At 60.1% G+C, this 41,726-nt stretch carries 29 protein-coding genes; 10 read left to right on the forward strand and 19 right to left on the reverse strand.

Features of this window, described 5'->3' with window-relative positions; translation table 11 throughout:
* Positions 1 to 240 precede the first annotated feature (240 nt).
* The 6 genes from F2S13_RS00195 to F2S13_RS00220 all read left to right on the forward strand — a co-directional run bounded on the left by F2S13_RS00195 (position 241) and on the right by F2S13_RS00220 (position 4,669).
* Entirely contained in the window at positions 241 to 870 is a 630-nt protein-coding gene (locus F2S13_RS00195) for a TetR family transcriptional regulator (RefSeq protein ID WP_166357806.1), read from the forward strand.
* A 166-nt stretch (positions 871 to 1,036) separates the two neighbouring features.
* Positions 1,037 to 1,537, forward strand: coding sequence for an urease accessory protein UreE (gene ureE, locus F2S13_RS00200; protein WP_166357808.1), 501 nt, complete (start codon positions 1,037 to 1,039; stop codon positions 1,535 to 1,537).
* On the forward strand, positions 1,534 to 2,208 hold the full coding sequence (locus F2S13_RS00205) for an urease accessory protein UreF (RefSeq protein WP_166357810.1): 675 nt from the start codon (positions 1,534 to 1,536) through the stop codon (positions 2,206 to 2,208). The genes ureE and F2S13_RS00205 overlap by 4 nt, the downstream gene beginning before the upstream one ends.
* A 10-nt stretch (positions 2,209 to 2,218) precedes the next feature.
* Positions 2,219 to 2,833, forward strand: a complete 615-nt coding sequence (gene ureG, locus F2S13_RS00210) for an urease accessory protein UreG (RefSeq protein WP_166357812.1) — start codon at positions 2,219 to 2,221, stop codon at positions 2,831 to 2,833.
* A 26-nt stretch (positions 2,834 to 2,859) separates the two neighbouring features.
* On the forward strand, positions 2,860 to 3,423 hold the full coding sequence (locus F2S13_RS00215) for a HupE/UreJ family protein (RefSeq protein ID WP_166357814.1): 564 nt from the start codon (positions 2,860 to 2,862) through the stop codon (positions 3,421 to 3,423).
* Positions 3,424 to 3,520: 97 nt separating this feature from the next.
* Complete coding sequence (locus tag F2S13_RS00220) at positions 3,521 to 4,669, forward strand: AGE family epimerase/isomerase (protein WP_166357816.1); 1,149 nt, start codon at positions 3,521 to 3,523, stop codon at positions 4,667 to 4,669.
* On the opposite strand, the gene F2S13_RS00225 is transcribed toward F2S13_RS00220, so the two are convergent.
* From F2S13_RS00225 to F2S13_RS00250, 6 genes are all read right to left on the reverse strand, one after another.
* Complete coding sequence (locus F2S13_RS00225; protein WP_166357818.1) at positions 4,629 to 5,387, reverse strand: SDR family oxidoreductase; 759 nt, start codon at positions 5,385 to 5,387, stop codon at positions 4,629 to 4,631. The genes F2S13_RS00220 and F2S13_RS00225 overlap by 41 nt on opposite strands.
* 715 nt (positions 5,388 to 6,102) lie before the next feature.
* Positions 6,103 to 6,819, reverse strand: a complete 717-nt coding sequence (locus tag F2S13_RS00230) for an ABC transporter ATP-binding protein (protein WP_166357820.1) — start codon at positions 6,817 to 6,819, stop codon at positions 6,103 to 6,105.
* Positions 6,816 to 7,694: an ABC transporter ATP-binding protein gene (locus F2S13_RS00235; RefSeq protein ID WP_166357822.1), complete on the reverse strand. Its 879-nt coding sequence runs from the start codon at positions 7,692 to 7,694 to the stop codon at positions 6,816 to 6,818. The genes F2S13_RS00230 and F2S13_RS00235 overlap by 4 nt, the downstream gene beginning before the upstream one ends.
* Complete coding sequence (livM, locus tag F2S13_RS00240) at positions 7,691 to 8,974, reverse strand: high-affinity branched-chain amino acid ABC transporter permease LivM (RefSeq protein ID WP_166357824.1); 1,284 nt, start codon at positions 8,972 to 8,974, stop codon at positions 7,691 to 7,693. Before livM ends, F2S13_RS00235 begins: the two co-directional genes overlap by 4 nt.
* Positions 8,975 to 8,976: 2 nt before the next feature.
* Positions 8,977 to 9,891 (reverse strand): ABC transporter permease subunit, encoded by a 915-nt coding sequence (locus F2S13_RS00245; protein WP_166357826.1) that lies wholly within the window; start codon positions 9,889 to 9,891, stop codon positions 8,977 to 8,979.
* A gap of 164 nt (positions 9,892 to 10,055) precedes the next feature.
* Positions 10,056 to 11,192: a branched-chain amino acid ABC transporter substrate-binding protein gene (locus F2S13_RS00250; protein ID WP_166357828.1), complete on the reverse strand. Its 1,137-nt coding sequence runs from the start codon at positions 11,190 to 11,192 to the stop codon at positions 10,056 to 10,058.
* A 471-nt stretch (positions 11,193 to 11,663) separates the two neighbouring features.
* Between F2S13_RS00250 and pncB the strand changes: the two genes are divergently transcribed.
* Together pncB and nadE are read left to right on the forward strand one after the other, a co-directional pair.
* On the forward strand, positions 11,664 to 12,872 hold the full coding sequence (pncB, locus tag F2S13_RS00255) for a nicotinate phosphoribosyltransferase (RefSeq protein ID WP_166357830.1): 1,209 nt from the start codon (positions 11,664 to 11,666) through the stop codon (positions 12,870 to 12,872).
* 3 nt (positions 12,873 to 12,875) lie between these two features.
* The gene (gene nadE, locus F2S13_RS00260) at positions 12,876 to 13,703 is read left to right on the forward strand and encodes an ammonia-dependent NAD(+) synthetase (RefSeq protein ID WP_166357832.1); all 828 of its coding nucleotides are present in this window, start codon (positions 12,876 to 12,878) and stop codon (positions 13,701 to 13,703) included.
* A gap of 120 nt (positions 13,704 to 13,823) precedes the next feature.
* Here nadE and azu read toward each other — a convergent pair whose 3' ends face one another.
* A complete protein-coding gene (gene azu / locus F2S13_RS00265; protein WP_166357834.1) occupies positions 13,824 to 14,270 on the reverse strand; it encodes an azurin in 447 nt (148 codons plus the stop codon).
* A gap of 337 nt (positions 14,271 to 14,607) precedes the next feature.
* Here azu and F2S13_RS00270 point away from each other — a divergent pair, with 337 nt between their 5' ends.
* The gene (locus F2S13_RS00270) at positions 14,608 to 15,195 is read left to right on the forward strand and encodes a cytokinin riboside 5'-monophosphate phosphoribohydrolase (RefSeq protein WP_166357836.1); all 588 of its coding nucleotides are present in this window, start codon (positions 14,608 to 14,610) and stop codon (positions 15,193 to 15,195) included.
* Here the strand turns inward: F2S13_RS00270 and F2S13_RS00275 are convergent.
* The 5 genes from F2S13_RS00275 to F2S13_RS00295 all read right to left on the reverse strand — a co-directional run bounded on the left by F2S13_RS00275 (position 15,192) and on the right by F2S13_RS00295 (position 29,321).
* A complete protein-coding gene (locus F2S13_RS00275; RefSeq protein WP_166357838.1) occupies positions 15,192 to 16,094 on the reverse strand; it encodes a transglutaminase family protein in 903 nt (300 codons plus the stop codon). The genes F2S13_RS00270 and F2S13_RS00275 overlap by 4 nt on opposite strands.
* Before the next feature lie 2 nt (positions 16,095 to 16,096).
* Positions 16,097 to 18,583 (reverse strand): circularly permuted type 2 ATP-grasp protein, encoded by a 2,487-nt coding sequence (locus F2S13_RS00280; RefSeq protein WP_166357840.1) that lies wholly within the window; start codon positions 18,581 to 18,583, stop codon positions 16,097 to 16,099.
* Between the two features lie 33 nt (positions 18,584 to 18,616).
* Positions 18,617 to 21,901, reverse strand: coding sequence for a transglutaminase family protein (locus tag F2S13_RS00285; protein WP_166357842.1), 3,285 nt, complete (start codon positions 21,899 to 21,901; stop codon positions 18,617 to 18,619).
* Positions 21,902 to 22,198: 297 nt separating this feature from the next.
* A complete protein-coding gene (locus F2S13_RS00290) occupies positions 22,199 to 24,499 on the reverse strand; it encodes a YgiQ family radical SAM protein (protein ID WP_166357844.1) in 2,301 nt (766 codons plus the stop codon).
* 136 nt (positions 24,500 to 24,635) lie between these two features.
* Entirely contained in the window at positions 24,636 to 29,321 is a 4,686-nt protein-coding gene (locus F2S13_RS00295) for a dermonecrotic toxin domain-containing protein (RefSeq protein WP_166357846.1), read from the reverse strand.
* A 243-nt stretch (positions 29,322 to 29,564) separates the two neighbouring features.
* Between F2S13_RS00295 and F2S13_RS00300 the strand changes: the two genes are divergently transcribed.
* Positions 29,565 to 34,109: a dermonecrotic toxin domain-containing protein gene (locus F2S13_RS00300; RefSeq protein ID WP_218583753.1), complete on the forward strand. Its 4,545-nt coding sequence runs from the start codon at positions 29,565 to 29,567 to the stop codon at positions 34,107 to 34,109.
* Positions 34,110 to 34,147: 38 nt separating this feature from the next.
* Here the strand turns inward: F2S13_RS00300 and dnaB are convergent, their stop codons facing one another.
* The 7 genes from dnaB to rnr form a co-directional block, all read right to left on the reverse strand.
* A complete protein-coding gene (gene dnaB, locus F2S13_RS00305; RefSeq protein ID WP_166357850.1) occupies positions 34,148 to 35,545 on the reverse strand; it encodes a replicative DNA helicase in 1,398 nt (465 codons plus the stop codon).
* Positions 35,546 to 35,669: 124 nt separating this feature from the next.
* Positions 35,670 to 36,116, reverse strand: coding sequence for a 50S ribosomal protein L9 (gene rplI, locus F2S13_RS00310; RefSeq protein ID WP_166357852.1), 447 nt, complete (start codon positions 36,114 to 36,116; stop codon positions 35,670 to 35,672).
* A 19-nt stretch (positions 36,117 to 36,135) separates the two neighbouring features.
* Positions 36,136 to 37,035 (reverse strand): YybS family protein, encoded by a 900-nt coding sequence (locus tag F2S13_RS00315; RefSeq protein ID WP_166357854.1) that lies wholly within the window; start codon positions 37,033 to 37,035, stop codon positions 36,136 to 36,138.
* A gap of 36 nt (positions 37,036 to 37,071) precedes the next feature.
* Positions 37,072 to 37,302: a 30S ribosomal protein S18 gene (rpsR, locus tag F2S13_RS00320; protein WP_002551829.1), complete on the reverse strand. Its 231-nt coding sequence runs from the start codon at positions 37,300 to 37,302 to the stop codon at positions 37,072 to 37,074.
* 28 nt (positions 37,303 to 37,330) lie between these two features.
* Complete coding sequence (gene rpsF, locus F2S13_RS00325; RefSeq protein ID WP_166357856.1) at positions 37,331 to 37,753, reverse strand: 30S ribosomal protein S6; 423 nt, start codon at positions 37,751 to 37,753, stop codon at positions 37,331 to 37,333.
* Between the two features lie 336 nt (positions 37,754 to 38,089).
* Positions 38,090 to 38,848 carry a 23S rRNA (guanosine(2251)-2'-O)-methyltransferase RlmB gene (gene rlmB, locus F2S13_RS00330; RefSeq protein WP_166357858.1) on the reverse strand — a complete coding sequence of 253 codons (759 nt, stop codon included), beginning with the start codon at positions 38,846 to 38,848 and terminating at the stop codon, positions 38,090 to 38,092.
* Entirely contained in the window at positions 38,845 to 41,442 is a 2,598-nt protein-coding gene (gene rnr, locus F2S13_RS00335; protein ID WP_166357860.1) for a ribonuclease R, read from the reverse strand. Before rnr ends, rlmB begins: the two co-directional genes overlap by 4 nt.
* Positions 41,443 to 41,726: the final 284 nt, after the last annotated feature.

The raw sequence follows: 41,726 nt of genomic DNA on the forward strand, positions 1-41,726 counted from the left end.
TCGCATCGCCCAGGATGGTTCCGATCGTACGCTGAGTCGTGATCGCGTTGCCGAAGGCGGTTCCGATCGTGTGCTTGAACGCAACCAACGTCTGGGTTAAGCCTATGCGCGCCCTTATAAAAGCCCGGTGCCCTGAACCGGGCTTCGTTTTTTCAAGCGTCAAATCCTCGTGTACGGTTCGACGTCAGTAAAGTCGATTTGCTAGAGTGCTTCGCTGTCCCAAATCGAATCAGCTCCCTCATGCTTCCCCGCGCCGAACAAAAACAACAAACCCGCCTCGCCTTGCTCGAAGCTGCCCGTCACCTGATGGAGAGCGGCCGAAGCTTCGGCAGTATCAGTCTGCGCGAAGTCGCCAAGACCGCCGGGATCGTTCCCACCGGTTTCTATCGCCATTTCGCCGATATGGACCAACTGGGCCTGGCCCTGGTCAGTGAAGTCGGCGAGACCTTCCGCGAAACCATTCGTCTGGTGCGCCACAATGAGCTCGTACTGGGCGGCATTACCGATGCCTCGGTGCGCATCTTTCTCGACGTGGTGGCAGCCAATCGCACGCAATTCCTGTTTCTGGCTCGCGAACAGTATGGGGGTTCCCTGCCAGTACGAAAGGCACTGAGCGCCTTGCGCGAAGGCATCAGCTCGGACCTCGCGGCAGACCTTGCCCTGATGCCAAAATGGCAACACCTGGATGAGGCAGCGCTGGCCGTCATGGCCGATCTGGTGGTCAAAACCGTGTTCGCCACCCTGCCCGAACTGATCGACCCGCCTATCGAACCGCTTCCTGCGCATCTCACCCCACAAGCCAAGATTACCCAGCAACTGCGCTTCATATTTGTCGGCGCCAAGCACTGGCAAGGGCTGGGCAGCCTCTAGGACGCACCTCGCTGGCGCAGCGAATTTTGCTGACGCACCAAATGGCATCAATTCTTCGCCCTTCCCGCTGACACACCGGGCACTTTGTAGGGCATTTCCGAAAGAACACTCGATTGGCAAGGCACTTGCTCTAGTAAAGGCATCGCAACTCGCCGGAAGCCTAGCCATGCTGGTCATTCACAACAGAATCGCGCCAAGTCCTGAGTGGTCGGCCGAACTCCACCTCAACTTCGAAGCCCGAAGCAAAAGTCGTCTGCGCTGTTTTAGTGCCGAGGGTGAAGACGTCGGCTTGTTCCTGGAGCGCGGCCAGCCGCCGCTGCACGATGGCGAGTTTCTGCAGGCCCAGGATGGCCGTATCGTTCGTGTTTGCGCCCGTCCCGAACAATTGCTGCATGTCACCTGCGCCAGCGCCTTCGAACTGACCCGCGCCGCCTATCACCTGGGCAACCGCCACGTAGCCCTGCAGGTTGGCAACGGCTGGCTGCGCCTGCTCGATGACTATGTCCTCAAGGCCATGCTCGAGCAGCTTGGCGCTCACACCGAAACCATGGAAGCCCCTTTCCAGCCCGAGCACGGTGCTTATGGCGGCGGGCACCACCATTCCCGACACGGTGACGAAGACTTCAATTATCCACCACGCCTGCATCAGTTCGGCGTGCACCCATGAATCCGGCGTGGGCCCTCTTGCGCCTGGCCAGCCCACAGCTGCCGATTGGTGGTTACAGCTATTCACAGGGGCTGGAATTGGCAGTCGAACAGGCCTGTATCACGGATTCGGCCAATGCCGCGCGCTGGATTGGTGATCAGTTGTTGCTCAACCTGGCCCGCTTCGAGGCACCGTTGCTGCTGGCTCACTGCAAGGCTGCCGCCGAACAGGACTGGGGACAGCTGCTGCAGTTGTGCGAGGAGCATCGCGCCAGCCGCGAAACCCGCGAGCTGTACCAGGAAAGCCGACAAATGGGCTATTCGCTCAGGCAGCTGCTCGAAGGCCTGCCAGAACTCGACGAGCCTGCACGGCACTTCCTCGCTCAGATCGCCGAACCGCATCTGGCCCTGGGCTGGGCGTTGGGCGCGCGCGCCTGGCACATAAGCCCCCAGGACGCCCTGGCGGCCTGGCTGTGGAGCTGGCTGGAAAACCAGCTGGCGGTGCTGATGAAAACCCTGCCGCTGGGCCAGCAAGCCGCCCAGCGCATGACCAGCGAACTGCTCCCGTTGCTGCAACAAGCCCAGCAGATCGCCACTGAACTCGACCCTCAACACATGGGCAGCGCCGCCTTCGGCCTGTCCCTGGCGAGCATGGCCCACGAACGCCAATACAGCCGCCTGTTCCGTTCCTAGGAGAATCTCGATGAATACTCAACCACTGCGTGTCGGTATCGGCGGCCCGGTCGGTTCCGGCAAGACCGCCCTGACCCTTGCCCTGTGCCTGGCACTGCGCGAACGCTACAACCTGGCCGTGGTGACCAACGATATCTACACCCGCGAAGATGCCGACTTTCTGGTGCGCAACCAAGCACTGGCACCCGAGCGAATCATTGGCGTCGAAACCGGTGGTTGCCCGCACACGGCCATCCGCGAAGATGCCTCGATCAACCTGGAGGCGGTCGACCAGCTCAATCGCCGCTTCCCGGGCCTGGACCTGATCCTGGTGGAATCGGGGGGCGACAATCTTTCGGCGACGTTCAGCCCGGAGTTGTCGGACCTGACCATTTACGTGATCGACGTTTCTGCCGGCGACAAGCTGCCGCGCAAGGGCGGACCGGGCATCTGCAAATCGGATCTGCTGGTGATCAACAAGATCGATCTCGCACCGCTGGTCGGTGCCTCGCTGGAGATGATGGACGGCGACACCCGCAGGATGCGCGGCGACAAGCCCTTTGTCTTCAGCAACCAGAAAACCGGCTTGGGGCTGGACACAATCATCGCCTTTATCGAACGCCAGGGCCTGCTGACTGCGGCCTGATCTTTTCACTTTCAAGGATGCTCACCATGACACTCAAGCAAGTTTCAGCTGCCTGCGCCCTACTACTCAGCCCGGCTTTGGCTTTTGCCCACCCCGGCCACGGCGACAATGGCCTGCTGGCCGGCATCGGCCACCCGATTGGCGGCCTCGATCATCTGCTGGCCATGCTTGCGGTAGGCCTATGGGCGGCACAGCAGCAAGGCGCGGCTCGTTGGGCGCTGCCTTGTACTTTTGTGGGGACAATGCTGATCGGTGGGCTGCTGGGATTTGCCGGATTGGAGTTGCCGGCACTGGAAGGCGGTATCGCGGCTTCGGTCCTTGCGCTGGGGTTGGCGGTGGCTCTGGCGGTACGGCCGCCACTGGTGCTGGCGGTTGCGGCGACAGCGTTGTTTGCCTTGTTCCACGGTGTGGCCCATGGGCTTGAGCTGCCGGAGATGTCGAGCCCTTGGGCTTATGCGCTGGGGTTCGTAGTGGCGACTGCTTTGCTGCATGCGGGTGGGTATGCGGTGGTGCGGCTGGTGCCGCAAGTGGCGGTGCGGTTGGCGGGAATGGCTTCGGCGACTACCGGGGTTTGGCTGTTGGCTGGCTGAGACCTTTAGGGCCTCATCGCTGGCTGTTTCTCAAGCCGATCCAGAATCGTCCTGCTACCATGTCGCACAAACGCCCCAGCCGTGACGACACTTGCCAATGCCCGACGTTTCCAGCTCCGCCCAGCAGCCTGAATTGACCGCCGTTTTCACGGCCGTGCAGCAGCACTTCTCGCAGACGATCGTGCCGCTCTGGCAAGGTCCGGGCTGGAATGCGGAGCTGGCGCTGCCCTTCGAAGCCCTGGACCCGGAGCACCACCCCCTGCCCGTCCAGCGCTACAGGGCCATGGCCTGCGCTCGCCAGTTGTACCTGTTTTCCAGCCGAATCGAGCAACCCGGCGCCCGGGAGCACGCCGCAGCCTTGTTCCGCTCCTTGCAGCGGCATTTTCACGATGCCGAGCATGGAGGCTGGTTCTACAGCATCGACGCCCAGGGCAAACCGCTGGATCGGCGCAAGGACCTCTACACCCACGCCTTCATCATTTTCGCCTGCGCGCATTACTGGGCAAAGGTTCGCGAGCCTCTCGCAGAGTCGGTGCTCAATGCCGCGCTGGAAGTAGTCGCCAATCGCTTCGCGACCGAAGACGGGCTCTATGAGGCCAGTCTCGATGAAGACTGGTCAGCACTGGGCAGCGGACCGCTGCAAAATCCGTTGATGCATCTGGCCGAAGCCTTTCTGGCGACATTGGCGGTGCGCGAAGACGCCGCTGTCAAAGCCGCGCTGCAACAGCTGACCACCGCCATGCAGGCCCATTTCATCGACCCCGAGCATGGGGTGATGCTGGAAAAGCCTCGCGGCGCTGTGGATAACTGGTTCGAACCTGGCCATCAGTTCGAATGGTTTTACCTGCTCGAATCATCCGACCTGCTCAGGAACAGCCCGCTGCATCAATCACTGAGCCGCGCCTTCGCCTATACCGAGCAGTGTGGCGTCAGCAACCAGCGGGTATTGGCCATGCTCAATACCGACGGCAGCGTGCGCGATGCCACCCAGCGAATCTGGGCCCAGGCCGAGTACCTGCGCGCCCTGACCCTGCGCGACGATAGCCAGGGCCAGGTGCTGCAGCAACTGCGGACCCTGCAGCAACATTTCCTGCACAGCGGTGGCTGGTATGAGTGCCGGGATGCCCAGGGCGCGGTCAGCCGCAGCGATATGCCATCGACCACGCCCTATCATCTGGCGACCTGCTACATCGGCCTGCAAGCCGCTATTTCCGGTGAATGGAAAACCCACTCCAGTCCTGACTGACCGGCATCAACTCCAGGCTGTTGATGTTCACATGGGGCGGCTGGGTCAGCACCCAGAAGATCGTTTCGGCAATGTCCTGCGGCTGCAGCGGGTCGGCGCCAGCGTAGGTCGCATCGTAGCGGGCCTGGTCGCCACCAAAGCGCACCAGTGAGAACTCGCTTTCGCACAGGCCGGGCTCGATGTTCGTCACACGCACACCGGTCCCTCGCAGGTCACAGCGCAGGCTCAGCGAAAATTGGTGAACGAATGCTTTGGTGCCGCCATACACGTGGCTGCCCGGGTATGGGTAGCTACCCGCCACTGAACCCAGGTTAAGGATACTAGCACCAGGCCCGTGCGCGATAAGCCGCGGCAGCAGCAGGCGGGTGCTGTACATCAGGCCCTTGATGTTGGTGTCGACCATGGTGTCCCAGTCATCCAGGTCGCACTGGGGGGCCGGGTCGGCGCCCAGGGCCAGGCCGGCATTGTTGATCAGGCCCGTGAGCTTGTCGAACTCGGGCGGCAAGCCGGCAATCGCCTGCTCCATCGCCTTGCGATCACGCACGTCCAGCACCAGGCCCAGAACCCGCGTCTGTTTCGACAATTCGGCACACAAGGCATTCAAGCGTTCTTCGCGACGCCCGGTCAGCACCAGCGACCAGCCCGCCTGTGCAAAACGGCGAGCACAGGCCTCGCCAAATCCGGAAGTCGCCCCGGTGATGAATACGGTGGAAGTCATCATGTTCTCCTTGGTTGACTTGCCCACAGGCAAGCCTGGCTACGTAGCCTTGAAGCATGCCCGGCCTGTACGGCGCCAGCAAGCGGGCGATCGTGCTGTACAAAAAACAACCACAACCCTCAACACCTTGATCCACAAGGGCTGCAACGGCTTCTGCTCACCTTATCCACAAGCCCCTCCACAGACTTTGGGGGCAACTCCATTTGTGTTCAGGCCACTATCCACAAGGCCTGCAGCGCACATCGAAAAGTTTTTCGCTTGACCGGCGAGTCACCCCATGAACTTTCTGTTGATCGGTGCAACCGGGTGCCACCCGGGACGATGGCGCGACGCCAGTAACGACGCTGCCTGCGTCAGTCTTTCCAAGGGTTGCCCACAGAGTTATCCACAGGCTGTAAAGCCCTGTTCCAGAGCCTTCAGGCAGTGGATAAAAGGGTTGACAAATGAAATCTCGAGCACCGAAAAAGTCACTGATCAAAAATCAACCACACCTCTGAAAGCCACGTAATCAAAGGCCTGCAGCTAGATGCTCCCATGTTACCCACAGCCACCTCCACAGTAACCGTGGACAAGTCGAAACTGTGACAAAACAACTATTTGAAGCGGCTTTGTGTCGCGGTTTCGGGACTTGCCAAATCGGTTGTCCACAAAGCTGTGGATGAAAAAAAACGCCCCGTTTTTTCCACCGGAGCGTTTTCTTTGTTTCCAATGACGGTCAGTGACCGCCAAGGTAGGCGTTACGCACCTCCTCGTTGACCAGCAGCTCCTGGCCGGTGCCTGTGAGGCGAATCTGCCCGTTGACCATCACATAGGCACGGTCCGACAGCTTCAAGGCGTGGTTGGCGTTCTGCTCGACCAGAAAGATGGTCATGCCGGTCTTGGCCAGTTCACGCAAGGTACTGAAGATCTGCTTGACCACGATCGGTGCCAGGCCAAGGCTCGGCTCGTCGAGCAGCAACAACTTCGGCCGGCTCATCAGTGCGCGGGCGATGGCCAGCATTTGCTGCTCGCCCCCGGACATGGTCATCGCCCGCTGGTTGCGCCGCTCCTTGAGCCTGGGGAACAGCTCGAACATGCGCTGCATGTCTTCATTGGCGAACTTGTCCCCAATCGGAATGGTGCCCATCAGCAGGTTCTCTTCCACCGTCATGTCGGGGAAGACCCGACGCCCCTCCGGCGATTGAGCGATGCCGTTGGACGCGATGTAGTGGGAGGACTTGTGGGTAATGTCCGTCCCGCGATAGACGATCTGCCCGTGGCTGGCCCGCGGCTGGCCAAAGATCGACATCAACAGGGTGGACTTGCCCGCCCCGTTGGAGCCGATCAGGCTGACCGTTTCGCCTTCGTTGATGTGCAGCGAGACTTTCTTGAGGGCCTGGATCGGCCCGTAGAACACATCGATCTCTTTCAGTTCGAGGATCGGTCCACTCATACCAGCTCCTCTTCATCAGCACCCAGGTAGGCAGCGATCACTTTCGGGTCGTGGCGGATCTGCTCCGGCCCGCCCTCGGCGATCACGTTGCCGTGGTCCAGCACCACGATATGGTCGGAAATACTCATTACCATGCCCATGTCGTGTTCGATCAGGACCACGGTAATGTCATGATCGTCGCGCAGGTGGCGGATCATGGCACTCAGGGCTTCGGTTTCCTGCGGGTTGAGGCCCGCTGCCGGTTCGTCGAGGCAGATGATTTTCGGCCGCGTGCACATGGCACGGGCGATTTCCAGGCGGCGTTGCTGACCATAGGACAGCTCACCGGCCAGGCGGTTGGCACAGTCCACCAGGTCGACCACTTCCAGCCAGTAGAAGGCATGGTCCAGCGCGTCGCTTTCGGCCTTGCGATAGCCCTTGGTATTGAGAACGCCCGCCAGCAGATTGCGATTGACCCACATGTGTTGGGCCACCAGAAGGTTCTCGATAACCGACATTTCCCGGAACAGGCGAATATTTTGGAAAGTACGCGCCAGGCCGGCCCGGTTGATCAGGTGGGTACCGCCGAACATCTTGTAATAAAGACGGCTGCCGAAGCGCTTGGGCGAGAAGAAGTCCGTCACGCGGAAAGGCTCGCCAAGCATCTTGATCACGTTGGTGGTGGTGCCGCGCATGTTCAGTTCGATGTGCCCGCCGGTGGCCTTGTAGAAGCCGGTCAGGCAGTTGAACACGGTGGTCTTGCCCGCACCGTTCGGCCCGATCAGGGCGAAGATCGAATTGCGCTTGACCTTGAGGCTGACATCACTGAGCGCCTTGATGCCACCGAAGTGCATCATCAGGTTGTCGACCGAAAGAATGATTTCTTCTTCGTTCATGGCGCCACTCCTTTACGTGGGGTCACACCGGTACGACTGATACGAATCAGACCACGCGGTCGCCAGATCATCATCAATACCATCAGGATGCCGAACAGCAGCACGCGGTATTCCGAGAAGCTGCGCAGCAGTTCCGGGGCTACGGTCAGCACGAAGGCCGCTATCACCACGCCGACTGTCGAACCCATGCCGCCCAGCACCACGATGGCCAGGATCAGGGCCGACTCGAAGAAGGTGAAGGAGGACGGGTTCACGAAGCCCTGGTAGCTGGCGAAAAACACACCCGCCAGGCCCGCGGTGGACGCACCGAGGGTGAATGCCGAGAGCTTGACCAGTACATGGTTCAGGCCCATCGCACGGCAGGCGATCTCATCTTCGCGCAAGGCTTCCCAGGCGCGTCCGACTGGCATGCGGGTCAGGCGGTGCTTGATATAGAGGACGGCCAGCACCACCAGAAACAGCACGGTATAGATGAAAATAAACTTCAGGTCCGGGTTGTAGTCGAGTCCGAAGAACTCGTGGAACGGTACGCCGCCCTCTTTGGCCCTGCGCCCGAATTCAAGTCCCATGAAAGTCGGCGACGGTACCGGCATGCCGTTCGGGCCACCGGTGAACGACAACCAGTTGTTGAGAATCAGACGGATGATTTCACCGAAGCCCAGGGTCACGATCGCCAGGTAGTCGCCGTGCATTCGCAGTACCGGGAAGCCCAATATACAACCGGCCAACCCAGCGGCGACGGCCGCCAGCGGCAGCACTGTCCAGAAACCCAGCCCCAGGTAGTGATAGCCAAGCGCCATCCCATACGCACCAATGGCGTAGAACGCCACATACCCCAGGTCAAGCAGACCGGCCAGGCCGACCACGATGTTCAACCCCAGCCCCAGCAGTACATAGATGAGCCCGAGGATCACCACGGTCAGAACATACTTGTTGGCCATGAAAGGGAAGATGATCGCGAGCACGATCACCAGTGGAATGACCCAGCGCAACCGCGACTTGTAATCCGGTGGCAGTACATGCACACCCGAACCCGGTCTCTCGAACCCCTGCAATACGCTCAGACCCTTCTCGGTCTGCAGGAACAGGCTCAGGAAGAAACGCCCGACCATGACGATGCCGACCAGCCAGGCAACCCGCATGGGCTCCATGTTGAAGCTGTAGCCCTGGAGTACCACGCCGACGATCGGGCCGAATACGATCAGTGAAATCAGACCGGCCAGAATGGCATCGACGAAACTTTTCTTGATATCGATAGTGTTGTTATTGGCAGCAGACATACTTACACCTTCGCCACGAGTGGGCGACCCAACAGGCCTTGGGGACGGAAGATCAGAATCAGCACCAGCAGCGAGAAACTGAACACGTCTTTGTAGTCAGAGTTGACCAGACCAGAGAACTGGGACTCGGCAATGCCGAGGATGATCCCGCCCAGCATGGCGCCCGGCAGCGAGCCGATGCCTCCCAATACCGCGGCGGTAAAGGCCTTGATCCCGATGACGAAGCCGGCATAGAAGTCAAAGGTGCCGTAGTTCATGGTGATCAATACGCCCGCCAGCGCCGCCATGGCCGCGCCGATGATGAACACGTAGGAAATCACCCGATCGGTGTTGATCCCCAGGATCGAAGCCATCTTGCGGTCTTGCTGTGTTGCCCGGCACATGCGCCCGAGCTTGGTGAACTTGATGACGTAGGTCAGGAATGCCATGCCAACGAACGCTGCCACCAGGATGAAGATCTTGGTGTAGGTGATCTGCACGAAACCATTGCCCACTTCCATCCGCCAGGCACCTTCAAGCAGCGTAGGAACACCTTGCTGCTGCGCGCCCTGGCTGATCTGTGCATAGTTCTGCAGGATCAGCGAGATACCGATGGCGCTGATCAGCGGCGCCAGTCGCGTGGAGTTGCGCAGAGGCTTGTAAGCGATACGTTCGATGGTCCAGCCATAAACGGCTGTCACCACGATGGTGAAGATCAGCGTGCCAAGAATCAGCAGAGGGAAGGATTCAATACCGAAGTAGGCCAGCAGAGCCAGACTGATCGCCGCGAGGTAAGCAGAGATCATATAAACCTCGCCGTGGGCGAAGTTAATCATGCCAATGATGCCATAGACCATTGTGTAGCCGATGGCGATCAGACCATAGACAGACCCAAGGGTCAGCCCATTGATCATTTGCTGCAGGAAAATACCATCCATAACGCAATCTCACATACTTGAGATTGCACAAGCGCCGACTACGTTGAGCTTGTGGCTATCGCAGCGCAGGGTTGTGCACATCTACGAGAAAAGACAGGTACGGCACAAATCACGAGGCTCGCCTTGCCGATGCCATTACGCATCGGCAGGGCTGAACGCTCAGATCACTTTTGTTTTTCCAGCTGGTGGTACTTGCCTTCCTTGTCCCACTGGTAGACCACGTAGTCGGAGACTTTCAGGTCGCCCTTGCTGTCCCAGGTCTTCTCGCCCATGACGGTCTTGACCGGGTGGGCCTTGAGCCACTTGGCCGCATCTTCGCCCTTGTTGGACTTGGCGCCGTTGAAAGCGGCCGCCAGGGCCTGCAAGGAGGCATAGGCGTAGAGGGTATAGCCCTCTGGCTCGTAGCCCGACTTGCGGAACTGGTCAACGACCGCCTTGCTGTCCGGCAGCAGGCGCGGGTCGGCACCAAAGGTCATGTACACGCCATCGACGTACTGGGCGCCACCGGCGGTGGTCACCAGCTCGTCGGTCACGATGCCGTCGTCAGACATGAAGACCACGTCCTTCAGGCCCTGCTCGCGCAGCTGACGTACCAGTGGGCCGGCCTCTGGGTGCAGGCCACCGAAATACACCACGTCGGCACCGGCGCCACGGATCTTGGTGACCACGGCGCTGAAGTCTTTCTCGCCGCGAGTCAGGCCTTCATACAGCACCGGCTTCACGCCACGCTTCTCCAGCTGCGCCTTGGTGGCGTCGGCCAGACCCTGGCCATAGGTGTCCTTGTCGTGCAATACGGCGACTTTCTTGCCCTTGAGCACGTCGACGATGTAGTCGCCGGCCACAATGCCTTGCTGGTCGTCGCGGCCGCACATGCGGAACATGCCGTTCAAGCCACGTTCGGTGACTTTCGGGTTGGTCGAGCCGGGCGTAATGGTAATGATGCCTGCTTCGTCATAAACCTCTGAAGCGGGGATGGTGTTGGACGAGCAGAAGTGGCCGACCACGCCGATCACCTTGTCCTGGTCGACCAGCCGGTTGGCTACTGCCACAGCCTGCTTCGGCTCGCAGGCATCGTCGCCCTTGACCAACTCGATTTTCTCACCGTTGATGCCGCCCGCCGCGTTGATGGCATCGGCCGCCGCCTGCGCCCCCTTCATGTACTGCTCACCAAAAGATGCACTTGGACCCGTCATTGGACCTGCCACACCGATCTTGACGTCGGCCTGAACAAACGAAGAAACGCCGAGCGCCGAAGCTACGGCCAGCGCCAGAAAACCTTTCCTGTAAAACGTCTGCGACATGAGGTGGTGCTCCTGAGTTTTTTTTGGTTGGCACTACAACTTCAACCATTGCTGTGAGCAAGGCGCGTGCCATTGGATTTCTATTCTGGAAAAACTCTCTATCAGTTTGTTATTAGAGTCTTTTGGTCCTTTTTTTACGGGCCGTGCAACCGTCTAAAACAAGACGAGTAGCACTGGACATCAAAAAAAGGGCAACCCCAAAGTGCCATCATTGCAACCCCCGTTTATGCACACGTGCAACCATGGCTGTAACAAGATGCGTAACCTAATTGCACATTGCCGGTGCGCGACTGCTACAACGCGCACCACTACAGGCTAGCTGCTTAATACGAAAGTGCAGTGGCATTGAGCTTGCTACCGTTCTACTCGGATTACACGTCCACACGGCAAGCAAAAGACTGGCAAAATGCAAAACTGACCCGCGCCACTATTGTGTTGGACCGCGCTGGCACGACCTGGAGCTGAGTCCTTATGAGTGAAAGCGTGTTTTCCGATTCCGTCGTGCAAAACTTGCTGGATACCGATTTCTACAAGCTGACCATGATGCAGGCGGTCTTGCACAACTATCCGAACGTGGACGTGGAGTGGGAGTTTCGCTGCCGTAACGGGGAAGACCTGCGTCCTTACCTGGCCGAGATCCGCCAGCAGATCGAGTATTTATGCGAACTGAGCCTGACGGCCGATGAGCTGGGCTTTCTCGAACGCATCAGTTTCATGAAGCCGGACTTTCTGCGCTTTCTCGGCCTGTTTCGCTTCAACCTGCGCTATGTGCACGCCAGCATCGAAAACGATGAACTGAGTATTCGCCTGCGCGGCCCCTGGCTGCATGTCATCCTGTTCGAAGTGCCGCTGCTGGCGATTGTCAGTGAAGTGCGCAACCGCAATCGTTACCCGCATATACAGCTGAGCGACGCGCGCGAACGGCTGCATCGCAAATTCGACTGGCTGACGGCCAACGCCAGCAGCGACGAGCTGGCCGAGTTGCAGGTGGCCGACTTCGGCACCCGCAGGCGCTTCTCGTATTGCGTCCAGGAAGAGGTGGTCAAAGTCCTCAAGAACGACTTCCCGGGGCGTTTCGTGGGCACCAGCAACGTCCACCTGGCCCGCAAGCTGGACATCAAGCCGCTGGGCACCATGGCCCACGAGTGGATCATGGCCCATCAACAGTTGGGCCCGCGCTTGATCGACAGCCAGATCGCCGCCCTCGATTGCTGGGTTCGCGAGTACCGTGGTCTGCTCGGCATTGCCCTGACCGATTGCATCACCATGGATGCCTTCCTCGGCGACTTCGACCTGTACTTCGCCAAGCTCTTCGACGGATTGCGCCATGATTCCGGCGACCCGGTGCTCTGGGCAGAAAAGGCCATCACCCATTACCGTGCGCTGGGCATCGACCCGATGACCAAGACCCTGGTGTTCTCCGATGGACTGGACCTGCCCAAGTCACTGGAAATTTTTCGTGCCCTGCGCGGTCGGATCCACGTCAGCTTTGGCATCGGTACCAACCTGACCTGCGACATCCCAGGGGTGGCGCCGATGAGCATCGTGCTTAAAATGACCGGATGCAACGGCGAGCCGGTCGCCAAGATTTCCGACGAGGCTGCCAAGACCCAATGCCGCGACCCGAATTTCGTCGCCTACCTGCGCCATGTTTTCAAAGTCCCCGAGTCCAAGGAGTAACCCATGCAAGCCAAACAGCGTGAGATTGCGCAGCAGCTCAAGGTCCAGCCGCCCTTCGCAGGCGAGGCCGACCTGCAAGCAGAAGTGGCGCGACGCATCGCCTTCATCCAGCAGTGCCTGAAAGACTCGGGGCTCAAGACCCTGGTACTGGGTATCAGCGGCGGCGTGGACTCCCTGACTGCCGGCTTGCTGGCGCAACGCGCCGTGGAAGCGCTGCGCAAAAACACGGGCGATGACAAGTACCGCTTCCTCGCCGTGCGCCTGCCGTACCAGACCCAGTATGACGAACATGAGGCCCAGGCCTGTGTGGACTTCATTGCACCGGACGAGCGTCATACCGTGAACATCGGCCCGGCGGTCAAGGCGCTGGCGGCCGAAGTCGAGACCCTGGAAGCGCAATCCCACACTACGGTGGATTTTGTACTGGGCAACACCAAGGCGCGGATGCGCATGGTTGCGCAGTACACCATCGCTGGCGCACGTCAGGGCCTGGTGATCGGTACCGATCATGCCGCCGAAGCCGTGATGGGTTTTTTCACCAAGTTCGGTGACGGTGCCTGCGACCTGGCACCTTTGAGTGGCCTGGTAAAAAACCAGGTACGCGCCATCGCCCGCAGCTTCGGGGCACCGGAATCACTGGTAGAGAAAGTACCGACTGCCGACTTGGAAGACCTCGCCCCGGGCAAACCGGACGAAGCGTCTCACGGGGTTACTTATGAGGAGATCGATGCCTTCCTGCACGGCGAGCCGGTGCGCCAGGAAGCGTTCGATATTATTTGCCGGACGTATGAGAAGACGCATCACAAGCGTGAGATGCCGTTTGCGCCTTGAATCTTTTTTGCGACCGCTTCGCGGTCGATCGCTGGCAAGCCAGCTCCCACAGGTTGCATGCACCACCTGACCCTGTGGGAGCGGGCTTGCCCGCGATAAAGGCCCGAAGGGCCTTTCATCTCACTTGACCGAAACAGTGCCTTTCATCATGGAGATGTGCCCAGGGAACGAGCAGAAGAAGCCGTAGCTCTCCCCCGCTGCCAGCTTGGACACATCGAACGTCACCGAATCTTTTTCGTTGGCACCAATGATCTTGGTGTGGGCGATGATGCGCGCATCACCGTCTTTCAGATAATTCTTCTCGATACCAGCAGCAATGCCATCAGTTGCGATTGGCTGCATGTCGGCTTCTTTGCTCAAGACCCAGTTATGCCCCATGACATTCTTCGGCAGGTTGCCCGAGTGCTCCAGGTTCACTGTGAACGTCTTGCAGCTCTTGTCGATGGTGATGTCCTTGGTGTTGAAGGCCATCTGGTCCGTGGAATCGACAGTGACCGAGCATTCGGCGGCCAGCAATTGACCGCTGGCCAGCGTCAACAGGGATACCGCAACGAGTTTGGCAAACATGGTGAATCTCCATGGCAGGTTATTATTGAATGCAGACTGCCTGAGTCCGGCGCAAGTTCCGATGACTTGAGTCAACGCGGTCAGGCAGCGGGTTCGCTCTATTACGCCTATCAAGATAATCAACCGGCCAATCATGCACCCAGGCTCTACCATCAGACAACACTTCAAACGGAGCCTGATCATGTACCTCAATAGCCTGTTTCGCAGTCTGCTTGCCGCTTACGCTTGTGGCGCCAGCGGAACCCAATACGAAACTTCTCGCACGGATTAACTGCAACTCGCACAACCTTGCAGGAGACTTTACCCTGTGGCCAATGGAAGACCACGGAGAGAGCCTGTGTCCCTACGTTCAGTATGTGTATTTTGCGGCGCCAGTACCGGTAACAACCCGATCTACCGGGAAGCGGCTGTCGCCCTGGGCCGTACGCTGGCAGAGCGTAAGTTGACCCTGGTCTATGGTGGCGGCGCCGTCGGCCTGATGGGCATCGTTGCCGACGCCGCCCTGGCTGCCGGCGGTGAAGTCATCGGCATCATTCCCCAGAGCCTGAAAAGCGCAGAGGTCGGCCACACCGGGCTCACCCGCCTGGAAGTGGTCGATGGCATGCACGCGCGCAAGGCGCGCATGGCCGAACTCAGTGATGCGTTCATTGCCCTGCCCGGCGGGCTGGGCACCTTCGAAGAGTTATTCGAAGTGTGGACCTGGGGCCAGCTTGGCTACCACGGCAAACCACTGGGCCTGCTGGAGGTCAACGGCTTCTACAACAAGCTCAGCAGTTTTCTCGATCATGTGGTCGAGGAAGGTTTCGTGCGCGAGCCTCACCGCGCCATGCTGCAAATGAGCGAGTCACCTGCAGAGCTGCTCGACCATCTCGATGCCTGGCAACCGCTGGCACCGCCCAAGTGGGCCGAGCAAAAGCCCAGTTAAATCTCGCCCTCGCCCAGCGGCATGACCGTGACGCTCACTTCCGGATCATGGTTGCCCCCACCGAGGATCACCCCGCGCAACGGCGACACATCGGAAAAGTCCCGGCCCCAGGCCAGGGTGATGTGTTCCAGCGCGGGCTGAATGTTGTTGGTCGGATCGAAATCCACCCAACCTGCTACCGGGCAATAGACCGAAACCCACGCATGGGAGGCATCGGCACCGATCAGGCGGGCCTGCCCGGGTGGTGGCTGGGTCAGCAGATAGCCGCTCACGTAGCGCGCCGCCAGGCCGCGTGAGCGCAGGCAGGCGAGCATCAGATGGGCAAAGTCCTGGCAGACGCCACGACGTCGTTCCAGCACCTCGACCAGCGGCGTGGCGACCTGGGTCGCTTCGGCATCGAAGGTGAATTCGTTGAAGATTTTCTCCATCAGCGCCTGAGCCCCGAGCAGCAAGGGGCGACCGGTCGGGAAGCAGCTCTCGGAGAAGGCCACGAAACTCTGCTTGAGGCGCACGTAGGGCGATTCGAACCGGTAACGGCAGGCCTGCAGCACATCCGACGGCAGTGGCCGACTGGTATACGTCAAGGCATTGCGGGCCGACTCCCAGGCTGGTGAACTGTCGAAATCCACCGTGGCCCTGGGCAACACTTGCACCAACAACCGCGCACAAACCCGCAGCTCGTCATGGGGCCGCTCGAAAGCCAGGCGCGTCAGCGGATTGCCGAACACATCCAGTGCGTCGCTGCGGCTGGTCGGCTCCGGGCTGATCTGCAACCGTTGCTCGCTGCACACCTGCCAACTGCAGGGTCTTGGCCATAGATGGGCAAGCTGCTGCGCCAGGGAAACCGGGCTGTCGTAGCGGTAATGGGTATCGTGAAGAATCTGGTAATGAGCGCTCATGGTTAAACCGACACCGTTTGCTGGCTGACGTCATCGACATGGGCGAAATGCCGTAATGCCAGCCGGTCGGAGACCTGACCGCTGGCTTCGGCGATGGTTTGCAGCATGTCGGCCAGGCCATCGAGCACCGCACGCACACTGGCGGTGCCGAACAGCGGGTGCTCCAGCGTCCCCAGATCGAAGCGCTGCAAGCGTTGCACCAGCATCGCCAGGCCGGGCTCGCGGGCTGCACCGAAATCGTCGTTGAGGCGATTGAGCGTACGGGTCACCAGCTTGAGCTGGAACAACACGGCATGGGGGTTCTGTTCATCGAGCAGCAACAGGTCGAGCACCGGAATCAGTTGCGGCACGGCCAGGTAGCGCGAGCGATAAGTGATGCTACTGTTGCCCAGCTCCAGCAGCCATTCAAGGCCCGCCTGATCGAACACGGCCACCCCGCGCAGAAAGGCCGCAAGGCTCGTGCTCAGGGACTGCAGCCGCTCGATACGCCGGCCAATCATCAGGAAGCGCCAGCCTTCGTCGCGCGTCATGTCGTCCAGGGCAAAACCTGACAGTGCCGCCAATGACATGACCAGCCGGTTGAGGAAATCCAGCAGCTCGCCGAAGTCGGGCTCTTCGGTCTCCAGACTCAAGGCCTCGCGCTGCAATTCGACCAGCGCTTGCCAGTTTTCCCGGGAAAGCTTGCCACGCACCTGCGAAGCCGCCCACTGCAGACGCTGCAGATTGGAGCGCAGGCTGAAGGCCCATTCACCATCGAGCAATGCTGCCAGCAAACGCTCGGGCAACTCGCCCTCTTCCGGCAGCAGCGACAGGCTTTCGCCCAGCTCCACCGCCGCCTGCAAGGCCAACGGGTCGTCACCATCGACATAGCGCGCCAGGATGATGCGCAGCAACCGCGCGCTGGCATCGCAACGCTCGCAATAGCGACCAAACCAGAACAGGTTCTCCACGACCCGCGACGGCAGATACGGGTCCTGGCGGATCAGATCATGCACACCAATGCTGCGCTGGGCCCGCCACTGCTCCGCGCCCTGAGCACGCTCACCCAGCACCCAGGTATCTTTGCTGGCGCCGCCGCGCTGCATCGACACCACTTCGGCATCGGCCTGCGCCGCCACCCGGGTCAGGCCACCGGGCAAGACCCGATAGCCATCGGCACTGGCCACCGCATAGACGCGCATGCCGATCGCCCGCGGCTGCAGCTGCCCCTCATCGGACTGCCAGACCGGCGCCTGGGACAATTGCGCCAACTCCTGGGCAACATAGGCATAGGGTCTCGCTTGCATTCGTTGCGCCAATGCCCGGCGCTGCTCCGGGTCCAGGTCACGACCAAACACCGGCGTAAAGCTTTGCGACGGGAATGCCGGCTTGATCAGCAGCTCCGGCAGTTTCTCCAGGGCCTGGGCCAGTACCGGGGGTTCGCCGCACCACCAGGTGGCAATGGACGGCAAGATCAATGCTTCGCCGAACAGATGTTGGTTGATGGTTGGCAGGAACCCCAGCAACCCCGGCGACTCGAGCACACCGCTGCCCAAGGCATTGGCCACCAGCACCCGGCCCTGACGCACTGCCTGCAACAGGCCGGGCACGCCGAGGGCCGAATCGGTGCGCAGCTCCAGCGGGTCGCAGAAGTCATCGTCCAGGCGCCGCATGATCGCGTGGACCCGACGCAGGCCACTCAGGGTTTTCAGGTACACCGTCGCATCGCGTACCGTAAGGTCACCGCCTTCGACCAGCGGATAACCGAGCTGGCGGGCCAGGTACAGGTGTTCGAAGTAACTTTCATTGAAGCGCCCCGGCGTCAGCAGGACGATCAAGGGCACTTCGTTGTCGGCGGCGGCCTGGCGCGCCAGGGTTTCCTGCAAGGTACGAAAGAACCCCGCCAGATGCTGCACTTGCAGGTCGCGATACAAGTCCGGCAACGCCCGCGACACGATGGTGCGGTTCTCCAGCGCATAGCCGGCACCGGAAGGGGCCTGGGTCCGATCGGCGGTGACCCACCAGCGGCCATCGGGCGAGCGCGCCAGATCCACGGCATAAACGTGCAGGAAGGTCCCGTCCGGTGGCTGAATACCTTGGCAGGGCCAGAGGAAGTTGTTGTGCCCATAGACCAGCTCGGCGGGCAGCAGCCCATCGGAGATCAATTGCTGCGGCCCGTAGATATCGGCCAGCACCGCATTGAGCAGTTGCGCGCGCTGGGCAATACCCGCCGAAATCTGTTGCCACTCCTGCTCCGCAATCAAATGCGGCAGCAGATCGAGCTCCCATGGCCGGTCGGCGCCCTTGGGGTCGGCATAGACGTTATACGTCACGCCGTTTTCCTGAATCTGCCGGGTCAGCAGCGCCTGCCGTTGGGCCAGTTGCGCCGGAGTGCTGCGCTGCAGTTGCTCGAACAGCCGCTTCCAGTGCGGCCGAACGGCGCCACTGGCCTCGAGCATTTCGTGATAAGTCCCCGCCGTCAGCGGATAACAGTCAAGCAGGTCAGGCATGGAAATGCTCGATGGCAGCCAGTGGAAGTCAGATTAGCAGCGTCGCAGGTCCAGGGTCAGCGGCAGTTCGTCATTGACCTGCAGGGGCACGACCGACAACGGCCCAGGGCTATGGCCCAGCCGGAAAAACCGCGCCAGGCGCCGACTCTCGGCCTCATTGGCATTGACCGGCAAAGTGTCATAGTTGCGCCCTCCGGGGTGCGCCACATGGTATTGGCAGCCTCCGAGCGAACGCTGCATCCAGGTGTCGAGCACATCGAACACCAGCGGCGCATGCACGCCGATGGTCGGCTGCAGGCAATTGAACGGCTGCCAGGCGCGATAGCGGACGCCAGCCACGTATTCCCCGACCTTGCCGGTTGGCTGCAGGGGCACCGGCACACCATTGCAGGTCAGCCTGTAGCGCTGCGGCGAAAGCCCGTTGAGCTTGACCTGCAGCCGCTCCAGCGACGAATCGACATACCGCACCGCGCCCCCGGCGCCGCCCTCTTCACCCAGCACATGCCAGGGCTCCAGGGCCTGGCGCAGTTCCAGTTCGATACCACTGACGGCATAGTCGCCGACCTTGGGAAAGCGAAACTCCAGGTGCGGGGCAAACCATTCGGCGCGCAGCGCATAGCCGGCGTTGTTGAGGTCGACGATGACGTCGGCGAAATCCTGTTCGATGAAATGCGGCAACAGGAAGCGGTCGTGCAGTTCAGTCCCCCAGCGCGCCAGTCTGGCCGGCGCATAGGGCTCGCGCCAGAAGCGCGCAACCAGGGCACGCAGCAACAGCTGCTGGACCAGGCTCATGCGTGCATGGGGCGGCATTTCGAAGGCCCGCAATTCCAGCAGCCCCAACCGCCCGCTGGCGCTGTCGGGCGAGTAGAGCTTGTCGATACAGAACTCGGCACGGTGGGTATTGCCGGTGACGTCGATCAACAGATTGCGCAGCAAGCGGTCGACCAGCCAGGGCGGACATTCCTCGCCAGGCGCCGGCATCTGCGCGAAGGCGATTTCCAGTTCATACAGCGCATCATTGCGCGCCTCGTCCACACGCGGCGCCTGTGAGGTCGGGCCGATGAACAAGCCGGAAAACAGGTAGGACAGCGAAGGATGGTTGTGCCAGTAGCTGATCAGACTGCGCAACAGGTCAGGCCGGCGCAGGAACGGCGAATCGGCCGGCGTCGCCCCGCCGAGGACGAAGTGGTTGCCGCCGCCCGTTCCGGTATGACGGCCGTCGATCATGAATTTCTCGGTACTCAGGCGTGTCTGGCGCGCCTGCTCGTAGAGGAACTCCGTACGTTCGACCAGTTCGCCCCAACTCGCCGAAGGCTGTACGTTGACTTCGATCACGCCAGGGTCCGGGGTGACCTTGAAATTGCTCAGGCGCGGGTCGCCCGGTGGTTCATACCCTTCCAGCAGCACCGGGCAATTGAGCTCCTGTGCGGTCGCCTCGATGATGCTGACCAGCTCCAGATAGTCTTCCAGCCGCTCCAGGGGTGGCATGAACAGATAAAGGCGGCCATCACGGGCTTCGGCACACAGGGCCGTACGGGTCAGCCAGTCGGCGGACTCGTCAACCTTGGGGATGCGCTCGGGCTCATTGTCTTGAGCCTCGCCGCTCAAAGTGTCCGGCAGGGCATCGCGTGCAGGCAATACAGGCAAGTACTGGTTTGGATCTGTCGGATGCACGTAAGGATATTCAGCGGCAGTCACCCAAGGCTGCGAAGCCAATGGCAAGCGGTAACCGAGCGGTGAATCACCCGGTACCAGGCGACAGTGACTGTCGCGCAAAAACCAGCGCCCACTTTGCCAGCGATCGCCAGCCGCCGTTCGTGCCAGCGGCAGAACCTGGCCAATGACCTTGTCCAACCCCTGCGAGAACACCTTGCGCAGGCGCTTGCGCTCCATTTCGTCGCCCAGCCGCGAGTCTTCGGCCGTGACGTTGAGTGGCAGGCTGCCTTCACGCCAGAGGTAGTAGAAATTGTCTTCGTAGGCGGGGAACACGTAGCGCGTCGGGAGCTTGAGGCGTTCGGCGACACTGGCGAGAAAGCGCCCGGCCAATGCCTCGGTGGCGCCGTAGACTTCGTTCTCGTCGGCAATCAGCGCCGGGTTGCGCCAGATGGGCTGCCCGTCACGGCGCCAGAAGCAGTTCAACGACCAGCGCGGCAACTGCTCGCCGGGGTACCACTTGCCCTGGCCGAAGTGCACCAGCCCGTGCGGTGCGTATTGCTGACGCAAACGCTGATACAACTCGGCCGACAAGCACCGCTTGGTCTGACCCAGGGCGGCGGTGTTCCACTCGGCGCCATCGGGGTCATCGATGGAAACGAAGGTCGGCTCGCCTCCCATGGTCAGGCGCACATCGCCCATGGCCAGGTCCGTGTCGATCTGCCGCCCGAGGGCCTGGATCGCCAGCCACTGCTCTTCGCTGTAGGGCTTGGTAACCCGAGGCGCCTCCCACAGGCGCTCCACCGACATTTCATGGGCAAACTCGCATTCACAGGGCTCGACCAGCCCCGTGATCGGCGCCGCCGAAGACGGATCGGGGCTGCAGGCCAGCGGAATATGCCCTTCACCGGCGAACAGCCCGGAGGTGGCATCCAGGCCGATCCAGCCGGCACCGGGCAAATAGACTTCGCACCAGGCGTGCAGGTCGGTGAAGTCCACGTCCGTGCCGGACGGGCCGTCGAGCGCCTTGACGTCGGCCGTCAGTTGGATCAGGTAACCCGAGACGAAGCGTGCGGCCAGGCCCAGGTGGCGCAGCAACTGCACCAGTAGCCAGGCCGAGTCACGGCACGAGCCCGAGGCATTCTCCAGGGTTTGCTCCGGCGTCTGCACGCCGGGTTCCAGGCGGATCAGGTAGCGGATGTCTTCGCTCAGGCGCTGGTTCAGCGCGACCAGGAAATCGATGCTGGCCACCGGCGTGCGGTCGATGCCGGCCAGGTATTCGGCAAATTTCGGCGTAAGCGGCAGCTGTTCGAGGTAGGGCGAAAGCTCATGCTTTTCATCCCGGGCATAGCTGAACGGGATTTTTTCCGCGTAAGGTTCCAGGAAGAAGTCGAAGGGATTGAACACCGCCATTTCGGCGACCAGGTCGACTTCTATGCGCAAAACATCAGTCTTTTCCGGGAAGACCAACCGCGCCAGATAATTACCCTGGGGGTCCTGTTGCCAGTTGATGAAGTGCTGCTCGGGCTGGACCTTCAGCGCATAGGACAGAATCCGCGTGCGGCTGTGCGCGGCCGGACGTAGCCGCACGATCTGCGGGCCAAGCTCGACCGCTCGGTCGTAGCGATAGTGAGTGACATGGTGCAATGCGACATGAATCGACACGGCGTGCCTCCTGCGAGCCTGGGCGGTAGCAGAATAGCGCAAGACTTGTGCCACAAGGCCAAGCCCCGCTGTTCTGCGCACGCAGGCACGAGTACGGCACTAAAAACGCGCCGTTTCGAGCCTGCGGGGCAAGCGTTGCACAGAAATGAGGCTGGCGCGGGATATTTATGTGAGGAGCTTGTGACACCCCTGTGGGAGCTGGCTTGCCAGCGATGCTAGCGTCGCGGTGTGCCTGAATTACCGCGGCGAATTCATCGCTGGCAAGCCAGCTCCCACAGGGTTTGGCCTTGAATCGACTTAGCGCGGCAGAACCGGCTGGCGTGCCGGCTTCTTGCCCTTGCCACCCTTGGCGGCATCCTTGCGCGCCTTGGCCGCTTCCTGGTTGCGGGCGAAGGCGGCGGCCTTGGCCTGTTCGCGCTTGTCCCACGGGTTGCTGCCGTCGCTGGCGCGCGGCGGCAGGCCGGTGTGCTGGGTCAGGATCTTCTGTTCCTTGGCTACCTTGTGGCTGCCCGCCGGCGTCGAGTTCTTGCGGCGTGCGCTCTGGTAGCTGTCGGTGGCCGGCTGGTGCAGCGGGATCAGCTGGTGCTTGCCCGGCCCGATCAGGTCGGCGCGGCCCATGCGTTCCAGGGCTTCGCGCAGCATCGGCCAGCCCTTTGGATCGTGGTAGCGCAGGAAGGCCTTGTGCAGGCGGCGCTGGGCTTCGCTCTTGACGATGGTCACCGGGTCGCTCTTGTAAGTGACCTTGCGCAGCGGGTTCTTGCCCGAGTGGTACATGGCGGTGGCCGAGGCCATCGGCGACGGGTAGAACGCCTGTACCTGGTCGGCACGGAAGCCGTTGCCCTTGAGCCACAGGGCCAGGTTCATCATGTCTTCGTCGGTGGTGCCCGGGTGGGCGGCGATGAAGTACGGGATCAGGTACTGCTCCTTGCCCGCCTCTTTCGAGTATTTCTCGAACATGCGCTTGAAGCGGTCGTAGCTACCGATGCCCGGCTTCATCATCTGATTCAGCGGGCCTTCTTCGGTATGCTCCGGGGCGATCTTCAGGTAGCCACCGACGTGGTGGGTCACCAGTTCCTTGACGTATTCCGGCGACTCGACCGCCAGGTCATAGCGCAGGCCGGAGGCGATCAGAATCTTTTTCACGCCTGGCAGGGCACGGGCGCTGCGATACAGCTGGATCAACGACGAGTGGTCGGTGTTCAGGTTCGGGCAGATACCGGGGAACACGCACGACGGCTTGCGGCATGCGGATTCGATTTCCGGGGTCTTGCAGGCGATGCGGTACATGTTCGCGGTTGGGCCACCGAGGTCAGAAATGACGCCGGTAAAACCGGGGACCTTGTCGCGAATTTCTTCGATTTCGCGAATGATCGACTCTTCCGAACGGTTCTGGATGATGCGCCCTTCGTGCTCGGTGATCGAGCAGAAGGTGCAGCCGCCGAAGCAGCCGCGCATGATGTTCACCGAGAAACGAATCATGTCGTAGGCCGGGATTTTCTCCTTGCCGTACGCTGGGTGCGGAACACGCGCATAGGGCATGCCGAACACGTAGTCCATTTCCTCGGTGGTCATCGGAATGGGTGGCGGGTTGAACCAGACGTCAATCTCGCCGTGCTTCTGCACCAGGGCACGGGCGTTGCCCGGGTTGGTCTCCAGGTGCAGCACACGGTTGGCGTGGGCATAGAGCACCGGGTCATTGCGCACCTTCTCGAAGGACGGCAGGCGAATCACCGTCTTGTCGCGGGTCATGCGCGGGCTCGCCAGAATCTGCACGACCTTGGCTTCGTTTGGATCCTCAACCGGACCCTTTTCCTGCTCGATGGCGCAGGCCTGGGTGTCCTGGGTGTTCACGTACGGGTTGATGATCTTGTCGACCTTGCCCGGACGGTCAATGCGCGTGGAGTCGACTTCGTACCAGCCTTCAGGCGTGTCCCGACGAATGAACGCCGTACCGCGAATGTCGGTGATCTCTTCGATCTTCTGGCCGTAGGACAGGCGTTGAGCCACTTCGACGATGGCGCGCTCGGCGTTGCCGTACAGGAGGATATCGGCGCAGGCGTCGATCAGGATCGAGTGGCGGACCTTGTCCTGCCAGTAATCGTAATGCGCAATACGGCGCAGCGACGCTTCGATGCCGCCGAGCACGATCGGCACGTGCTTGTAGGCTTCCTTGCAACGCTGGCTGTAGACCAGGCTGGCGCGGTCCGGCCGCTTGCCGGCCAGGCCGCCCGGCGTGTAGGCGTCGTCGGAGCGGATTTTCTTGTCGGCGGTGTAGCGGTTGATCATCGAGTCCATGTTGCCGGCCGCGACGCCGAAGAACAGGTTCGGCTCGCCCAGCTTCATGAAGTCGTCTTTGGACTGCCAGTTCGGCTGTGCAATGATGCCGACGCGAAAGCCCTGGGCTTCGAGCAGACGGCCGATGATGGCCATGCCGAACGACGGATGGTCGACGTAGGCATCACCGGTCACGATGATGATGTCGCAGGAATCCCAGCCGAGCTGATCCATCTCCTCCCTGCTCATTGGCAGGAATGGCGCTGGACCAAAACATTCGGCCCAGTACTTGGGATAGTCAAATAACGGCTTGGCTGCTTGCATGTCGATGACCGGTGTTGGCGTAATGGAAAATCGCGGGCGCGGAATATAGCACAAATTTTGACCAAATCCGACGGCGGTGGTCGGTTTTGACCTGCGCACCCACGATTACCCAACACCGCCGCCTGCCCGGCGGCTGTCAGTCCTCCAGCGGGAACAACCGGGGCGCCAGCTTTCGACTGATATCTCCGCGATAGATATCAATGACTTCGCGATTGTCCTTGGCCTGCTCGAATTGGAACTTACGCCCAAGGTTGCGTTGATCGTACAGTTTCAGGTGTCCCTTGCTGAATTCCTTGCGCGGCGTGTCGGCGGCCGGGTAATGGAAATGCGCCTCCCACAAAACCTTGTTGGTTGTATTGTCCCGTATCCAGTGCTTTTCCAGAAAGTCATCGGGAGCGTCGGTTGCAACCCGCTCACCGATTCTGGCAATCAGCACTTCGTTGGCCTGTTTCAAATAGGCCAGGCTTTCAGCAGTGGGGTACCGGGATTTTTTGTAAAGTTCTATACGGATTTCCTTTCCTCTTTGCCTCAGTGCTTGCGCTCCAGCACGCAGCGCTGTCACTTGCGTCGTTTCGTTGGTGTGTTCGGCCGCGTCCAGATCAATGGCCGCCTCGAGATCATTGGCCAGGTCATCGAGTTTGCGGGCGTGTTGAAGGAGTATGTCCTCCAACTCGACCGGACGGCGCGACCGTGCCATGTAACTTTCAACCCGTTGGACGACTTCGTTTTTTTCAGCCAACAGCCTGGATCCTTCAGCGCTGAGCTGAACAACCGTTCGGGTGGGTGTCGCCGACACAGGCCTGGGCGCTCGCGTCTGAATCTCGACGAACACCCCCTCGTCCCGATGCTCGAGGTAACTGGCAATGACCTTTTTGTTGGTGGGGTCGCGAACATCGACGATCACGCCAGGATCTCCGGGGGCTGCCTCGCGAACATCGCCCACCAGCGCACCATGGTTGCGCGTTTTGATCACGCGTCGTTGCGCGGGTTTGTGAGGAGGCCGCTTTACAGGCGAGGTCCGAGCCCTTGGGGACTTCGCCACCGGTGTTTCGATTTCACGAATCAGCGTCGCCAGATCCTGTTCCGCTCGGGCGCGCAGCTCCCCAAGTTTGGTAATGAACCGGAGAAAGTATTCCGTTCGTAGAAAGGTCTCACGGCCATCTGGAAAGTATCGACACAGTTCTTCGACGCGCTCGCATTGGTCGAGCACGCTTACCAGCACTTCCAGGCGTTCGTCGATACTGTAGCCCTCGGTGGTCTGCAGTTCGACATACGACAGTGCAGCGGTGTGCAGTGCACCATCGGTAAAACGCAGGGTTACGTAAGCGGGGTCGGGCAGCACGAACGTCTCGCTGCGATCGAGACTAAGCTCGGCAAGCATGTCCATATAAGCCACTTCCATATGATGCGGCCCGGTGATGCCGAACTCGTTGCGGAACGCCATTTCTTGGTTATAAATCACATCGCCTTCATGCCCTAGCTGCCGCCCTTCTTCCATGAGCTTTTCCATCTCCAGGCCGGTGGCAATCATCTGCCCCACCAGCTCCTCGGCCGCTTTTGACAGAGTGATGAAGTGCTCATAGTCAAGCAACTGTTGATAGCTCAGCGCTCGCCCCTCTTTCATTTTGATTGCTCTGGCAGACTGCTCCATGGCACTGAAATCCAAGGCGTCGAAAGCGTGTATGCGGATACTTTGCAACCGCCTCACATTGGTCGCGGCAACCTGCAAGGTTTGGATCAACAATGATTTGTAAGGGCCCTGCGGCTCTTTCTCGCCAACGGTTCTGAGTATGGCGGCGCCTTCGTTGGTCCACGCCAACAGGGTTTCGACATCCTTGATGTAGCCGGCGCTTATCTGAGTGACATCGATATTGTCCTCGCGCATCTTGCTCAAAATGGCGACCTTCTTGCGGACTGTCTCCTCAAGCAGTGTGGCCTTCTGTTGCACTTCGCTGTACTGCAGATAGAGCGCTTTGATCTCTTCTGTCCGTTGCGCGCGGAACCGCTCGATGTTTTTTTTCGGGCCGCCACCTCGCAGTCGCAAGCGCAGATCCAATGCCCATCGAGCGCCCGCCTCCGAGCGCAGCCAGGGTCCGAAACGCGCCGGATTGCCCGGATCGACAATGACAACCCCATCCGGTTGAACGCTGACACGGAAAAGATCAGACCCGATCAGCGCATGCCAATGCTGATCGATGGCATACAACCCAGCGTATGCACCTGTAAGCTGCGGAGCCGGCAAGCTCTCCGGGTGGGCTACTTTGAAACTGGCCAAAGATGTTCGCTGCGTGGGCGTCAGACCCTGGTGGGTGCCGAACCAGGAAAAGTCGAGGACGGTGTGACCATCGCCCACAGGCACCGATGGCAATGCAATTGCGCCCTTCGTCACCTGCATGGACGCAATGGCAGGTGCATTGTTCGACGCCCGTGGTTGGGGGCCTGCAATACGAGGGTCGTTGACGCGTTCCAACCGCAGGGGTGCCACGGATGAGTGGTAATACTCACCCGAATGCAGCAACAACGCGCCAGCATTGAGCAGCAGATCAACAACGGCCGCCGACTTCTGCCTTGGGTCATCACTGTTCAACGCACTGAAATCATGCTGCAGACTGGACACCAGTTGAAGCATCCAGCCCGCCACCGCCGCAGGTCCACGCAAGAACGGCAGCAGCGTATTGAACAGCAGCCAGCCACCTTCCTTGAACAAGCCCCAGCGGCTCTCGGCATTGGACACAGACTGTCGATCGGCCAGTTCAATCAAGGCTCGGGCATTGGCGTTGAACAGCGCCTGCAGGTAATCACCGTCGATTATCCGATCGCTCAAGGTCGCCGGTGGCGGCGCCAGCGGCGGCGTCCAGTCATCCAGTACGATGCGATTGATATGCGGCTCTTCAAAGCCATTGTTGTCATAGATAGGGCGAACGTCGTCATCCAGCCAATTCAGAACGCTGCGCTGAAGCTCGCCCGGACGCTTGATGGCCTCGTACAAGGACTGACGCGAAGTGTATTCAGTCAGCGACTGCCTGGCGAACGGGCGATAGAGAATATGCGGGCCCTGGTCGATAGCGCGGGGCCCGATGACAAACATGTTGCCGACCACGTCCGCAGCGGCGCCCGGGCTGTGCACGAAGGCCAACGGCCGGACGACGATGGCGGCTTGACTGCCCTCGAGCTCGGTACCTTCGTTCATCACGGTAGCGATGTAGCGATAGCCGGCCTGGCTGATACCGGCCTCGCCCCTGATTTTGCATTGCAATGCCAGCAACGGCAGTTGTACCCGTAACTGATCGGCGAACAATTTTTGTCGGCTAGAACGCTCGACATCGTCAGTGACTAAGTAGCGTTTGATCAGATCGGGATAAACCTGGCCAATGTTCACCTGGGTAATCAGCGCCTTGAGGTACTGTGGCGTCAGCCAGTCAGGCAGTGTTTGGCCATCAGTGCGGCTAACTGTCATTTCGCCCCTGGGTAATCCCACAAGGTTTTCCAGAGCCATATCGACGAGCGTCATCTGTCGCTGCGCGATAAACCCCCAACCGCCCGGCACACCGACCGGGACCGCGAATGACACTTGAATCTTGTCGACTGCGTAGAGCGGCTCCAGAGCATGGTCCGTGCTGATCTGTGTACTCAACCTCTGTGCTGCGAAGCTACGAATATCGGGAATGCCGTCAAGAAAGGACGCCCCGGCGGATTGCTGTTGAGCGCTGGCGAGCTCGGACAAATGTCGACGATAGGCGAATCGATCGGCTGCACTCGCCTGCTGCAGCCAATCCGGGAGCGCGGCCTGGATTTTTTGCAACAGCTCCGGCACAGGCACGGGTGCTGTAGAGAACCAAGCGACTGGTGAAGTGACATTGGCATACAACTGCTCGAGGTCTGCCTCACCTTGGTCGGTTGGCAACCTGATTGATTGCAGATCAGCCAGCACCCGCTCAAGCATGAGTTCGGCCTGGACACCGAAGACATCATCGTCGGGTTCGTAACACCTCCAACTTGCGGTCTCCACGACATATTCGCGCCCCAGCTGCGCTTCCCAGGCCACCCCAAAGGCATCCATGGATGCAAAGGCTTCAATGCTGCCCGACGGCTTGCACAGCAGAACGGTTTCTCGACCATTGTGAAAGCGGGTGAGCAGTAAATCCGGACTCAAATGGGTGACAGTCCCGAAACTCCCCAGCAATGAGCTTTCCACTACATAGACACGGGTATGGCTCTCTCCGTAAATGCTTGAACGCGCTGTACGGTCGGGGTAGGTGACAACCTCATGGATCGCTGCACGCTCATCGGCATCCAACTCCGGCGTGGTAATACCGGCTGCCCGCAGTGAATCCCTGAGTAAATCGCGCAGCCATTGATTACGAGCCAGCGTACCGTCGGACGTCCCCTTCCAGTAATCGATCAGGGCCTGTTGATAGGCGATGGGCAAGACCTGCGGCAATTCCAGCAGCAAAGACCTGACCCTCTGCATATCCAGATCGAGGCTGTCCGTCGCTTCGAGAATCGGCGTCGAAAGCCGGGAAGCCAGGAAGGGGGCCATCCCCTCCTCGTCGGAGAAATGCAGCGTCGCGTTATTGGCGACAACGTCCATGAAAACATCAATCAACAACCTTGCCGTCCAACCCGAGCGGTCATCAGGCTCAACGAGTTTGACCGTCGACATGTCCAGTGCCAGATCGGGAAAACGTTCCTGCAAGGTGCTGTGAAGTAGCTGGGTAGCGACCGACCGCAATGTTGGCCGAGGGGAAAACTGGTCTCTGACGGCACGCGCCAGCAAATGGGTATACGGGGAAGTATCGGGTGAGCGTTCAGCGTTCGACATTGTTCCTTTCCTTCTGAACAGAGCGTGAAAACGATCGAGGCCCACTGGCCCGGATCGGGTCTATTTGAAAGAAAGGCTAATGCGACGATTCGTACGCCGTGCAATAACGGAGTACCACAAACATCACACCGAATTTGCAAGGCAATCCATATATACCGCAACTGCACTTATGCATCGGGCTTAGATGACTGCTCCATTGAAGATCCCTTGCCCGGCAGGGATCGCCCAATAAGAGCACTCACTATGAATACCTCTGTTTCAACCCGGCAGACGCCGCCTGACACACCTCAAGAACTGCTGATTTCCAGCGATACCTGGTCGGACTATCAGGCACTGGACTTTATCAGGCGACAATTGACCGACCTGTTTGCCGACCTTGAGCCCGCCCAACAACACCGCTACCTCGCACTTGCGCGTGAAGGCCCGCGGCGTCAGAAAATATTGAGCGATACGCTTGGGCAGTTCAGGCATGACTTCGAACACCAACTCCTGCAAGCGCTGTCCAACGCACTGCGAGATAAGGCAAACAAGGCCATCGACCCTCGTCTCACCTATTTGCATACGCGCATGCTGACTCAAACGCGAAGGAGTAAACGCGCCGCTAGTGGCGAGGAAGTCGAAAGCATTCGTTCGCAGACCTTATGGGATGCAGCCCTGCAAAACTTTGCCTTCAACATCGCCCATGGCACCGGCTCGGGCCTGGAGTTCACCCGCGCCAGCTATATCAACTCGGATCCGGACGGGCAAAGAAATACCGACGACGTTCTTGCCGTCCAGGACTTTGTGGACATCGTCCGCGAACTGGATCCAGGGACAAGTCTGCAAACGAAACTGCAATCCGAGCTGCCACAGCTACTGGGCGCAAAGGTCGCCGCCTACCAGCACGCGCTCCTTGAGTTTGCCTTGCTTGAGGCGTATCGCACGACATCCGAGACAGGTATCGACCGACAACAACTGGGGTTGCTCGAACACGCCATCCAGATTCCAGATGCCTTGCATTGGAAACTGCACAGCCTCAAGTTGGGCCGCTCTTTTGCCGACGCCTTGGTGCGCACCAGCGAAGGCATTCCGTTGGTCAGGTTCTTTAGCGACCAACTGCAGACATTGCGCCAGAAACTGTCGCGCCAGTCTCGTGGCAGCGAGAGCGATGCACTGCCATTACCTTTCTTCGTCGTTCAGCGCGCGGCCTGGGTATTCAGCTATTTTCCCGACCGACCGGGCGGTGCCTGGCGCCAGCATCTTTCGTATACCGAGGCCGTCGATTCATTTCGCGATCAGCTGCGCGAGGCTGTTCAAACCCGTGACATGAACTGGCTGACCCGCTGGATGCCATTGGCACACCAGCAACAACTGCTGGCCTTCCTCAAGCCCGAAAACGTTGACCGTGACCAACTCAACTGGCTGGCGAAGCTCCTTTACGATGCCTTTGGCGAGCAAACGCCTCCCGAGCAACTGATCGACGTGAGCGGCGATTTGACCGAACCTGGTGGCCAATCCTTGCTGCAGGCACTGGCACTTGAACAGCAATTGACAATTGCTGGTGACCTCTCTTTGCTGGCAACCACCAATGGCAATGCGGATTTCGAAGCCGTCAAACAAGGGCTGCTGTTTGTGTTCAGCGAGGTGATGGAACTGTTGACCCTGTCCGTCCCCGGAGGCGTGACCGGGCTGAATCGAGCCATGCTGGCCGCCACCTTCGGCTCGTTGGGCTATCAGGCCGTTACCGCCAGCAATACTTTGCTCAACGGACGATCAGCAGATTTCATTCAGGCCGTCGGCGACATTACCGACCTGGTCATCAGCGGTCGCCTGCAAAACGTAGGCGCCCACTTGTCGGCACGGCGCACGCGCACGTTGATCAGCGCACTGGGGCGGCCACGCTGCGTGATTCAGGCCGATGGCTCCACTGCACTGCAGCTGTCAGGTACGGCGGCGCAGCGCCCTGTCGATGTCAGCGCCATGTCGGACGCGCAACTCCTGCAAAATATGCTGCACCCCGACCTGGCCACACTGGATTCGACCGTCTGCGCACGCCTTCTTGCATTGAGTGGGGTGGAGCGCAAGCAGCTCGAAGCCATCTGGCAAGGCAAGGTCCCGCCACCCTGGCAACTCATCTATGTATTGCAGTGGTTTCAGCCACATGCGGGGGATACTCCTGCGACGCAGGCCGCTGTTTCCGAAAGCAGGACACTTCGAGCGCTGTGTGCGCTGGCGGACGCGACCGGCCGCGGATGGGGGAATGACAGCGAGGCACTGTGCTGCAACCTGCTGACATTGCAGGCCGGATGGCCCGATTCACTCGGCATGAAAATTCAAGTCGGTTCGCAGTTCCACATCTATGGGCTCGAAGGCGCCGACACTTTCATAGCACTGAACAGAGTTGGCAGCTTATACACCTCGAGCGGTCAGGCCATACCGTCCATGGAAGGTATGGGCAGCCTGATCAGCGCAACCTGGCACAGCCTCGATGCAAAACAACGCGAAGCCATGGGCTACCCCATCGACGACGCGACGCAACTGGGTGAGCACATCGTCGAGCAGGCACTCCACTATCGCGCCGAATTATCGCAATTACTCCCCGAGCCCAACGGATTGCCATTATCGAGTGCGCGCCTGCAACCGTTTCGCCTGCAGATAGACCTGAGCGAGGTGATGGCCGACGCCCAAGGCATTCACGCCCTGGACGGACGCAAATACGTCGTTATCGACGGCGAAGGTTATCGGGTCATGTATGACCGCGATGCTTCCAGCCCCTGGGGGCCCGTCTGGCGAATCGTGAAGCCACAGGACCCGATTGCGGCCAATGAACAAAACATCTTCGTTGCGGGCATAGGTCTCAACGAACCCATTACGTTGCGTGAAGGTCGATGGGTTACCGCGACACTGCCCGGCGCAGGCGGAATGCCGCGCAAGGAGAGCCGACTGGAGGCGATGAAGCGGGAAAACCTGGAGAAAAAGAACCAGGCCGATCGAGCGCAACAGCAAAAAGACCGGGAGACACGGCAACAACTGAACGAAGTCAGCGGTGAAATGCACGCGCTTGTCGAAGTGATGCAATCTCTCCATCCGAAGCTCGATCATCCGGACCTGGACACTAAGACCGAGGCCCGCGGCAAGCTTGCCGCCACCTACTACAAACTCATGGGATTGGTGACTCGCAAGATAGCGTTACTCCGTGAACAGGACCCGCAACGACATAGAACGGGAATCATCGCGGCGCATGTTTACCGGATCCAGTGCCTGGAAAAGATCATCCTGAGCATGGACCTGGCGTTTACCGATGAAGTTGGCGTTTTCGTTACCGATCCACATCACGGTGATCATGCCCGCTACCGTGAGCAGCGCCGTCGAATACTCAAGCACATGGAAGAGAAGCGGCCTTACCTGAAAAAGCGCGAGGCCTTCATTGAAGAACTGCGCACCCAGTATCCAGGCACCGAGGCCGAAAGCGAGATAACGGCGCTGTACGAAACCTATCCGGCCAAAACCTGGAACCTGGAGGTGGCTGCAGCTCTGTTCCGAATGGAACTGCTGTCGATTGGCGATCCGATGGATTCAAGCCATCCAGTGGTCTTCAAGCCCGAAGCCATCATCCAGATGTTCCAGTTTCACGAAACGTCCGTTGCCTATGACGACCTCGCGTTGGTCCCCGCGCGCCATCATCTGACGGTACTCGATAACCTGCAAAGGCAGCTGGAAGCGGTGCGGATCGCGTTTGAGCAGATGCGCGGCGAATTCTTCAGCGCAGGAGAAAACAGACATCTGGAGGACGTCGTCAAAGGCCTGGGCGCCGTAGAGCAGGATTGCCACCGTCGCCTGGAAGACTTGTACCTGCAATCCACGGATAACGCTGTGCTGGCCAAGGACCTCGACGACATCGAGCTGGATTTTATCCCTGCCCAGCCCGGCCCCAGCCATGCACCTGCTGCCCGCAGGAAACTGATCAGGGTCAAACAGCGGGGCATCGAATCGATCAAGCTGGGCAAGGAACGAGTTGCCGACAATGGCGAGACGTTCATCGATATCATTGATTCGAGCGATACCTCCGCAACCGTTATCCAGTCCTATGCAAAACCCCAAGGTGGCGAGTGGAAAGGCACCAAACCGCTTCCGGCACCGCCTCGCGCCATGCCGACGCTGGCGGCGCTGATAAAAGGTGCACAGACTCTGCTGGACGGGGCCACGCTCGCCCAACAGAAAGCCATGCGTGATGCCCAGGCGAAACTCAACCCGACCAATATCGTGGAGTACCTCGAAACCAGGGCCGAGCAACTGGAAAACACGGCCCGTGAAGTCGAGGCTGCCACCGCAGAGCAATCCTCTGCAGAATCCCGATCACTGATCCAACAGTTGAAAGAGGCCAGCGTACGCCTGAAAAACACCGGGCAACAGACGCTGATCGAGATGTACAAGGACCCCGAGAAACTCGATATCAGCCGCTTGCTCTACCTGATCAGGATGAAGCAAGTCAGCGTCATCAAACTCTTGGACAGAGGTGAGCGCGGTAAAGGGAAGACCAGGCATTTTCTGGACATTTACCTGATCAAGGATGCGCAAGGTGAACGCCGGGATTTATGGCACGCACACTTCCACTACCCCGCCCGCGATACGCCAAGCGAGCAGTTCTCTCTCAAAGGAGGACATCTCAAAACACTGAAGCAGAGCGGCTCCGGAAGTACGGCGCAGGCACGCGATGAACAACAGGGGCGCGCGCACTCGCCGATCTGGCGGGCCGCTTTCGATAGCCGCTCGGCGCGGCTGTTGTTTGCATTGGCATCACCGCCCTGAGCCCAATCGATGCTGGCCGTCCCGGACGGCCAGCCGACTTACTCGTCGTCGTCGAAGTTGTAGCTGCCCGGCGCCAGGTTCTCGAATCGGGTGTATTTGCCGATGAAAGCCAGGCGAATGAAGCCAATGGGGCCGTTCCGCTGCTTGCCGATGATGATTTCGGCGATGCCCTTGTGCTCGGTTTCCGGGTGATACACCTCGTCCCGGTACACGAACATGATCACGTCGGCGTCCTGCTCGATCGCACCCGATTCACGCAAGTCGGAGTTCACCGGGCGCTTGTTCGGGCGTTGTTCCAGAGAACGGTTGAGCTGCGACAGGGCGACCACCGGGCAATTGAACTCTTTGGCCAGAGCCTTGAGGGACCGGGAAATTTCGGAAATCTCGTTGGTCCGGTTGTCGCCGCTCGAACCCGGGATCTGCATCAACTGCAGGTAATCGATCATGATCAGGCCGATTTCACCGTGCTCACGGACCAGACGCCGGGTCCGTGCGCGCATCTCCGACGGGCTGATGCCGGCGGTATCGTCGATGAACAGCTTGCGGTCGTTGAGCAGGTTGACCGCCGAGGTCAGGCGCGGCCAATCGTCATCGTCCAGACGACCGGAACGGACCTTGGTCTGGTCGATGCGGCCCAGCGAAGACAGCATACGCATGACCAGCGAATCACCTGGCATCTCGAGGGAGTACACCAGTACGGCCTTCTCGCTGCGCAGTACCGCGTTCTCCACCAGGTTCATGGCGAAGGTGGTCTTACCCATCGACGGACGGCCGGCGACGATGATCAGGTCCGCTGGCTGCAGGCCGCTGGTCTTCTCGTCCAGGTCGGTGTAGCCGGTGGAGAGGCCGGTAATGGCGTTGTCAGTGTTGAACAGGGTATCGATGCGGTCGATGGCCTTGGTCAGCAGGTCGTTCACGCTCACCGGGCCGCCGGTTTTCGGCCGGGCCTCGGCGATCTGGAAGATCTGCCGTTCGGCTTCGTCGAGGATCTCTGCAGCGTTGCGCCCTTGCGGGTTGAAGGCGCTGTCGGCGATCTCGTTGCTGATGCTGATCAACTGGCGCAGGGTCGCCCGCTCGCGAACGATCTGGGCATAGGCCTTGATGTTGGCGACCGACGGGGTGTTCTTGGCCAGCTCGCCGAGGTAGCCAAGACCGCCGACCTGGGAGCTTTGCCCTTCCTTGTCCAGCTGCTCGTGCAGCGTCACCACGTCGAACGGGGTGTTCTGGTCCGCGAGCTTGGCAATGGCGCGGAAAATCAGGCGGTGGTCATGCCGGTAGAAATCGCCGTCGGACACTTGATCGAGCACGCGCTCCCAGGCGTTGTTGTCCAGCATCAAGCCACCGAGCACAGCCTGTTCGGCCTCGATGGAATGCGGCGGCACCTTGAGGGCAGCGGTTTGCAGATCGTATTGCTCGGGTGCGGAGATTTCGTTCATGGCCACTTGGAATCAGGGGGTTTTAAAACAGAAACTACAGAAAGACAAAGGGCACGACCTGCAAAACAGGATCGTGCCCGATGTTAACCGGCTGGCACCCAGGGTGCCAGCCGATTGGTACTGCTTAAGCAGCCACCACGACAACGCGTACGGTTGCTTCGACTTCAGCGTGCAGGTGCACAGCTACGTCGAATTCGCCTACGTTGCGGATAGTGCCGTTCGGCAGACGAACTTCGCTTTTTGCAACTTCAACGCCAGAGGCGGTCAGTGCATCAGCGATGTCGTGGGTGCCGATCGAACCGAACAGCTTGCCTTCGTCACCAGCGGTGGCAGTGATGGTCACTTCCAGCTCAGCCAGTTGGGCAGCGCGAGTTTCGGCAGAAGCTTTCTTGTCTGCTGCGATTTTTTCCAGCTCGGCACGACGCTCTTCGAACGCAGCCAGGTTGGCAGCGGTCGCGGCGGTAGCTTTACCGTACGGCAGCAGGTAGTTACGACCGTAGCCGGCCTTAACGTTTACTTTGTCGCCCAGGTTGCCCAGGTTGGCGACTTTTTCCAGAAGGATCAGTTGCATGTGAAAAATCCTCTAACTTTTAACCTTCACCGTTCGCAGAACCATTGTCGGCGCCGTTCTTTGGCGCCATCCGGCCGCGAAAATCAATCAGGCTGTCGACAATGGCCAACACCACGAGCAACGGATAGATCAGCTGCATGAACAACAGCAGCGTCACGTACAACCCCACCAGCCAAAACCTGGCCAGACGCTTTTCAGCCACCAGCCCGTGAATCAGGGCCAGCCCGGCGAACACCAGCGGTACGCTGCACAACGGCGTCAACATGGCCAACTGCGGCCCGAAATTGGGCGCAACCAGCATGCACGCCAGCAGCAACATCGCCGGCCCCGTCGTGATTCTGATACTGCGAAACTCGCGACCAAAACCACCAGGGTTATACAACAACGCCTGCCAGTAGCGCCCCAACATCAGGGCCAGCAAGCTGACGGCTTGCAACAACGCGGCTATCAGGCCGTTGAGCACCGGTGCAATCAGGTCTCCCAGGCGCGCTCGCTCATCTACCGACATCTGTTGGTAGAGCCCGTCGAGCATCTGTGGCAACAGCTTCTGCAGCTCCTGCGACATCGCCTCGATGGGTTCGCGGAACACCGCACCCAGTACCACGCCATACACCAGGCCCAGCACTACGCTGACCAGCAGCACACGGTTCCAGGACTGGCCGGAGCGTAACAACGCCGCCAACCCCAGCGACCCCAGCAACACCATCAAGGTGCGCGGTTCGCCGAAAAACCACCAGACCAACGCTGGCAGCAAAGCCCAGGCGAGGACACCAAAGGCGTCACTCATACCGCGCCGCAGGAACACAAGGCACCCCGCAGCAGCACTCAACCAGAACAACAGCGGCATCGCCGCACATCCAACCACTACTAGAGTGGCCTGCACGCGACCGCGCATGATGAAATCAGCCAAGGCGCGCATGCATTCTATCCTTTGCTACTTGTCGACGACCCGGTCTCAGCGGCCGTGGCTGTCGGTGTAGGCCAGCAGGGCCAGGAAGCGGGCGCGCTTGATAGCGGTAGCCAGCTGACGCTGATAACGAGCTTTGGTACCGGTGATACGGCTTGGAACGATTTTGCCGGTTTCGGATACGTAAGCTTTCAGGGTGTTGAGATCTTTGTAATCGATCTCTTTCACGTCTTCAGCGGTGAAGCGGCAGAATTTACGACGACGGAAGAAACGTGCCATGTAATAGGCTCCTCAAAAGGTCCGTGGATTACTCGTCAGCGTTATCGCTGTTGTCGCTGTCATCACTTTCAACGCCTTCAGCGTCGGAGTGCTCAGGACGGTCGCGACGCTCACGGCGCTCACTGCGGTTTTCTTCAGCCTTGAGCATCTCGGACTGGCCGGTAACGGCTTCGTCGCGACGGATGACCAGGTTACGGATCACGGCATCGTTGTAACGGAAGTTGTCTTCCAGCTCAGCCAGGGCCTTGCCAGTGCACTCAACGTTCAGCATCACGTAGTGAGCCTTGTGAACATTGTTGATTGCGTAGGCCAGTTGACGACGGCCCCAGTCTTCCAGACGGTGGATTTTGCCGCCGTCTTCTTCGATCAGCTTGGTGTAACGCTCAACCATGCCGCCGACTTGCTCGCTCTGGTCAGGGTGGACCAGAAAGATGATTTCGTAATGACGCATGAATGCTCCTTACGGGTTGTAGCCTGCCGCCAAAAGCGGTCAGACAAGGAGTGAATGACACTTGTGTGTCTTGCCAGAGATAGGCCCCCCGAAATAGACATAGGGGCGCCCGCCATGATGGCAAGGGGCGCAATTGTAGAGAAGCGCCACAAGACTGGCAAGGTAATTGGTGATTATTTGAACAGCCTCGGGTGGGCTGTGCGGGCCTCATCGCTGGCAAGCCAGCTCCCACAGGGATTTCCTGTGATCACAAATGCAATGCCAGACAATAATTCTGTGGGAGCTGGCTTGCCAGCGATGCGGTGCAGCTGACACACCGCTCCCCCACAGATCGGATCAGGATTTCTTCAATGCCTTGGCTTTACGCTGCCGCACCGCCTCGAACAGGCACACGCCCGTCGCGACCGACACGTTCAGGCTGCTGACGCTCCCCGCCATCGGCAGGCGCACCAGGTAATCGCAATGCTCACGCGTCAGGCGACGCATGCCCTTGCCTTCGGCGCCCATGACCAGAATGGTCGGCCCGGTCATGTCCTGCTCGTACAACTCCTGCTCGGCCTCGCCAGCCGTGCCGACGACCCACAGCCCGCGCTGCTGAAGCTTTTCCAGCGTGCGCGCAAGGTTGGTCACGGCCACCAGCGGAATCACTTCGGCAGCGCCGCAGGCCACTTTACGCACAGCCGGAGTCAAGGTTGCCGACTTGTCCTTGGGCACCACCACCGCCAACGCACCGGCCGCATCGGCGGTGCGCAGGCACGCGCCCAGGTTGTGCGGATCGGTGACGCCATCGAGCACCAGAATCAGCGGCGCACCTTCGGTGCGGTCCAGCAGCTCCTCGAGCATCGCTTCGCCCCAGACCTGGCTCGGACTGACTTCGGCAACCACGCCCTGGTGCACGCCTTCTACCCAGGCATCCATCTCGCGACGCTCGGCCTGGCCGACCGAAACACGGTTCTGCCCGGCCAGCTCAACGATGACCTGCACACGCGGGTCGCTACGACCTTCCGACAACCAGATCTGCTTGACCCGCTTGGGGTGATGGCGCAACAGGGCTTCTACGGCGTGCACGCCGTAGATCTTTTCCAACTGACTCATGACTTGGCCTTGGGTTTACGCGCCGCGCCCGCCTTGGGCGGGCCTTTACGGTGTTTGCTCGGCTTGGCGGGCTTGCCTGCCGAGGCCTTGCTGGTCTTGCTGGTCTTGCCGCCAGCAGCGTGACTGCCCTTGGCTTCGGCCAGCAGCGCTTTTTTCATTTCGCGGCTTTTGCGCACTTCGGCGTTTTTTGCCGCCGCATCGGACGAGCGATAGGCTTCGACCGGTGCTGGGTCCTTGCTGCGTCGACCTGGCTTGGCAGCTGCTGCCGGTGCCTTTTCTGACGGCGCCTTTTCGAAAGGCGCACCGGCTTGACGATGCTTGCGACCGATCGGTGCGCTAAGGGTTTTCTCGGCCATCTCGAAATCGATCTTGCGCTCGTCGAGATCGACGCGCATGACCTTCACTTCCACGGTATCGCCCAGGCGGAACGTGCGACCGGTGCGCTCGCCCGACAGGCGGTGATGCACGGGGTCGAAGTGGTAGTAGTCACCCGGTAGCGCGGTGACGTGCACCAGGCCTTCCACATAAATGTCGGTTAGCTCGACGAACAGACCGAAGCCGGTCACTGCCGTGATCACGCCAGGGAAGCTTTCGCCGACGCGATCCTTCATGAACTCGCACTTGAGCCAGTTGACCACGTCGCGGGTCGCTTCGTCGGCGCGGCGTTCGCTCATCGAGCACTGCTCGCCCAACTGCTCCAGGCTGTTTTCGTCGTACGGGTAGATACGCGCCTTCGGAATCGTCATCGCACCGGCGCGTTTGACATGCGGCGTGTCCATTTTGGAATGGATGACGCTGCGGATCGCCCGATGGGTGAGCAGGTCCGGGTAACGACGGATCGGCGAGGTGAAGTGAGTATAGGCTTCGTAGTTCAGGCCGAAGTGGCCATGGTTGTCCGAGCTGTACACCGCCTGGCTCAAGGAGCGCAGCATCACGGTCTGGATCAGGTGGAAGTCCGGGCGATCCTTGATGGATTCGAGCAGCGCCTGGTAGTCCTTCGGCGACGGCCCTTCCTTGCCCTTGTGCAGGGACAAGCCCAGCTCGCCCAAGAAGGCGCGCAGTTTTTCCAGGCGCTCCGGCGGCGGACCATCATGCACCCGGTACAAAGCCGGAATTTCATGCTTCTTGAGGAATTCGGCGGTGGCCACGTTGGCCGCCAGCATGCATTCTTCGATCAGCTTGTGCGCATCGTTGCGGGTGGTCGGGGTGATTTCGGCGATCTTGCGCTCGGAACCGAAGATGATCCGGGTTTCCTGGGTTTCGAAATCGATCGCGCCACGCACATGACGGGCACCGAGCAACACCTTGTACAAGGCATAGAGCTGCTTGAGGTGCGGCACCACCTCTTCATATTCGCCGCGCAGCTTCTTCGCTTCGCTGGTACGCGAATGCTCGAGCATGGTGCTGACCTTGTTGTAGGTCAGGCGCGCCTTGGAGTGGATCACCGCTTCATAGAACTGGTAATCGGTCATCGCGCCGGTCTTGGAAATGGTCATTTCACAGACCATGGCCAGGCGATCGACGAGCGGGTTCAGCGAGCACAGGCCGTTGGACAGCTGCTCGGGCAACATTGGCACCACGCGCTCGGGGAAATACACCGAGTTGCCACGCACCTGGGCTTCAGCATCGAGCGCGGAGCCGAGTTTCACGTAGCTGGAGACGTCGGCGATGGCCACGTACAGCTTCCAGCCGCCGGAGAACAGGCGCAGCTTGCCGCCCTTGGCTTCGCAGTAGACCGCATCGTCGAAGTCGCGAGCGTCTTCGCCGTCGATGGTCACGAAAGGCAGGTGGCGCAGGTCGATGCGCTTTTCCTTGTCCTTCTCTTCGACTTCCGGCTTGAGCTTGGCCGCTTCCTTGAGCACGGCCTCTGGCCACACATGGGGAATGTCATAGGTGCGCAGGGCGACGTCGATTTCCATGCCTGGCGCCATGTAGTTGCCGACGACTTCGACAATGTCACCTTGTGGCTGGAAGCGCGGGGTTGGCCAGTGGGTGATCTTCACCTCGACGAACTGACCGATCTTGGCCCCACCATTGCGCCCCGGAGTGACCAGCACTTCCTGCTGGACCTTGGGGTTGTCCGGGGTCACAAAGCCAATGCCGCCTTCTTCGAAGTAACGGCCAACGATGGATTCATGGGCGCGGGAAATGACTTCGACGATCATCCCTTCGCGACGACCGCGACGATCCAGGCCGGAGACCCGGGCCAGGGCGCGGTCGCCATCGAACACAAGGCGCATCTGCCCCGGGCTCAGGAACAGATCGTCGCTGCCGTCGTCCGGAATCAGGAAGCCGAAACCGTCGCGGTGACCGCTGATGCGGCCCAGGATCAGGTCGAGCTTGTCGACCGGGGCATAAGTGCCACGGCGCGTGTAAATCAATTGACCGTCGCGCTCCATGGCGCGCAGGCGGCGGCGCAGGGCTTCGAGCTGGTCTTCCGTGGTCAGACCGAACTCTTCTACCAACTGCTCGCGGCTAGCGGGCGAACCTCGATCGGCGAGATGCGCCAGGATCAGTTCGCGGCTAGGAATAGGGTTTTCGTATTTTTCCGCTTCACGAGCGGCCTCGGGATCGAGGGACTGCCAATCGGCCATTAGAGAGAGTTCACCTTGTCTATATGCGCGTTAGTTTGGCATACACGTCTTGAAACGGGAAATTTCCGGCTCCACCACGCGCTGCCAACCCCACCCTGGCGCCAGGAATAAGGCCTAGGGATCAACGACTTGGATTTTTTAAAAATTTTTCCAGACAGGGCTTTACAGAGCAAAGCCCCGTCCGTATAGTGCGCCCCACAACGACGGCGACGTTGTTGTAGTTGAGAAGCGGCACGATGTGAAGCATCATGTAGCCTCGACGATTTGCCCAGATGGTGAAATTG

This window comes from Pseudomonas akapageensis (genome assembly GCF_011355085.1).
Lineage (GTDB): Bacteria > Pseudomonadota > Gammaproteobacteria > Pseudomonadales > Pseudomonadaceae > Aquipseudomonas > Aquipseudomonas akapageensis.

Excerpts from the sequence above, each read along its gene's own strand:
- F2S13_RS00195 (WP_166357806.1), top strand. The coding sequence starts at position 241 with ATGCTTCCCCGCGCCGAACAAAAACAACAAACCCGCCTCGCCTTGCTC.
- ureE (WP_166357808.1), top strand. The coding sequence starts at position 1,037 with ATGCTGGTCATTCACAACAGAATCGCGCCAAGTCCTGAGTGGTCGGCC.
- F2S13_RS00205 (WP_166357810.1), top strand. The coding sequence starts at position 1,534 with ATGAATCCGGCGTGGGCCCTCTTGCGCCTGGCCAGCCCACAGCTGCCG.
- ureG (WP_166357812.1), top strand. The coding sequence starts at position 2,219 with ATGAATACTCAACCACTGCGTGTCGGTATCGGCGGCCCGGTCGGTTCC.
- F2S13_RS00215 (WP_166357814.1), top strand. The coding sequence starts at position 2,860 with ATGACACTCAAGCAAGTTTCAGCTGCCTGCGCCCTACTACTCAGCCCG.
- F2S13_RS00220 (WP_166357816.1), top strand. The coding sequence starts at position 3,521 with ATGCCCGACGTTTCCAGCTCCGCCCAGCAGCCTGAATTGACCGCCGTT.
- F2S13_RS00225 (WP_166357818.1), bottom strand. The coding sequence starts at position 5,387 with ATGACTTCCACCGTATTCATCACCGGGGCGACTTCCGGATTTGGCGAG.
- F2S13_RS00230 (WP_166357820.1), bottom strand. The coding sequence starts at position 6,819 with ATGAGTGGACCGATCCTCGAACTGAAAGAGATCGATGTGTTCTACGGG.
- F2S13_RS00235 (WP_166357822.1), bottom strand. The coding sequence starts at position 7,694 with ATGAACGAAGAAGAAATCATTCTTTCGGTCGACAACCTGATGATGCAC.
- livM (WP_166357824.1), bottom strand. The coding sequence starts at position 8,974 with ATGTCTGCTGCCAATAACAACACTATCGATATCAAGAAAAGTTTCGTC.
- F2S13_RS00245 (WP_166357826.1), bottom strand. The coding sequence starts at position 9,891 with ATGGATGGTATTTTCCTGCAGCAAATGATCAATGGGCTGACCCTTGGG.
- F2S13_RS00250 (WP_166357828.1), bottom strand. The coding sequence starts at position 11,192 with ATGTCGCAGACGTTTTACAGGAAAGGTTTTCTGGCGCTGGCCGTAGCT.
- pncB (WP_166357830.1), top strand. The coding sequence starts at position 11,664 with ATGAGTGAAAGCGTGTTTTCCGATTCCGTCGTGCAAAACTTGCTGGAT.
- nadE (WP_166357832.1), top strand. The coding sequence starts at position 12,876 with ATGCAAGCCAAACAGCGTGAGATTGCGCAGCAGCTCAAGGTCCAGCCG.
- azu (WP_166357834.1), bottom strand. The coding sequence starts at position 14,270 with ATGTTTGCCAAACTCGTTGCGGTATCCCTGTTGACGCTGGCCAGCGGT.
- F2S13_RS00275 (WP_166357838.1), bottom strand. The coding sequence starts at position 16,094 with ATGAGCGCTCATTACCAGATTCTTCACGATACCCATTACCGCTACGAC.
- F2S13_RS00280 (WP_166357840.1), bottom strand. The coding sequence starts at position 18,583 with ATGCCTGACCTGCTTGACTGTTATCCGCTGACGGCGGGGACTTATCAC.
- F2S13_RS00290 (WP_166357844.1), bottom strand. The coding sequence starts at position 24,499 with ATGCAAGCAGCCAAGCCGTTATTTGACTATCCCAAGTACTGGGCCGAA.
- F2S13_RS00295 (WP_166357846.1), bottom strand. The coding sequence starts at position 29,321 with ATGTCGAACGCTGAACGCTCACCCGATACTTCCCCGTATACCCATTTG.
- F2S13_RS00300 (WP_218583753.1), top strand. The coding sequence starts at position 29,565 with ATGAATACCTCTGTTTCAACCCGGCAGACGCCGCCTGACACACCTCAA.
- dnaB (WP_166357850.1), bottom strand. The coding sequence starts at position 35,545 with ATGAACGAAATCTCCGCACCCGAGCAATACGATCTGCAAACCGCTGCC.
- rplI (WP_166357852.1), bottom strand. The coding sequence starts at position 36,116 with ATGCAACTGATCCTTCTGGAAAAAGTCGCCAACCTGGGCAACCTGGGC.
- F2S13_RS00315 (WP_166357854.1), bottom strand. The coding sequence starts at position 37,035 with ATGCGCGCCTTGGCTGATTTCATCATGCGCGGTCGCGTGCAGGCCACT.
- rpsR (WP_002551829.1), bottom strand. The coding sequence starts at position 37,302 with ATGGCACGTTTCTTCCGTCGTCGTAAATTCTGCCGCTTCACCGCTGAA.
- rpsF (WP_166357856.1), bottom strand. The coding sequence starts at position 37,753 with ATGCGTCATTACGAAATCATCTTTCTGGTCCACCCTGACCAGAGCGAG.
- rlmB (WP_166357858.1), bottom strand. The coding sequence starts at position 38,848 with ATGAGTCAGTTGGAAAAGATCTACGGCGTGCACGCCGTAGAAGCCCTG.
- rnr (WP_166357860.1), bottom strand. The coding sequence starts at position 41,442 with ATGGCCGATTGGCAGTCCCTCGATCCCGAGGCCGCTCGTGAAGCGGAA.